Source organism: Enterococcus sp. 7E2_DIV0204 (assembly GCF_002140855.1).
GTDB lineage: Bacteria > Bacillota > Bacilli > Lactobacillales > Enterococcaceae > Enterococcus_L > Enterococcus_L lemimoniae.
Map to the genome: position 1 here is coordinate 3,115,709 of NZ_NGKY01000001.1, position 57,671 is coordinate 3,173,379.

Sequence of the window (57,671 nt, forward strand, 5' to 3'; positions counted from 1 at the left end):
AATGAAGAATAAAGAAGGAGTGAACCATTTTTATGTCAAAAATTCTTGTTTTTGGACACCAAAATCCTGATACAGATGCGATTGGAGCTGCAATCAGCTTTGCTTACTTACAAAAAGAACTAGGCAAGGAAACAGAAGCAGTCGCTTTAGGCGCACCTAGCGAAGAAACACAATACGCTTTGGATTACTTTAATGTGGATGCACCTAGAATTGTAGAAAGTGCGACTGGCGAGACAACACAAGTGATCCTTGTTGACCACAATGAATTCCAACAAAGTATTTCCGATATTGCAGATTTAACGATTCTTGCAGTTGTCGATCACCACCGAATTGCTAATTTTAAAACAGCTGATCCATTGTATTACCGTGCTGAACCAGTCGGTTGTACTTGTACGATCATCTTGAAAATGTTTAAAGAAAACAATGTAACTATTCCTAAACAAATTGCAGGGATGATGGTATCAGCGATTGTTTCAGATACATTATTATTCAAATCACCAACATGTACACAAGAAGATATCGATGCTGCGAATGAACTAGCAAGTATCGCTGAAATCAATTTGAATGGCTATGGCTTAGACATGTTAAAAGCTGGTACTAATTTAAGCGACAAATCTGCTGAAACATTATTAGATTTGGATGCTAAAAGCTTTCCGATGGGTGCTAAGAATGTCCGTATCGCTCAAGTCAATACAGTTGACCTGAATGAAGTATTAGCTCGTCAGACAGAACTAGAAGCTGCAATGAAAAATGAAAATGCAACAAATGGATATGATTTATTTGTTTTGATCGTGACAAATATTTTAGATAGCGATTCTGAATTATTAGTGATCGGTGATTCATTAGATAAAGTAGAAGCAGCTTTTAATGTAACATTAAATAATAACCGTGCATTTTTAAACGGTGTTGTTTCTCGTAAAAAACAAGTTGTCCCTCAGTTAACTGAAGCATTTAGCTAAAGTATACATCTGATTTAGCAACTTAATAAACTACAGGTGGCGTTGATTACTCCAGCTGTAGTTTTTCTTATGAAGAAGAGTAGATAAGTAGAAAGCGTGAGTCAACTATGGAAAATACAACCTATTACTATGCTCAAACTAACCAGAGTGAACCTTTGGATAAAATCGTCTCTGATCCACTCTTTAAAGAGATCGTAGCATACTTCACAGAACGTCAAGATCAAGAGATTATTCTACGTCAAATCAAAGCTGATCTTCCAACAAATGGCAACTTAGAACTATACCTAGATAAACTAATCAAATACAATCTGATTAAACGAAAAAACAGAAGATATTCACTTTCATTTCCGATTTATTCCAACGAAAAAACCCAAATTCTTCCAGAATCAATAATAGGGTTATTAGAAAGAATGAAACTGGAAAGTGAACGAACGAATTATTTTCTTTTTGGTGAATGGCTGTGGTCTTTATTCTTTAGTGGAGAGCAAGGAGATTACTTCTTTGGCGTTAAAGATTCTTCGAATGGCCTACCTTTGTTTCAGAGAAGGGAGGAGGGCAACGATACATTACGGTTTGTCTCGATTTTTACAGCCCAGCAGGTTCCATTTGATTTAGCAAACTATTTCAATCTACTATCCAAAAGTCAAGTGTTGCCTCAAATTTTTGAGCCTTTGCAAAATTTAATCGGGGATATAGATCTCAATTATTTTATCCAACAAATTCAAAAGGTAATACGTACTGTAAATAGAAATAAAACAAGAGAATGTAAGGTAAATATTTTTCAAGAAGCTCTACTTGTAACGGGTGATTTGGTGCGAGATGAAGAAAACCAATTATATTTTGCCGTTCCATTATTAGAAAATCAAGTTCTTTCAGATGAACTAAAGGTCCGTCTAGATCAAATGAAAACCGAATTAAGCTCTTTATGGGCAAATATCACAGATGAAAATCAGCGTGTCTTTTTAAAACACCAAATTTATAGTGTGTTAGTTGAAAATAGTTTGTCTAAGCAAAATCATATTCATTATTTCAAATATTAGTTTAGCATAATAATATTATGTAAACTTGATTACAAAAGAGAAAAACACTCAAAGAAAGTCTGGAACAAATCTTTGAGTGTTTTTCTCTTAATTATTACGCTTACGTACTTTTTTCGTCCAAAAACCACCAGAGATAAACTTGGGCTCATAAGAAATAATAAATGCCCTAGGTTCTTTTTCATTGATCAACTTATATAAGCTACGTTCATTTTTACGTGGGGAAAGAATTTCTAAAATCATGCGCTCTCCTTCACGGCCAGCTCCAAAGCTTTGTGTAACGCCATACCCGTGGTCTCGCAGAATCTCTGCCAAATTGAGTTGTTCTGTGGAAGAAGGTAGGATAGCCGTTACCATGATGTAACCCAAAGCTAGATAATCTTCAATTTTGATTCCTACACTAATCCCAACTGCATAACCGAGAGCATAAACAACCAGATTTATCGGATTATCCAAGCGGTTCAAGACCATACTAAGACCTAATACGTAAATCGTTATTTCTGCCATACTGACTAAAGGAGCAATCAAACGGTAGCCTTTCATTGTTAACATAAAACGAATGGTATTCAATGTGATATAAGAAAAATTCACTACAAAAATAGTAACAAGCATTTTGATATCCATTTACAATTAGTCCTCTTTTCAATTAAATAGTTCAGCATATTATAGTACAACATTACAACAATTTAAATAGGGTAGGGCAATCTTTATTTGAATTGTTGAATTCTGGTTAAGCTAATGTTATTTGTTGGATGAATCACTAGTTTTTGCTATAATCACTATATTACGTATTTTAAGGGAGAAATGAAAACAGATGCAGATTTTTATTACCATACTTGTTGGTTTATTGTTATTAAATACGACAGCAGCACTAATTACCGTTTTTAGAAAACCTCGCAGCATTTCAAGTGTTTTAGCGTGGATTATGACCTTATTATTTTTACCAGGCATTGGGTTTATCATTTATCTCTTTTGCGGCAGAGGAATCAATGGTCAAAAAGTGTTTAATTTGACTGCGTATGATCAAGAAAAAATCACTGAGATCAAGAAGATGGTTGATGCTGATAATTTGAAATCAGATGGTAAATTGGATATTAATTTACTAACAGATGCTCGCGTATTGAATAAGTACTTCAGAAACATGGATTCTTCACCATTAAGTAAACGAAATAGCTTAAAAATTTACACTGATGGCAAAGAAAAATTCGAAGCTTTATTTGAAGATATCCGCCAAGCTAAAGAGACGGTTCATGTTGAGTATTATTCATTTTTTAATGATCGAATCGGGAATCAGTTTTTAAATTTACTTGGTGAAAAAGTCAAAGAAGGGGTTTCAGTCCATTTAGTTTATGACCCATGGGGCTCTCCAGGAGCGAATAAAAAGTTTTTTGCAGACTTTGTTGCTTTAGGCGGGAAAGTTGCGCCGTTTATTACTTCTAAAAATATGATTAGCAAAACCCGGTTAAACTACCATTTACACCGCAAAATGGTTATAATCGATGGCAAAATAGGATGGACCGGCGGATTTAATGTCGGCGATCAATATCTCGGAGAGAGCAAAAAATTCGGTTATTGGCGAGATACACATATTCGTTTAGTTGGCTCTTCAGTTTTTTCGCTTCAAGAAGTTTTTATTATGGATTGGAATGCCTCTGTACAACATGATGCAGAGAAGATGGACTATCTTGATCACTATTTCCAAATTGCCGAGGACAGCCAGCTTGGTGATTTAGCATTACAAGTTGTTTCCGATGGACCGGATTCAGAGGAAGAAATCTTAAAAAGTGGGTTCATTAAAATGATTTTATCTGCTGAAAAATCAGTCTGGATTCAAACGCCATATCTAATACCTGATGATAGTATGATCAATGCACTGTTGATTGCTGTTCGATCTGGTATCGATGTACGTATCATGATTCCGTGTATGCCTGATCATCCTTTTATTTATCGTGCTACACAGTATTATGCGAACTATTTGCATAAACGTGGAATTAAAATCTATATGTATCAGAATGGCTTTTTACATGCTAAAACAATGATCATCGACAATGAAATCTGTATGATCGGTACAACGAACCAAGATATCAGAAGTTATGCCTTGAATTTTGAAGTTAGTACGTTTATCTATGATACAGAAGTTGCTTGGAAATTGACGCAAATATTTGAATCAGATATGAACGTAAGTCTATTATTAACAGACGAAATAATTCAAAATCAATCACATTGGTTGCGGTTTAAACAAAACTTTTCACGATTATTATCACCGATCTTGTAAAATTACTTTAGAAAAGACAGTGAACCTTAGTTAAAATGAGGGGACTGTCTTTTTCTATAAAGTTATATATATGAATGGACACTTAAAGTTTATTTCGTTTTCTAGTTAACATAATATACATTATACAAAGTAGTTTGATTCGACAAATTAAAAGACTATTTAGTCGTTAACTTAAAAAATTACAGATTTCAGTTGTAACAGACTCTCGTTGATCTAGTTGCATATTATGCCCAGCATTTTTAATCAATACAAAGCTACCATTATAAAAGTCTTTTTCATGGTCCAAGGTATCCTGGAATCCAACGACATCATCCTGTTCAGCTAAAATAATCAAACTATCGCAAATGATCGGTTTAGCGAAAAGACTTTTTTCAAACTTGAAGGCATATCCAACTTCCTGGAAAGTCTTTTGGAAATTGTGATCTCCAATGACAAGTCCTGGATAAATCTCTTTAAGAAAGTTCTTGTATCCTTGTTCTGTTATATTAGCTGCTGAAGCTTTGTACTGAGCAAAGAGAGTTCTATTCTCAACCTCAAAAAACTCTGAGGTTATTTTAGTTTTTTCTGGCAAGTTTCGTTGCTTAGCATTTGCTTTTACAACTGGAGCTAACAAAATTAATTTTTCGACTTGTTCAGGAATAAATTTAACAAGTCCTAAAGCTAAGTATCCACCATAAGAATAACCTAAAACGGAGAATGGTTCTGTTCCGATAATCTTCTCGATTAATTTAAGTAAAATACTTAGTAACTCATCAGCATCAATCATTTTATCAGGAGCTGGTGAGTTGCCCATCCCAGGTAAATCAATATAGATTCGTCTATAGTTCTTATACTTGATAGATTCTTCAACAGTCCCTTTTACTGCTCTATGGTCAATGGCAAAACCATGAATAATAAGTAGCGGTCTCCCCTCTCCGATACTATCATAAAAGACTTTTACATTATTATCAAAATAGTACATTATTCTATTCGCCCCTTAATTAATGATTTACATTTAACACTTAAGCGAAAAGTTTTTTTCATCTTAGGTGCCTTGTGAAGTAGTCTTTAATCTCATCTAGCATAAAATTTTCGATTAACTCAACTTGATGAATGGCAGATCCTTGTTCTAGCATAGTTCGACACTTTATAAACGACCAATCTGGAAGTTTACCTCTGAATCTAGGGTCATTAGCATAAACGATTCCGTCTATTCCACTCCAAATAGCAGCAGCTGAACAAAGCGGACATGGTTCAAAGGTTGAATATAACCAATAGCCTGACGGTAAATTATCCGTTTCTAAAAACTTACAGGCCTGTCTAATTGCATTAACTTCAGCATGAGCTGTTGGATCATTTTCTTCTGTAACAGTAGTTCTACCTATTGAAATGATCTCTGCTTTTTCATTGATAACTGCAGCATAGATCGAATGTTTTGTCCATTGTTTTTGAATCAACTCTGTCATGATTTTTGCGCTTGGATGCTGACACATGCTGTTCTCCTTTTTTGTTTAAGACTTTTAATAGATCTTCTTTGACATGCTGATATCAGTCGCTATGAATCCAGTTTTTTCATATAAATGAATCGCTCCTTTATTATGAGCAAATACATGCAAGTCGATCTGAGAGACATTTATATCTTTGGCCTTTTCGCTAAGACGTGCAATCGTTTGTTTACCATAGCCCATATTTCTATACTCTTCAAAAATGATAAAGTCATAAATGAAAAATCTTGAATCATAAGGTGTTTTATTTAAATGAACCCATAAGAAACCAACATTTTTATCAAATGATTCGTCTTTAATCGAATATAGATATTCGTTTTTTGTATTCTTTCCATCAGGTAAAAGCTCATTAAAACTTTTTGTTGCTAGTTGAATTGCTTTTTCTTTATTCCAAGTCCCTGCAGTAATCTTATCTTGAGCATAGTCTTTGATTGCAAAAGAGAGATAGTTATCAAAATCTATACGTTCATTTCTTCTAAAATAATGGTCATATTATTTTTCCCGCCAATTCAAGTTATTTAATCAAATCATACCATCTTTCTGCTACGAGCAAAAGACCACAGAAGATTTCTTTCTGTGGTCTTTTTTTAGTCTTATAAACTATTGTTCATTTTTTAACGCCACTAAAGCAGCTGTATTGATGATATTCCAAGGCTTATCAAATGAAGGTTGGAAGAAAAAATCAGCATAGGCCAAATCTTCAAGGGTCATTTTTGCCTTGATTGCTAAGGAAATAGCATTGATATTAGCCGTTAAATCAGCTTTTGACATCAACTGAGCACCTAAAATTTGAGTTGTTTCAGGATCGTATACTAATTTAAACCAAGCTTTTTGTTTGTCAGGATTGAAATCCATCAAATAATCTTCAACAACTAAGGTAGATTTCGTTTTCTTATCCAATTTTTTTGCCATTTCTTCATTGATTCCTGTAGAAGCAAATTTGTAATCAAAAACAGCTAAACCGGAAGATCCTTGAATACCAGGGAATGGTTTTACTGGTTTCATTAGGTTTTTCACAGCAAAACGACCTTGTTTTCTTGCATTTGTCGCTAAAGCAATGTTGACTTCTGTCTCACCAGGATTGTATTTGATCAATGTTGCATCTCCAACTGCAAAAACATCAGCAGCGCTTGTTTGCATGTACTCATCGGTTTTAATCAGACCATTAGGATGTAAGTCTAACGTATCTTTTAACCAGCCTGTATTAGGACGAACACCAACTGCAACAACAACCAGATCAGCAGCATATTCAGCTTTATCAGTTACAACTGTTTTAACCTGTCCTTCACCTTTATAGCTTTGAACTGTTTCGTTTGTTACAACCTTGATATTATTAGCTTCCATTTCTTCAGTCAATACGTCAGTAAATTCTTTATCCAGATAGACACCTAATGGTCGATCTAAAATATCGATAACGGTGACATTTTTACCAGCTTTTGCGAAGGATTCGGCAGCTTCGATACCAATATAGCCACTACCGATGACAACCACATTATTTACCTCTGGATCAACGGTTTTTGCTTTTAATTTGATTGCCCATTTTCTACCACGCATTAAATAAATATTTTCTAATTCTTTACCTGGGACATTTAATTCAAAAGGAACTGCTCCTGGACTGATGATTAGTTTATCATACCCTTCAGTGCGTTCTTTTCCAGATAATAAATCTTTCACCACTACTTGATGGTTTTCAGGTTTAATCGCAGTTATTTCTGTATTTGAAAAAACGTTGACCCCTCTACTCTCCATCTCTTCACCAGTCATATAGCGAACTGAATTAACATCTTTTACTTTACCTTCTAAATAAAGTTGCATACCACAGGATAAAAAAGAAATAAAATCGCCTTTTTCGTACCATTGGATTTGTGCATCTGGATGTAGACTTAGTAATTCCTCAACTGCTTCATAGCCTCCGTGCGATGAACCTAAAACAATAACTTTCATTTCCTGTACCTCCAATATTATTTATTATATAATAAAGAGTATCATATAATCAGCTACAAATACAAGCAATTTCTATTTTTATTCTCAATTGTGTAATTTAATTGAGAATAAATATGACTAATTAGCTTTATAAGCCTTACATGATGTATTTGGTATTACTATATTTTATTATTTTCTCACCATATATAGTTTACATAATATAATTATAGGTAATTAAACAACCAGCTATCGATCACATAGCTGGTTGTTCGGAATGACTTATTTAAAGATGGTGACTTCTTTTTTTACTTCGACAGTGATTTTTCCATTTTTGATAACATAATTTCTCTCTGGAATATCAATAATAGCATCTGCTTTGACCTTCGTATCAAGTAAGACTCTGTCTCTTATACACATCTAGATGTGTATAAGAGACAGGCCTTACATGATGTATTTGGTATTACTATATTTTATTATTTTCTCACCATATATAGTTTACATAATATAATTATAGGTAATTAAACAACCAGCTATCGATCACATAGCTGGTTGTTCGGAATGACTTATTTAAAGATGGTGACTTCTTTTTTTACTTCGACAGTGATTTTTCCATTTTTGATAACATAATTTCTCTCTGGAATATCAATAATAGCATCTGCTTTGACCTTCGTATCAAGTAAGACTAAGTCAGCCTTATTGCCTACTTGAACGCCATAATGCTCAAGACCTAAGGCTTTAGCTGGATTTTCTGTGATCATTGGTAAAACAGTCGGTAAGTCATCCGCTCCACCTAAATGCCCGACTGGAATAGCTAACATGGCAATTTGCATTAAATCACCATTCCCATAAGGCGTAAACGCATTACGAATATTATTAGTCGCTAAACAGACATTGACGCCTGCGTCACGAAGCTTTCTGATCGGTGTCACAGCTCTGCGAACATTGTACACATCGTTTCTAGCTCCTAAATGCAAATCAGTTGCTGGCAAGGCCATCACGCTGATTTGAGCTTCAGACATTAATGATAAAATTTCATTTAAACGTTCTGGTTCTAACGCATGTAGAGCAGTTAAATGTCCGACTGACACTCTGCCATGATAGTTTTCAGCTATCGTTTTTTTACATAGATATTCTATTGAAATATCTGTTGCTTCATCACTAAAATCTTGATGAAGATCAATGTCTTTATCATATTTTTTAGCAATTTCAAAAACTAAATCTATATGCCTGTCCGCTGGAGCATCATTATACGGAATACCGCCGACAACATCTGCCCCCATTTCCATTGCTTCATACATCATCTTTTCCGTACCAGGCGCTTTAAAAATCCCTTCTTGGGGGAATGCCACAATTTGCATATCGATTAGATCACGATATTCTTCTTTTAATTTCATAATAGTTTTAAAGCCAGAAAAACCTTGAGCTGGATCAAATTCCGCATGTGTTCTAACAGCAGTTACACCGTGAGAGATAATCATTTCCAACGCTCGTTTTGCTCGTTGATAAATATCTTCTTCGGTAAATGTTGGCTTTAATTCCGCGGTAACACTGATTGCTTCTTGTAAAGTTCCTGATTTATTTGGCTTTCTATCAGCAATCAAGGCTTTATCCAAATGAATATGGCTTTCTACCAAGCCTGGAATCAAAACACGACCTTTTGCATCAATGACCGTTACGGCATTATCCGTTAAATTTTCTGAAATCGCAACGATCTTACCGTCTTTGATCCCTACATCTTGCAATGCTTCTCCATCACTTAATCTCGCTTGTTTAATTAAAATATCCATGTTTTCCACCCTTTCTATTTAAACTAAATAAAGAAACCAATCAAAATTAATACCACTGATGCCATACTGATCCATTTTACATTCCCTTTTACAACGTCTAAAATTGGAATTTGGAATCCTGATGATAAGGCTTGCATCGTAATATTAACAAAACTCATTTGACTGCCTAACCCAACGCCTACAGCAACTAATCCAAGTTCAATAGAAGAAAAACCTAAGGACACAGCTACTGGTAATACAAGTGTTAGTACGGAGCCTACATATGCACCCGCTGGCACACCAATTAAAATTCCGGTTAAAATTGCAACTGGAACCATGATCATGGTCGGCGCGGCACTAGCAATCCCGGCAATAACCGCAAATGTTCCTGTTTGAGCAATAATATTAATAAATGCTAGAAAAATCCCTACTTGGAATAATCGAGTCAAAATATACGTTGACCCATCCACCATCGCTTCAACGGACTGATTTAAAGTAAAATCTGAACAGATATAAATCAACGCTAAAGTTACTATCATATAAACTAAAGGAGTTAATAAAGCAAATCCAACAAGATCATTGACTACAGGACCAAAAATTACCGCAAACAATAAAAAGATTGCTGGTAAGGTCAATTTAAATAATGCTTTATTGCTCATTGAGGCATATTCATCCTCACTATTTTCTTTAAAGCCCAAATTTCGGCGTTTGGTTCCCCAGAAAGCTAAAATAATGGCTAACGCACAAAACACTAACCAAATCGGGCGCATGTCGGAAACATACTTAGCTACACTAAAGTCACCCAACTTCGAAACGATACTTGATTCTAAAGATGCAGGTGACGTAGTAAACGAAACCGCCGCAGAAAGTGACATTGCCGCAATCAGTTCAGGAACGACCCCAACTGCTACAAAAGCCAGTGGTGCAATAACCATAGCGCTACCACCGCCAATACCAGACATATAGGTTGCTGCTGCTAACAAAACAACAATAAATGCTGAAACATATTCGAGTTTTCCCTTTGTTCCTCGTTTAGCAAGTGTCAGTGCTGCTGAGTAACCGCCTGATTTAAATACGGCCATTGCAACCGCTGAGTTGATGATTGGAACAGTAATACCCAACATCATAGGAATTGTTTCTAATAATTGTTTATTGGCTTGTTCTAAACCAATTCCACCAATGATCATTGCCAAAACTCCACCAACAAAACCTGCAATAATCATATCGACCTTCATAAACAATAAAACTAAAACTACGATCAAGGGAATGATCACGATTATAGCCTTGATTCCTGTAGGTGCTGTGATTGCATCAATTTCTTGTGCAAAAACAGGTACGAACGAAAACAGAAATAGTATGGAAAGTAACAACCCGCTCAAAAATTTTTTAGGTATTTTCATCATTATTCCTCCAACATAGTTAATTAAAGCCTATTCATTTTTTGAAATCTTGGAACGTCTCCCAAAATAATGTTGATTTAGGGGTATGTACCTCATGATTCATTTTTTTGAAACCTTTGATACTATTAATACGTTATTTATTCTGCTAAGACAAACCAAATAAATAACTATGGTATTTGTGATGGTTATGATTCAAGCTACCTATACCTTAGCATTCCATCAACCTACGGCCTCCTTCCTTCTCCTTATAATACGTTTACTTTAAAAAAAAAAGGAACAAGAATGCTTCAAAAAATTATTGAACTATTTCGAAAAGGTAACGCTTGCATTTTTGAAACAAACGTATTTAGATAAAAAAATAAAACAAAAGTAATATTTCTACTTTGTTTTATTTTTATCTATTTAATATTTCCCGACTTCAAGTAAATCAGTTAAATCATATGGTGTATTTTGATAAACTGCATAATTTAGCCAATTAGAAAATAACAATGATGCAGCCATATGCCAACGGAGTTGTGGCACCTTACTTGTGTTATTGTTCGGGAAATAATTCTTGGGTAGCTTAGGCTCTATCCCTTTATGTTGATCACGCTCAAATTCTTGTTGTAATGTTTCACGATCATATTCTAAATGCCCCATCGCATAAAAAGCACGATTATTTTTATTTCCAACTAAAAAAAGCCCTGCTTCTTCCGATTCAACTAAAACTTCTAATGCCTCAGTCTGATCTATATCGCTCTTTTTAACCCCTGTATATCTAGAATGTGGCGCAAAGAAGACATCGTCAAATCCCTTTAAAATACTCCAGGTCGGTGTTAAAACATCATGTACAAATATTCCAGATAGTTTTTGGTCTAGCGGATATTTATTGATTTTATGATGATAATATAACCCAGCTTGTGCTCCCCAACAAATATGGAACGTTGAAAACACATGAGTTTTACTCCATTTAAAAATTTCTTGCAATTCTTCCCAATAATCAACTTCTTCAAAACGCAATTGCTCAATCGGCGCGCCAGTAATAATCAAACCATCATAAAATTTATCTTTTACTTCCTTAAATTGATGATAAAAACGTTTCAAGTGATCAATAGATGTATTTTTTGCGTCGTGACTACTCATATGCAAAAAATCAACATTTATTTGTAAAGGCGTATTACTTAATAGTCTCAGAAGCTGAACTTCCGTTTCATCTTTTTTAGGCATCAAATTTAGAATCAAAATTTCTAAAGGACGAATATCTTGGTGCATGGCGCGATCTTCGTCCATTACAAATATTTTCTCTTTTTCTAATACTTTAATAGCTGGTAGCTCTTTTGGAACGCAAATCGGCATGTGTATATCCTCCCTTTCATTTTGTCTAATTTCATTTTACGATAAAAAGAATCAGAAAGGAAGTTTCTTTCTCCCAAAATGCAGCTATTCTGGTAAAACAGTCCATTTTTGCTAAAAAAACATGAGGTAGGACGCATGTCCCACCTCATGTTTTAACACTTATAGAAAGTTAATGCATTATGTTTCTGATTTATTCATCTTCTTTTTTGTTTGTACGTTTGAAGGTGAAGAAAGCAAAAGCACCTAATAATAAAGCGCCTAACACTCCTCAATTACTAAAGATTTCACCGTTATTAGGAAGATTTTTTTGTGACTACTTAGGTTTTTCAAGCCTGAGCTGCCATTATTGCCTAAGTTACTACCTTTACCAGAACCGTTGCCTGTTCCATTGCCATTTCCGTTACCATCACCTGAGTCAGCTGGTAATTTGAATTTAGCTGGTTCACTTCGATTGCCCTCTTTATCTTTCGCAATCGCAGAAACTAACTCCTTCGGTTGTGCAAAACCTATAGGGATTTCGATGACAAATGCACCCGAATCATTGGCTTCTCCACTACCTAAAACTTCTCCGTTACCATTTTCAATGACTACATCATTTCCTGGTGTTGCAATTCCTTTAATCGTATAACCTGTCATTGAATTTCCAGTAACACTATCAATGATTGGCGTTGCTAAACCAATTGGAATGATTGCGGTATAATTTCCCAGTAGGTCAGTTATACCCGTTCCAATTACAGTTTCACCCGCATTTTTAACTGAAATGATATCAACCAGGAGTCGCTGTATCCGTTACGGTATAACCAGTTGCTGAATCACCTGTGACCCCTTTCACAACTGGAGCTGTGATTACAACCGGATCAGCTGGTGTTGTGAAAGTTGTTGGTGTACTATCGACACCGTCATTTGAAGCAGTTGCTGTCAATTCTTCACTTGCACCTGCTGAACCTTGTGGAATGTTGATTGAGAAGTTTCTGCCTGTTGCTGGTCCTAATTCGATCGTTGTACCACCTGCATTTTTAATCATAACCGTATCGCCTGCAGTTGCCGTACCTGTGACTGTATAACCTGCTGCTGAAGTACGGGTTGTATTTGTTACTACCGGTGGTGCGACTACTACTGCATTTCCAGCATAATTAATATCTGATACTCCATTAGCTGTGCTGATCAAACTGACATCAATAGCATCCGCTTTTACAACCGTTCCAACAAAACGTGCATCTAGATTTTGTGCTAAACTTGTTGGGCTAATAACCGTTGTTGGAATATTGCTGGTCGTACCACCTAACACTTATGCATCAGCCAATTGATTGACTCCAGAACCGACAATTCCCACCAATGGAAGAGCCAAATTAATGGCCGTATCTACTGTACCTTTAACTGGAAGTAATGCAGTGTTGATTGCAGCTGCAACTAAATTGCTGCAAATCCCACTACCTGTCGCATGTAAAGCATCAACTGCTGCTTTTAAATCTTGTAAAAGAGAGGAGACATTCTGTGCCAAAACTAAGCCTAGTCCGTCATCCATGTCGGCATGAATATCAGTACCATCTGGAGAAAGTACTGCATTAGCGCTAAACTGAGCGCTCCCCGAATTTTCCAGATTATTTAAATGATTAACTGTCGTTAAATCCAACGTAACACCTGTCAAACTACCTAATGATCCATCAACGATATCAGTTAATAAGTTTGATAGATTATTAACTGCATTTAGTGTTCCAGTCAAGAAGGTCAAATCAGCAACGGTCAATGTGATATTTGTATCAATTTGCGCTGCTCCATTTGGAGAAACTTTGTCATTTAGTGCAGTTGGAATAGTCAAAACTGCTTGTTTTGTTCCGCTTGCGATAACTGAACCGCCTATCAATTCACTTCCGGAAATTGTAAAATTAACATTTTTCGAAGCACCGGCCGCAGCTCAACAAGCTCCAGTAGTTGTTCCACTGTTGTTCGAACTACTAATGTTGGATAAAATTTCTGCAGAAGCAGTAATTCCCCCTGGTAAATAAAATGACAGCGGAACCGTTAATGGTGCAATAACCAAACTACTTGTCAACACTAATGATAACGCACGGTATTTGTTTTGTTTTTTCGATTTATTAGTGCTTTTCTTTTTTTGCTGATTATTTTTCATGATTATCCTCTTCTTACATTCAAATTAATACCACATAACGAACAACTAGAAGCTTGCTAAATCAAATAGACACTCTCCTTTCATAAAACACGAGCAACGTAAAAATTAAATTAAGCTTCCACCCATGGATTTTATAATCTTTATAATATTTTGAGAAATGATATGAATCGTAAATGCTTATTTTTTTTAATTTTATAATAATAATTCAAAAAAACTTTTATAAAAAGACCTGAAATGTTGATTTAAAAGCAATTGTAAACTTATATATGCTAATGTTTTTGTAACCAAACTGTTATAAAATATACCTTTAATATTATACAGTTAATACTAAGGAACTTAAAGAAACCAAAGGAAGCGCTATCATTTAAAGCTTTCATCTAAAATATAGCCGACGCAAAAAAAAACAAAGCAACTGAGTTGCTTTGTTTTTTTATGTATAGATTTTGTTTGTTAGGATCCCACTTTACTTTTTATACTTTTTTCGATTATTGGCTGACTCACTTTTTTATTCCAAAAATCAATTAATGGTCCAGTAAAAAAAGCATTAATTACTGTACCGATTCCAACTGGACCTCCAAAAATAAAAGCTAGCACAACGAAAAAGATATCTTGGCTCACTCGAACGGATCGATAGTGAAATTTAGTGCGTTCAACTATAATTGGGGCGATAGCATCATATGGAGCGTTCCCGAGCTTTGCTGACATATAAAACGACGCACCGAATGTAAAAATCAACACACCAATTACGAGTGCCAAACTTTGAGTGAAAAAATTGATTTTAATAGTGATAAAATCCGTATAAATCCACGTGTAAAAATCAATAAAAAAACCAGTAAGAACCATATTAATAACTGTTCCGATACCGATGTAGCTTCTTCCAAGAATAAAAACAATTCCTAAAATAATAAAGTTAATCATCAATTGATAAACACCTAAAGAAAGTCCCAGAACATTCCCGATACCAATATTCGCTGCAGTATACGGATCTAAGCCGACTTGACCAATCCGTAACGTGGCTGCACCAAAGGCTAGAATTGCCACTCCAATCAAAGCATATAGAGAGCGCATTGCTCGTTCTCTTATTTCCATTTTCCAACACCTCATTTAAGTTTACTCATTAAGCATCTCAAAAAAGTCTTTAAAATGCAAAATATTCTACTTATTCACATAAAAAAACCTAGGTCTGAATTCAGCTCTAGGTTTTTTTATCATTATTTTTCAGCTATATCTTTTAATGCCGCTTGTGCTAATAAGTTCAAGTAGTTCCATGGGCGGTCAAAATGGGGCTGGAAGAAGAAATCAGATAAAGCTAGATCTTCTACAGTCATTTTATTTTGGACTGCCAATGATAACGTATTAGCGGATTGAGTAATATCGTATTTAGACATTAATTGTCCTCCAACAATACGATTTGAGCCCTTTTCATAAACTAATTCCATCATGACATTTTCCGTTGTTGGCATGAACTCTGGACGATAGTTATCTTCAAATTGTGTTGCTTCTACCTCCAAATTGTTCATTTTCGCACTTTCTAGAGTAACACCAGTTGAGCCGATTTTCCAGCCAAATAAATATAAACCAGAAGTTCCTTGTGTCCCACGATAAGAAAGTTTTTCTTCTGTTAAATTATACCCAACTAACATTCCTTGTCTAACAGCATTTGTTGCTAATGGAATATAATTTGTTGTATTGCTTGGATTATAGTGTACAACTGCACTATCACCAGCAGCAAGAATATCTGGATTGCTTGATCTCATAAATTTATCGACTACGATCGCACCATTAGGTAACATATCTACCTTATCTTTAAGCAATGTTGTGTTTGGACTGAAACCAACACACATAATCACCATGTCAGCATCAAACTCTTGACTAGGAGTAATGACTTTATTCACATGTCCGCTTGCATCCGCTTGGAATTCTTGAACATTTTCACCTAAAGCTAAAGTAACACCACGATCAACAAGTTCTTTTTCCAAAACGTCTGTAAATGGTTTGTCCAGATATTTATTTAAAATACGGTCTAAACCATCGATCAAAGTAACATCTTTACCTGATTCTACAAAAGCTTCTACCAATTCGATACCAATGTAACCTCCACCAACAACGACAACTTTCTTCGCATCTTTTGCACGTTCGATAATTACGTTTGCTTGGTTAAAGTTTTTACATAATAAAATGTTTTCAGCATCGATTCCCTTGATTGGAGGAACGATTGGCCACGAACCTGTGGTCATGACTAATTTATCATATTCTTTTGTTTCAACTTTGCCTGTGTTCAAATCTTTTGCAGTGATTGTTTTATGATCAACATCGATGGTTTCGACTTCATGTTCCATTTTAACTGTAGCACCTAGTGACGCTAGTTCTTCAGGACTTGAATAGAATAAACTGTCAGCCTCCTTCACTACTCCTCCAACATATAGCGCGATACCACATGATAAAAATGATACATTATCATTTCGTTCATAAACGGTTACCTCCGCATTTGGGTGATTTGTTAAAATACTTTTGACTGCAGCTGTTCCTGCATGCGTACATCCTACGACTACGACTTTCATTTTGTAAATCCCTTCTTTCAAGTTAAATGTTTCACCAACGATTTTAATAAAAATCTATTGGTATACTAAAAATATAACAAAGTGAGGATGCGTATTCGAGTTCTTTGCTTGTGAATCACTAACTTATTTTTTCACAAACTCCTCTATTTTTAACTGTTTTTTCATTTGAATAATCATTCTATTTGAAAGGAATGCCGTTTTTACAACAAAAAAAGCTAAGAAACATTCGTTTCTTAGCTTGTGAAATCAAAGAATTATTCATTAACCATCGCAATAATTTCTATCTCAATCAGAACATCTTTAGGTAAGCGGGCTACTTCTACAGCTGACCTAGCTGGTAAATGATTTGTAAATGCTGTAGCATAAACTTCGTTAAACGCAACAAAGTCGTTCATGTCTTTTAAAAAGCAAGTTGTTTTAACAATATGATCAAAGTCACTCCCTACTTCTGCGAGAATGGCTGCGATATTTTTCAAAACTTGTTGTGTTTGCTCTTCTATGGTAGTACCAGTAACATCTCCAGTCTCAGGATTTAACGGGACTTGACCTGAAGCAAATAATAGCCCATTCACAATATTTCCCTGTACATAAGGGCCGATTGCTTTTGGTGCCTTATCCGTGTGGATTGATCTCATTCTATCACTCATTTCATTCTTTTTTGGCTTTTTGACAATTAGGACATAATCCATATAATTCTAGTCGGTGTTCGTTGATTTCAAAGCCAGTCAATTTACTTGCTGCCATCTCTACATCTTCCAAGCCCGGATAATGGAAATCAACAATTTTGCCACAATTTTGGCAGATTGCATGGTAGTGTTTTTTTGAACTAAAGTCAAATCGGCTAGATGCATCACCATAATTCATTTCCTGAACAAAACCAATATCAGTAAACAAACGTAAATTATTATAAACAGTCGCAACACTCATATTTGGAAAACGATTTTCTAGTGAACGATAAATTTCATCAGCTGTTGGATGGCTATGATTCTCAATTAGATATTCCAAGATTGCATATCTTTGAGGAGTAATACGAATATTGGCTTCTTTTAATTCTTCAAGTGCATTCTTTACCAATATGTTATCCATTTGGTTCCCCTCCCAGTCTTCTTTCCTAAATGATACTATTTCTAATCTGACTTGACAAGAATAATCGTGCAAATAGTAGGGGAAATGGCAGGTTTATCTCAATTTTTTGTATTTTTTTAAACTATTACATACTATTTGAGTGGTTGATCAAGTAAAAAAGAGAAGACGCAAATTTACGTCTTCTCTTTCAATCGCTAGTTATTCAGGAAAATTATATAAAGCCGTTGACAGATATCGTTCCCCGTTATCAGGAATAACAGTCAGTACTTTTTTCCCAGCACCTAACTCTTTGGCAACTTGGATTGCAGCGTTTACGGCTGCCCCTGCTGAGATTCCAACAAGTAAACCTTCTTTAGTTGCTAATTGACGGGCGGTTTCCATAGCCTCTTCACTTGGTACTGCAATTATTTCACTATAAATTTCTGTATTTAACACTTTTGGAATAAAACCAGCGCCGATCCCCTGAATTTTATGCGGTCCTGGAGAACCGCCTTCTAAAACAGGTGATTCGGTTGGTTCTACAGCAACAATCGAAATTTTTGGATAAACACGTTTTAACTCTTTCCCAACACCTGTAATCGTGCCACCAGTACCTACTCCAGCCACAAATGCATCCAAACCGGCCGGTCCAAAAACATCCTGAATTTCTTTGCCAGTCCTTTTTTCATGAGTTGAAGGATTAGCTGGATTATCAAACTGCATCGGCATGAAAAAGCCATCTTTTTCAGATAACGTTGTCGCTTTGGCAATTGCACCTTTCATTCCTTCAGCTCCTGGAGTCAACAATAACTCAGCACCGTACGCCTGCATTAATTTTCTACGCTCAATACTCATTGTATCAGGCATTACGATAACGACTTTATAGCCTTTTGCAGCGCCGACCATTGCCAAACCAATTCCAGTATTCCCACTAGTAGGTTCTACAATTGTATCTCCCGCTTTCAGTTGGCCATTTTTTTCAGCAGTCTCGATCATACTTAAAGCAATCCGATCTTTTACACTTCCACCGGGATTGAAAAATTCAAGTTTCACAAAAACGTCAGCCGCTCCATCCGGGACAATCTGACCTAACTTTACAATGGGTGTCTTCCCTATCAATTCAGTAACTGAGTTAAAAATTTGAGTCATGATTCATTCCTCCAGTTTGATATTCATATAGCTAAAAAATCTGTCTTGTGTTTATAATAGCTTATATCAACTTATCTGGCTATCATTTTGCAACTGTTAGTCAATTGATAAGTTCTCTTTAAACAAATTTAACAAACATGTTGTAATGTTGTATAGTATAGGAGACTTTAAAAATAGTAAAGTAGGAGTTATTTTATTTATGAAAATTATTAATATTAGTCCGCGAGGCTATTGTTATGGGGTTGTTGATGCAATGGTCATCGCTAGAAATGCCTCGCTTGATGAAAATTTGCCTCGCCCGATTTATATCTTAGGGATGATCGTTCATAATAAACATGTGACTGACGCCTTTGAAAGCATCGGGATCCGCACTTTAGATGGAGCTAGTCGTGAAGATATTTTAGCACAAGTTGATCAAGGAACGGTTATCTTTACAGCTCACGGAACTTCACCAAAAGTCAAACGATTAGCGGTTGAAAAAGGCTTGACCGTGATTGATGCAACTTGTCCTGATGTGACGATCACCCATGAGTTGATTGAAACAAAGGTTACAGAAGGCTATGAAATCATTTATATTGGTAAAAAAAATCATCCTGAACCTGAAGGCGCTTTGGGTGTATCGCCAGAACATGTTCATTTAGTCGCTAATCAAGCAGATATTGCTGATTTAGACTTACACTCTGATAAAATTTTTGTCACCAACCAAACAACCATGAGCCAATGGGATGTTAGCGATTTGATGGAATTGATTAAAAAAAAATATCGTAATGTGCTTATTCATAAAGATATTTGTAAAGCAACTCAAGTTCGCCAAGAAGCCGTTGTTGAGCAAGCACAAGGTTGTGACTTAACGCTCGTTGTTGGTGATCCTAAAAGTAATAACAGCAATCGTTTAGCTCAAGTTTCCATTGAACAGGCTGGTGTTCCTGCCCACCGCATATCTAATGTATCACAAATCGATCCTAAATGGTTATATGATGTGGAGCAAGTAGCCGTGACGGCAGGTGCTTCTACTCCAACACAAATTGTCCGCGAAGTTCTTGACTATTTAAAACAGTTTGATGTAAATAATTCTTTAACACATTCAATGGAGTCAACTACAACTTCGGAGTCGATTCTACCTCGCCCGAGAATCAAAGATCTAACTAAAAATCGTCAACGTCGTTTAGAAGAATTGCGATCTGGAAAACGATAAAAATAAAGCTATCAACAATTCGTCATCCAGATGACGAATTGTTGATAGCTTTTCTTAGGCAACTTGTAACACTTGTCCTACAGTGATCAATTCAGCTGTAATACCATTTGAAGCCATCAATTGATCCACTGAAACTCCGTATTTTTCAGCGATTCCCCAAAGAGTGTCACCAGAGGCTACTGTGTATGTTTGCCCAGCAACTGTAGCACTACTCTGTCCAATTGCTGTTTGATCGCTACTTGCTTGGTTTTCATAACCTGTAGTGGCTACGGTACTACCACTATCGTACGCTGTTAAACCGTAGGCAGAAATCAACCAGTTCAATTTACTTGCATAGTTAGGATCCGTTGCATAGCGACCAGCTAAAGCCGCTGTTGCATCCATATAACTCGTTGTATTACTTTTCCATACACCAGAGTAATGATAGTTACCACTTGAAGCTATCGTTGTTTTAAGCACGTTAGCATGGTCTTGAAACGACTCAGTATAGGATGGATAACTTCTAAATGGTTCGGTTACAGTGACCCATTCACCGTTCAAATATTCAGCTGTAGGCATATAAACTGTTTGTCCGCCATAGCTTCCTTTGACACCGAATAAATTATAGTTTGGAGCCGCGGCTAAACCTGAAGTTCCATAACTACTCTCTAATAATGCTTGAGCAATCATGACAGAGGCATATAAATCATTTGCATCCGCTACTGAAGCAGCTGAGTATCCAATAGAATCAATAAATGCTTGTTGTGAAACTGCTCCTTGAGTTTCAACTTCTGTTGCTTGAACACCCAATGGTAACAGATTCCCTGCGACAGGAAGAAATACTAATGAAGTCCCAATCACAGAAACCATTCTTTTATGATTATTCTTCTGTGTTTTTTGTTGGTGTCTACTACTTCTTGTTTTGATCTCGTCCATTCATTTGTTCCTCCTCAATAGAACATCGTAACATCATTTTACTCGTGGAATTTTTTATAAACAATTATTTACTCCTGAAATTTGAAGTTTTAAAGTGAGCGTAATCTAGCTGAAATTTTTGTTTTATAATTTCAGGTGCAATTGTTTTGTTCAGTTTACATAGTGTCTGTTTTTCGACTGGATTTTCCGGCAAGAATCCTTTAGTTTTCTATTTATTAACTTTTTTCTAATAAATAGAAAACTATTGCAAATATTACACAAATATTACATTCTCTCTTCTATTTAGTTTTTTACAAATCATACAATCTATTTACCCAACAAAAAAAGCAAAAGTCCAGCTGATTAGGACTTTTGCTTTTTCACTAACTAAATACTTGCTATTTATAACTCATTATATTTTGTTACGACATTTTCAACTGTAAAGCCAAATTCTTTTAAGACTAAATCGCCAGGAGCAGAAGCGCCAAAGTGATTGATCGTCACAGTTGTACCGGCTGTACCAACATAACGTTCCCACCCAAATGGTGAAGCCGCTTCGATTGCCACACGCTTAGTCACAGCTTTAGGTAAAACAGATTCTTTATATTCTGCTGTTTGCTTTTCAAATAAATCGAAACTTGGCATTGAAACGACTGAAACATCTTGACCTTGTTCTGCCAATGCTTTTTGAGTTTCAATGGCTAAGTTCACTTCTGAACCAGTTGCAATTAGGATTCCTTCTGGTTTGTCCCCTTTTTGCTTAGAAATCACATATGCACCTTTTTGAACTAGCTCTCCAGCATGTTCTTTAGTTCCTTCAATAACTGGTAAGTTTTGGCGACTTAAAACTAAAACAGTCGGAGCATCTTTAGTCGTCATAGCTATTTTCCATGCAGCAACTGTTTCGTTTCCATCAGCTGGACGAATCACTTGAACACCAGGCATGCAACGAATACTTGCTAATTGCTCAACAGGTTCATGCGTTGGGCCATCTTCCCCTACCGCTACAGAATCATGCGTCAGTACATAAGTTACAGGAGTATTTTGAATCGCTGCTAAACGAACCGCAGGACGTAAATAATCAGTAAAGACAAAGAATGTTCCACCATATACACGGCTACCACCATGTAATTGAATTCCGTTCATCGCTGCAGCCATGGCAAACTCACGAACGCCAAACCAAATATTGCGGCCTTCATATTGACCTGGTTCAAAATCTTTTTCTGCTGCAACCATTGTATTGTTTGATGCAGATAAATCAGCGGAACCACCCCAAAAACCTGGAACAGCTTTAGAGATTGCTTGAATTGTTTCTTTACTTGTTACGCGACTTGCAGCACTTGACCCTACCTCATAAGTTGGTAATTCGTTATCCCAATTTTCAGGAAGTTCATCCGCAAAAGCTTGTTTGAATTGTTTTGCTAATTCAGGATGTGCTTTTGTATAGTTTGCAAACATGTCATTCCAGTTAGTTTCAGCTTTGCCGCCTTTTTCTATCATTGTTTCTTTAAAACGAGCAGCAACTTCTTCCGGAACAGTAAAATCAGGATATTCCCAACCATAAACAGCTTTAGCCGCAGTAATACCATCTGCTCCGATTGGGGCACCATGAACAGAAGATGTGCCTTCTTTTGGAGCACCATAACCAATAACTGTTTTGACTTCGATCAAGGTTGGTTTATCTGATTCAGCTTTAGCTGTTTCAATTGCTTTAGAAATTTCTTCTAAATCATTACCATCTTTCACTAAAATATGTTGCCAACCGTATGCTTCATAACGAGCTCCAACATTTTCTGTGAAGGCTTTTGAAGTTGGCCCATCTAAAGAGATATCATTTGAATCGTATAATACGATCAGTTTGCCCAATTTCATGTGCCCAGCCATCGAGCTCGCTTCTTGAGAAACACCTTCCATCAAATCGCCATCGCCGCATAAAGCATACGTATAGTGATCGATCACAGGGAAACTATCGCGATTATATGTCGCAGCAGTGTGCGCTTCAGCCATCGCCATTCCAACTGCCATTGCAATCCCTTGACCTAAAGGACCAGTAGTCGCTTCAACACCATCTGTATGATGGACTTCAGGATGCCCTGGAGTTTTACTACCCCATTGACGGAAACTCTTCAAATCATCCATTGTTACACCGTATCCTGCTAAATGAAGTAAGCTATAAAGCATTGCAGAACCATGACCTGCAGAAAGAATGAAGCGGTCTCTATCTACCCAATTTCTAGCAGTTTTTGGGTTAACTTTCAAATGTTTTGTCCAAAGTGCATATGCCATAGGTGCAGCACCCATTGGTAAGCCAGGATGGCCTGAGTTTGCTTTTTGTACCGCTTCAATACTCAATGTACGAATCGTGTTGACTCCTAACTGATCAGTGTTGTCAAACAAAAAAATCATCTCCTATTTAGGTTTTTTTTACCTTTATTAACTATAGTTTAGCGTATTTTGTTTATGAAAGCAATTACTTTTAGTAAAAAAAACTGAAATTATTTTCTATTATGCAGGCCTTTTGCCTTTTGGATCTCTTTTAACTTCTCTGGTGTAACGTCGTTTCCTTTAGGATCAACGACTTTCATGCCTTCGATATGGTGACGCATACCGCCGCGGAAAGCAGCTAGATATTCTTGACGAAGCACTTTTTGTTCTTCTTTTTCTTTTTCAGTCAACTCATTTTCTTTTGCTTTTTTGGCAAGTTCGTTGATACGGTTCATTTTTTCTGATGATAACATGCTTTTGCCTCCTTTACTTTCCATGTCTATCTTATAAGATGAGCGCCAAAAATACAACTATATTCTTAATAAAAAAGGGAAACAAAAACTATTAGATACAGAAATTAGTATTGAAAAACCTACTTACTTTTTAGTAAAAATAACCTAAATCCATGTTTATCATAAACACGAACGCTTGTTTGATTCCTGTACAAAACTATGGTACACTAAAAATATAAATTGAAAGAAGGTGCGGATTGTGGTGAAACGTACAGACACAAGACAAATCGAAGTACTAAAATATATATATGAACAAGTTGAACTTAAAGGCTACCCTCCAACTGTAAGAGAAATTGGAAAAGCAGTTGACCTTTCCTCGACATCCACTGTCCATGGCCATTTAGCCCGTTTAGAGAAAAAAGGGATGATCCTGCGTGATCCTACAAAGCCAAGAGCCATTGAGTTAACAGCGGACGGTCTAGAAAGAATTGGGGTCAAACCTACTGTGATCCCTATGCTTGGTGTTGTTACAGCTGGTGAACCTATTTTAGCAGTTGAAGAAGCATCTGACTTCTTCCCGCTTCCGCCTGATCTAAGAACAGAAGAAAATGCTTTATTCATGCTGACGATTCGAGGAGAAAGTATGATCAATGCTGGGATATTAGATGGTGATCAAGTCATTGTCCGCAAACAAAGTACTGCCTCAAACGGTGATATCGTTATCGCTATGACTGATGAAGATGAAGCAACCTGTAAACGTTTCTTTAAAGAAACGGATCATGTTCGTCTTCAGCCAGAAAATGATGCTTTGGATCCAATTATTTTAAATAATGTCAGTATCTTAGGTAAAGTTGTTGGTTTATATCGCAATCATATTTAGAAACAAAGAGGTTGGGACAAAAGCGGATAATTCTGAAAAATAAGAAAGATCGCTGCTACCTACCGTTTATTCGGATAATAATAGCCTGATACATAACGTGAAGAGTTATGTATCAGGCTATTTGTTTCTTTTATATAAGTAGCATAAATAATTTTACTCTGCAGTCACTTTACGCTGATAGGTCTCAAATTGGTAAGCATAACGATTATTTTCATCTTGCTCCCCTTCACTTAAGTTGATCAATGTCCAATCATCCCAAGCAACAGCAGGAAATTTGGTATCACCTTCAAATGAATGATCAATAACAGTGCGATACAACACATCACAATAAGGTAAAAAATCCTCATATACCGCTGAACCACCTGAAATAAACGTAATTCCAGCAAAAGATCTTGCGTATTCGAGCACCTCTCCCACAGTATGAAATACAGTGACTCCTTCTGCTTGGTATCCTTTATCTCTGGTTAAAACAATTGTTTGACGATTTGGTAACGGGCGGCTACCCATTCCCTCAAAAGTCTTTCTACCCATCACAATAGTATTATCTTCCGTCATTTGTTTAAAAAACTTTAGATCATTTGGCAAATGCCAAGGTAAGCGATTTTTCTTTCCAATCGTTCCTTGTTCATCTTGTGCCCATATGGCTGCTAACATCGGGGAACTCCTTTCAAATTAAACGGCAATTGGCGCCTTGATTGCAGGATGCGGTTCATATCCTTCAATGACAATATCTTCCATTTCAAAATCAAATACCGATTTTTTTTCTTGATTTAATTTTAATGTCGGGAAAGCTCGAACTTCTCGAACCAGTTGTTCATTCATTTGCTCGATGTGGTTAGTATACAAGTGAGCATCGCCAATCGTATGAACAAAATCGCCTACTTCTAAACCTGTTTCATGCGCAATCAAATGAGTCAACAAAGCATAACTAGCAATGTTGAAGGGTACACCTAGAAAAACATCCCCGCTACGTTGATATAATTGACAACTTAATTTTCCATCATTTACATAAAATTGAAACATCGTATGACATGGCGGTAACGCCATCGAAGGAACATCTTCTGGATTCCAAGCCGAGACGATCAAGCGTCTTGAATCTGGTGTTTTTTTGATCATGGTAATAACATTTTTTAATTGATCGATAAATCCACCCTCTTTGGTCTCCCAATGGCGCCATTGCGCACCATAAATGTTGCCTAATTCACCATGTTTGGCAGCAAATACCTCATCCGATAAAATCGCCTCACAGAATTTTTTATGTTCTATTTCGTAATTTTGCTTAAATACTTCGTCTGTTAGGACACGATGACCAAAATCAGTCATATCTGGCCCCTTGTAATCATCACTTTTTACATAACGTTCAAATGCCCATTCATCCCAAATATGATTGTTATGTTGTAAGAGGTAACGAATATTGGTGTCACCATTCAAAAACCATAAAAGTTCGCTTTTGATCAAGCCGAAAGGCACTCGTTTAGTCGTTAATAAGGGAAATCCCTCAGATAAATCAAAACGCATTTGATGCCCAAAAATACTCCGCGTCCCTGTTCCAGTCCGGTCTTCTTTTAGATGACCTTCCTCTAAAATTTTACGGCCTAATGCTAAGTATGCTTCTTCCATAGTTTGTGCCTCCTAGTTTTCTGCAAATTCACTCAAATATTCCCAGCGTTCCATCTTTTCATCCAGCTCTTCTTCCACTCTTGCCAATTCTGTTTGAAGCTGTTGTAGTTTCGTAAAGTCATCACCTTGATGATTCATCCCTTCTGTAATTTTAGCTGATTGCTCTTCAAGATGTGCTATATCTGTTTCAATTGTTTCCCATTCTCTTTGTTCCATGTATGTTAACTTTGTTTTTGCTTTCTTTTCAACTTCGCTAGTCGGTCTTACTTCTGCCTTCGTTACTTTTTTCGCTGGCTCTTTACTTACCGCTAAATAGTCGCTCATCGATCCAAAATAAGTCGTGATGTGACCTTCTCCTTGAAAAACCAGTAGTTTATCCATTGTTTTATCAAGAAAATAACGGTCATGAGAAACAGCGATCACAGCACCTTTAAATGTTTGAATATAATCCTCTAAAATAGTTAAGGTATCAATATCTAAATCATTTGTCGGCTCGTCCAATAATAACACATTTGGTTGACCAATCAAAAGTTTTAATAAATACAGCCGACGTTTTTCACCACCAGATAGTTTCCCAATAACTGTTCCATGCATGAAACGAGGAAATAAAAACCGTTCCAATAATTCAGCCACACCGATGGTTGTTCCATCGCCCCGTTGCACTTGTTCCGCCGCTTCTTGTAAATAAGAAATCATGCGTTGGTTAGGGTCCATCGCTTCATTTTGTTGCGTATAGTAAGCCAAGTTAACTGTTTCACCAATTGAATAGAATCCACCGTCTAACTCTAGTCGACCAGCAAGGATATTTAATAATGTTGATTTGCCAGCACCATTTTTTCCAGTAATCCCAATCCGATCTTCTGCTTGAATAAGCAAATCGTATTCTTTTAAAATTGTTTTATGTTCGATTTGATAGTCACCATTTTGAATTTCTAAGACTTTTTTACCTAATCTCTGGGTTGCAATATCCATTTCTAGCTGACCTTTTTGATTGACTTGATGGAGATTTTCTTTTAGGTCATGGAAACGATCTTGCCGCGCTTGTTGTTTGGTTCCTCGAGCTTTAACCCCGGCTCGCATCCATTCCAGTTCTTGTTTGTAGAGTTGTTTTCTTTTTTCTTCTTGTTCAACACCAACTCGTTCACGTTCAGCCTTAGCAATGATATACGCCTCGTAATTCCCCTTGTATTCGTATAGTTTTCCAAAAGAAAGTTCGAAGATTCGATTTGTGACCCGATCTAAAAAGTAACGATCGTGAGTCACCATCAAAATAGCTCCGCGGTAACCGTTCAAAAAGCTTTCTAGCCAATTGATCGCTTCATAATCCAGATGGTTGGTTGGTTCATCCAATAATAGTAAATCAGGTGATTCAATCAATACTTGGGCAAGACTGACACGTTTCTTTTGTCCACCAGATAAATCACCTATTTTTTTGTGCAAGGTTTCAATCCCTAGTTTTTGTAAAATAATTTTAGCATCTGTATCTGCTGTCCACGCATCTTCTTTATTCATGCGTTCTTCTGCTTGAGCATATTGTTTTTGAGCGGTAGTATCTAGTCCGTCTTCCGCTAATGCTAGTAGCGCCAACTCATAGTTTTTAACTGCTTGAATAATTGGCGTTTCTCCTTGGAACACGGCTTCTACAACGGATAGCTCTGGATCAAACTCTTTATCTTGAGAAAGATAGCCGACTTGATAGTCATTTGGCTGTTGGATCGCCTGACCATCACCATCTCCACCATCCTTACCCGCAAGAATATTCAACAAACTAGTTTTTCCAGTGCCATTTGTCCCGATCAAGCCAATCCGGTCTTTATCATGAATATGGAAAAAAATGTGATCAAATAATGTTTTCTCTCCATATGTTTTCGTTAATTCAGTTACTTTTAACTCATTCATCTGCTCACGCCCTTTTCATCCTGCTTATTGTATCAAAAAAATGTAAAAAAAAGAAGCTAGTTTTCTTAGTCTGCTTCTTTTTTTAATTCTCTTGTCAGTTTCCTTAGTGGAACAGCACTTGAAATATCGTTGATCGAATAGGATTCTAGCAAATTGACATTTTTCCGATATTCATTTGCTTCAAGAGAAGATATTTTTCCAGAGATCTCATATTCATCGATCACTTTTCGTTCTTCCTGATAGCCAATCAATAGTTCTTTTACATAGTTAGATTGAGAGCGAACAATAAAAGAATCAATAAACGTCCCATCTTCTAGCCTATGCGCCAATTGTAGCCGTCCTTCAATAAAGAAACGAATGATTTCTTCATCGTAAACACCATTTAGATTATCCAAACTCTTCAAAATAACTTCTGTATTTTGTAAAAAGACTTGGCGAACATTTTCTAGTTCTTCTTTTTGAAATTCTCGTCTATTTTCTTCATCTTTCTTAGCGAATAAATGCTTTGGATGAATAAAAAACGCAATAATTTGGCGAACAAACAGTAACCAAAAACCGATAATCGATAGTAACTGCCTGGCAATTGACCGTTCCATTCTTGATATCAAACGTTCATATAACCGATAACCTTCGATTCCGATTTCTTTTTGGCGAAAGCTCTCTTCCAAACCATCTCGTTCAATCGAAACAATCAATGCTCGTAACTCCTGTACTTCTTGTCGTTGATCTGATGGGAGTTGCTCTGTATACAGTTCTTTTACGCGATCTTGATAATTTTCAATCACAACATTCATTTCAACATGTGGATCTTCTTGATTTATCTTTTTAAGTTTTTCGATAACCTCTTGCAACAGCATTATGCCTTGCATGTTTGTATTTTCAATCTCATCTGAGTCAGTTAAAAATGGTAAAACAAGAATCCCTCCAACTAACGTGACTAAAATCACACAAGCCGTGATAAATAAGAGTAACGATCGTTCAGGAAAATCTTGTCCATTTAAAGTCAAAGGCAAAATAAAAATAGTCGCCAAACTAACCGTTCCTTTGACACCACCAAACGTTAAAATCAGCATTTCATTCATCGAATGCCAAACGTTCTTCAAACCATTTTTTACACTATAAATCACAAAAATGGAGAAAAATCGAGCAACAAACAACGTAACACTTAAAATCAAAGTAACCAACATCAAAAAGCTGTTAGAATATGTCTCACTATTCCAAATCGGCGAAAAGACTTGAGATAATTCAATTCCTAAAAATAGAAAAACAAGGGCATTTAGCATAAACGTAATTGTGCCCCAAGTACTTTCAGAGACGCTAGAAAGCTCTGCTTCAAACAAAGAGATCTTTTTAAAACTCGCTGCTTGCATAACGCCTGCTACAACAGATGCGATGATTCCAGAAACATGAAATAATTCAGCTACCATATAGGCTAAAAAAGGCAACAATAGTTCTAGCAGTAAATAACCTGTAACATCTCTTGCCGAAGCTTTTTCTAAAATCATAACAACTTGACGTTTGATCATCACTAAGACAGCACCTACAAAAGCGCCTCCAATACTGGAGACAACTAAAGTAATTCCTGCTTCGGCAGCTGAAAAACTCCCAGTCAATAAAGCGGCTAACGCAAATTGGAATGCTGTAACGCCGGAAGCATCATTGATTAGGCCTTCACCTTCTAAAATATGCATCGCTTTAGGCGGAATCTGAATTTTTCCAGATAAAGAACCTACAGCAACTGCATCTGTAGGTCCTAATGCTGCACCTAATGCAAAACAAGCGGCAATCGGTAAAGCCGGTATAACCATATGCAAAGCCCAGCCTACGCTCACAAGCGTAATCAAAACACCAATGAAAGCCAAAAATAAAATGACACTAAAATTTTTCATAGTAGCCGCAGTATCGTTTCGTTCACCTTCTCGGAACAATAATGGCGCAATGATCATCACTAAAAATATTTCTGGCTCAAATACAATTTCTCGACCAATAGAGGTAACGCCGATCAAAACCCCTACAATTATTTGTACGATCGGTAATGGAATAATCGGTACGATTCGATTAAAGACATTTGAAAATGTGATCGCAAAAGCAAATACAATAATTAAATAAACAAACTCCATCTCGTATCCCCCTTATTCATTACTGATTGAGTTGTTTCCCTAAATACCGTAATAATTTTTCTTTTTTACAGGTAATTTTCTTTTCTATTAATCCAAGCTCTTTTTCCTTATCACATAGTTCTAATTGTGCACGACGAGCTTCTAAACGGAGCAACTCAGATTTAATCAATTCTATTTTTTTATAGTTCAAAAAATTTCTCTTTTTTATATGCCGTTCCCACTCTGCTTTTTTCTCTGGTGGCAACTCTTTATATTTTTCACGTAATTCAGCAATTCGTTGCTCTATTTCTTTATTCACAACAATACTTCCTTTCAGAATTTCTCTGCACATTATAGCAAATTGTTTAAGAAATACCTACTAAAAATGACTATTATTTTAGAAAAACTTTATGAATGTAATTTCTGACCCTCACAATGAAATCAAAAGAGAAAGTAACTATCTAAATTCTCCTTTAAGTGGTTGATTACTACTTGTCTTCTTCAACTAAAATACTGATTTCAGCCTCTTCATTCAAACGATCAGAAAGAAACACCAATAGATCTTCTAATGGAATTGAAAATTTCATCATAGGGCCACGACGACCATTTTTAAAATAATTCAAACGAATTTCATTTTCCTTAAGCAATAACGCCATTTTTTCAACATCTCGATACATCACACCATTTTTATCAAACGGTCCTAAAATGAGTCGATCATCAGAAAGACCTTTTGCATCTAGTAAAAAACTCAAAACAAGTAACATTGCTAAGAAACTACGCAGTCTTTGATCGAGCGATTGTTCAATAAATAACGTACTAATAAGGATAAATAGACTTACCCCAATCACTAATCCATAGATAAGTTTTCTTTTGACACTCTTGATCAAAATACTTTTTCTAACTAAGATTAAATAAACATACATGATCACAACAAAAGCTGTGAGTAATACTGTAAAAAAATCTATACCCAAAATACGCTCCTCTTAAAAATAGAATTTCAACTTTTATTTAACTCTGTTAGTTGTTGATTGATTTTTTTTATTTTATCTTTACAAGCTAATATATCACGAATCATTTGATCGCGCTTATCGCCAAGCGGCAAACGATTAACTACTTGATAATATGCAGCGAGCAGTTGAACTTGTTTCATTTTTTCTTTCTGTAAACGTTCTTCTGTTAGATTCATCCACTCGCCCTCCTTTTCTTTAAGTATACCTTACTTTTAAAGAAAAATGACTATTGAATTGTTATTTTTTATTGATTGTAGTAAAAAGAATTCTCTTTATATTATTGTAGCATACTATTTCTTTTTAGTTGAAGTATACGTTTAGTAACACATTGATAGTTGATGGTTAACCTCAAAAAAACTTTTTAAAAATCGAAATAAGGATGAAGCAAAACTAATCTTTAGTTTAGTTTTGCTTCATCCTTATTTTAGCATAATTTATTTATTGCGCTGAAATACAAAGTGCAATAGCTTTCTCACCTAAATGAGTCCCAATAACAGGGTTAAAATGACCAATTTCAATAATTGCATTTGGATACTTAACTTGAAGTTTTGCTTTTTCTTCTTCAGCAACTGCCAAGTTGTTGGCATGAATCACATATAATTTAACGGGTCGGCCAATTTCTTTGTCCCGTTTGCCGATAATTGCCTCTGCACGAGCAAAGGCCTTTTTAGTTGAACGGATTTTTTCAAATAAGACAATTTTACCATCTTCAAAAGTCAAAATCGGCTTGATTTTTAATAAACCGGCAATCAGAGCTGCTCCATTCGTTAAACGACCACCACGTACCAAATTGTTCAAATCTTCAACAATTAAATAAGCGTACGTGTTATCACGAATGATGTCTAGCTTAGCAAAAATATCTTCTAGACTAGCATTTTCTTTGATCAAATCTAAAGCAGCTTCTACCATATGCCCCATTGGCACACTTGTAATTTTAGAGTCATAAGGATAAAGTGTAACACCATTGATTGAATCTGTTAGTGAAAATAAGGTATTCACAAAACCTGAAATCCCAGAAGAAAGATGAATACTGATAATCGTATCATATCCCTTAGCGGCAATTTCTTTGTAGAGTTCAATCACTTCGCCTAATGCAGGTTGAGAAGTTGTTGGAAACTCGTTACTATTATTTAATAGCTCATAATATTCATCAGCTTCGATATCGACACCTTCGTTATATATCTTACCATCTAAAATAACTGGAATGGGAATAATAAACAGATTAGGAGAGTTCTTAATTCGCTCGGGTAAATAGGCTGTACTATCTGTCACAACAGCAATTTTCATTTTGTAACCTCGTTTCACTAATTTTGCACGTTAGTATAAATATAGCATAAATCAGTTAATATTTAAATAAAATCCTTATTGCCCAAGAAATTCTTGAACCGCCTTTTGATTCGTTTCTAAATCAATTTGAAGAATACTCCCAGCATAGTAGTTTTCATCGTTACTCCATGAACCTTCTACTGGAACCGCTAGGCGTTCAATCCCACTTCCACCTTTTAGCATCAAAGAAGGACCGTTTTTCAACATAAACGTTGTTGGGATGTCTGTAGACATATAACCAACTAAACGTCCTAAAGATTCAGGTGTGCGAAGTAATGCTAAAGGATTTTTTAATTGACCCATAACCGCTGACATCACTTGTTGCTGACGGCGAACACGACCAAAATCGCCTTCCTCATCTTTTCTAAAACGAGAATATTGTAGAAGTGTATGCCCGTCCATACTTTGCTGCCCTTTGGCGATATCAACACCATCTAAATTCAAGTCTTTTTCAGCATCGATTTTAACTCCACTTGGGAACATCGAATCAACAATTTTTTCAAAGGATTGAAAATCAACTTTCGCATAATATCTACATTGAATATTGAAATTTTCCGCTAATGTTTGGCGAACTAAATCCGCACCGCCTAGAGCATAAGAAGCGTTGATTTTATTTGCATCATAGCCTGGAATATCAACGAATATATCTCGCATAAATGAAATCAATTTGGGCTTTTTAGATGGTCCGTCTAATTGTAGTACCATTATAGTATCCGCACGTCCAGCATCTTCTCCTCTTGTATCACTACCCAAAATCAAAATATTGTTGGCGCCATTTGCACTTTTCACACCATTAAACGTTTCAAGTGCTTCTTTAGGTAAAGATGCATCATTTTCTGCATATGATTTGCCTTTAAAAAAGAACCCAACAGCTAAAACAATTAGCAAGACAAAAAATAATGCAATTCTTTTAGGCCAGCTAAATCTTCTCTTTTTTCTGATTTTTTTTGGTTTTTTTTCTTTTTTGGGTATCTGTTTTGAAGGACCATTTGAATAGTCTTGCCCCAAATACTGTTCCTGATGCTCTGTTGGCTCTTGGTCAGGAAATGTTTCTGGTCCTCGATAATAGCTTTGTCTAGGTTCTTCAGAATAATTTTTTTCTTTTCTAGGATTAAAGGAATTTTTCTCTTCTATTGGTTTTGCTTTATCATGTATATGTTTATAACGATCCACGCGACTCATTATTTCCACCTCACTATCAATTAACAACAGTTATAAGCATACCTTATTTTAATAGAAATTCCTATTAGTTAGTTGAAATTTAACAAAAAATAAAAAGACCTTTTCAGATCTTTATACCCCGTTGATTGGATGAATCGCATAATTTCCGAATATTTTTACAGTTCCACCCATTAAACGTATTTCTTCTAAAGCGTTATCCAATAATAATTGTGGTTTTTGAACGTTGATATCAATTAAAAAGAAATATTCTCCCAATGTTGTTTTTAATGGACGTGACTCGATTTTGCTCAAGTCAATATCTCGCCAGCTAAATGCTGATAATGCTTTTTGCAGTGCACCTGGCATATTATTTGGCATCGTCAAAGCTATTGTCAGCTTCTGTTGCTCTGATTGAATTGGTAACTCAATTTTTTCGGCGCCTAAAACCCAAAATCGTGTTTGATTGATTTCTACATCCTGAATATCTTTCCCAACAATCTCAAGATCATACGTTTCAGCAGACAATTTGGGTGCAATTGCTGCGATTTTTTGGTCTGGATGACTGGCAACAAAATTTGCTGCATAAGCAGTGGATGGTGTTGCCTCAAGCTCAGCCAGTGGAAAATAAGTACGAATAAATTCTTGTGATTGCGCTAAAGCTTGCGGATGTGACATGATTTTCGTTGTTTCAAGCCACCGCTCTTGATTCTTTTTAGATACCATCAATTGTTGATAGATCGGCAGTACGATTTCGGCTCCGACCGGAATGGTCGTCTGATGAAATAGATAGTCTACTGTGGTATTAACCGAGCCCTCAATCGTATTTTCAATCGGCACGACGCCTAGATCGACCTCTCCAAATTCAACCCCCTTAATGCAAGCGGGAATCGAATGATACGAAACCAATTCTTCATTAGGAAAAGCTGTTCTAGTTGCATTATGAGTAAAAGAAGCTTCTGGACCTAAATAACCAACTTTCATTGACTCACCTACCTATATATTTTCTAAAATTTCATGAACAATCTCTTCAGGTGTTCGATCGTCTGTCGCAACAACTAAGCTAGCACTCTCTTCATAAAAAGGGATACGCGGTTCAAAAACCTGTCTAATTTCCTCTGGGGATTTTGACACAACTAAAGGTCTAACAGTGGTATGATCGTGTTTTAAACGCGGAATAAACACTTCTGGCTTTGTTTGTAAATAGATAACAGGTGCCATTTGTTTCAACAGTTCTCGATTCTCTGGTCTCATGACAATGCCGCCACCGGTTGATACAACTTGATTATGATCAAGATAGCGTTTTAAGACATTCGTTTCTCGTTCTCTAAATGCTTCTTCACCGTGTAAATCAAAATATTCTTGAATTGTCATTCCTATTTCTTCAACGATTTTATCATCAAAATCGATGTGTTCCATACCCGTTTTTTCTGAAAGCAGTTTTCCCACAGTGGTTTTTCCTGCTCCCATAAAACCAATTAAAATAATCCCCTTCATCTTCGTTCCTCCGTTTATCGAAATAATTTAGTTAAATCATCAAAAAATCTTGGATAAGAAACTGAAACTGCTTCTGCTTTATCTAATTCGACTGTGCCGCTTTCTACTAAAAGAGCCGCAATTTGCAGCATCATACCAATACGATGGTCTCCATAACTAGTTACGTTCGCACCGTGTAGCGGTGTTTTACCATGAATGATTAATCCATCCTCAGTTGGCTCGATTTTAGCACCCATTTTGTTTAACTCAGTTGCGACTGCATCGATCCGATTCGTTTCTTTTACTTTCAACTCTTCAGCGTCGCGAATAATTGTGATTCCCTCAGCCTGAGTGGCTAATAAAGCAATGATTGGCAGTTCATCGATTAATCTTGGAATAATTTCTCCACTGATTTCAATTCCGTTAAGAGCACTTGTTTCGACAGTTAAAGTTCCAGCTTTATTGGCTTCACTATTCGATTCTTGTACTAGTAGCTTTCCGCCCATTTGTTGGATAACATCAATGATTCCCGTACGAGTTGGGTTTAAGCCAACGTTCTTTAACGTGATTTTGCTATCTGGAATGATCAGTCCTGCCGTAAGGAAGAAGGCCGCTGATGAAATATCCCCTGGTACCACAACTTCTTGTCCAACTAATTTTTGCGGTCCACTGATTCTAATTTCTTTCCCTGAAACTGAAATTTCACCGCCAAATTGACGAATCATATCTTCTGTATGATCACGCGTCTTCTCTTTTTCTACAATAACGGATTCCCCATGGGCTTGTAAAGCAGCAAATAAAATGGCGGACTTAACTTGAGCACTCGCAACAGGCATTTGATAATAAATAGGGCTTAATTTTTCAGTACCTTTCACTGTCAGTGGCGGAAACTCTGTCCCATCATGCCCTGCACAAACAGCGCCCATTTGATTGATTGGTAGCATCACTCGATTCATAGGCCGTTTAGCAATCGAATGATCACCAAACAATTCCGTAGTGAAAGATGTTCCTGCCAAAATCCCCGTGATCAAGCGAATCGTAGTCCCTGAATTTCCAACATCGATTGCTTGCTTCGCAGGTTTCAACCCTGAAAAACCATTACCATGAACGGTTATAACTTCCCCATCATCTTCAATTTTAACACCCAAATCTTGAAAAGCTTTTAAAGTGCTTAAACAATCATCACCACGTAAAAAGTTGCGAATCGTCGTCTTCCCTTCAGCAATAGCACCAAACATAATACTTCTATGAGAAATCGATTTATCACTAGGAATATCAATTACCCCATTCAAACCAATTTTATTAATAACTAAATCCAAAAAATCCCTCCTAAATTTAAAAGTGTAGTGGGCTCGTCCAGCTCTGACAGGAAAATAGAAAAAATCGATTGTGGTGCTCTTTACCACAAACTATTTTTATCTTTTTCCAGTCGGAGCTAGCCCACGTAGCTAGATAACAATAAAAGCGAAACAAATCGATAAATCCCGTAGAAAATTAGGAAATTGGTATTGAAACGTTCTTTGTTTCATTAACAATTTATCTATTTTCCTAAGGATTGATTTGTGCAGCTAGATAACACATGGTAGCAACGTTCCTTTCAGTCACCTTGTACCAATCAACATCAACTCAGTTCCTCGTTGTGTTTCTTGGCATATTTTTTGACATGTTTCAAAGCAACTATTGTACAAAATCTCATTTTTCATAGCACAAATATTCTGTCTCTTTTTTAATAGTCACTTTAGCTTTTTCTAGATCATCCTGCCTTTTAAAGGTTAATTGTAAAATGCCGTAAATATCTTCCCGAGTTTCAAGAATTTTCAAATTAATCAATGAAAGGTTTGCTTTACCTAATAAACCTGTAATCTCTGCAATCACACCAGGGACATCCGGTACGTCAACAAATAAATCATAGAAGGCTGGAATTGCGCCTTCTTTATGAACAGGCATTTGATTTCTTGTTTCTTTTGCTTCATAGAAAAACTGATAAATCGCTTCACTATTTTCATTTTGGATCCAATCGGAAACTTGTTTCATTTCAGTTTGCCATGAACCCATCAGCGCTAATAACGCCTCTTTATTACTTAGCAAAATATCGGTCCACATTTGCGGATCAGACGAAGCAATCCGGGTAATATCGCGAAAACCACCAGCCGCTAATTGTCGTGAGCGGGGATGTTCTTCATTGAAAACCTTACTTTGGTTAACTAGACCCGCTGCAATAATATGTGGTAAGTGACTGAGCATTCCTGTAATTTGATCATGTTCCTTTGCTGTAAGAACCACAAATTTTGCTCGTGTTCCTTGTAAAATGGTTTGTAATTGCTGGACTTGCTTTTGTGTCCCTGCTTCTGAAGCGGTTAAAATATAATACGCATTTTCAAATAAGTTTTCATCTGCTGCCGTCACACCAGATTTATGTGAGCCCGCCATAGGATGTCCACCGATAAACCTTTTTAAGCCAGCTGCTTGAGCTGTTTCAATAATTTCTAATTTCGTACTGCCAACATCTGTTATGATTACCTCTGGTTTTAATGACAAGGTTCCTAATAGTTTTAGTTGCTTCAACATACTCTTAACAGGCGTACATAAAAAAATAATATCTGCTTGTACCGCTGCTGTTTCAATTGTGCTCTCTTTTTGATCAATGATTTTTCGTTTTAACGCAAAGTCTACAGAACTTTCTTGATTATCTATCCCGATGATCATTACAGCTGGATACTCTTTTTTTATACATAAAGCAATTGAACTGCCGATCAAACCTAATCCAATGATTAAAACCTTTTTATCCATTCCGCTTCACTCTCCATTTTTTAATTTCAATTAAAACGTTTGAGTATAGCAGCGGTAAGAGTCAACTTCTGCTTTCATTTGTTCAAAAGCATCACTACCAAATTTTTCCAACATTGCTTGAGCAACTTCTGTTGCCACGACCGCTTCACAAACAACACTTGCAGCTGGCACAGCTGTACTGTCAGAACGTTCTACGCTTGCTTTGTAAGGCTCTTTTGTATCGATATTGACACTTTGTAAAGGTTTATACAATGTCGGAATCGGCTTCATAACACCTCTAACAACGATTGGCATTCCATTTGTCATACCACCTTCAAAACCGCCTAGATTGTTTGAAGTTCTTGTATACCCGGTTGCTTGATCCCAAACAATTTCATCCATAACTTGGCTGCCTGGTTTAAAGCCCATTTCAAAACCGATTCCAAATTCAACCCCTTTAAAAGCATTGATACTGGTAACAGCTTGAGCAATTTTAGCATCTAACTTGCGATCCCATTGGACATAACTGCCTAATCCAATCGGCACACCGCCGACAACAACTTCGACCACTCCACCGATCGTATCGCCGTTTTTCTTAGTTTTATCTATCAGATCACGAATTTCTTGTTCAACCGAAGAATCAAGAACTCGAACGTCGGATTTTTCTGAACGTTCTTGAATTTCTTGAACAGTTAAATTATCTGGAATTTCAGCCTTGATTCCACCCAATATGGCCACATGCCCCGCTACTTCGATATCTAGCTCTTTCAACAATTTCTTAGCAATGGCTCCAATTGCCACACGCATAGTTGTTTCACGTGCTGAGGAACGCTCTAAGACATTTCTAAGATCATCATGTTGGTATTTGATGCCGCCAACCAAATCTGCATGACCAGGACGTGGCTTATTAACACGGCGGATCTTTTTCTCTTTCTCTGTGACTTCTTCGATTGACATAACAGAAGTCCAGTTTTTCCAGTCTTTGTTCTCAACGACCAATGTCACTGGCGAACCTAATGTTTTTCCGTGACGAATACCTGAAGTGATTCTTACCTGATCTTTCTCAATCAACATTCTGCCGCCACGACCATATCCACCTTGTCTTCTTGCTAGCTCTAAATTAATATCCTCAGGTGACAATGGCACCCCTGCTGGCAAGCCTTCGATAATTGCTGTCAATTCTGGTCCGTGTGATTCTCCCGCAGTAATAAAACGCATATGATTTCCTCCTAATTTTAAAAGCTGAAAGAGCTCGTTCAGCTTCGACAAGAAAATAGGCAAAAATGACTGAGGTGATTTTTGCCTCATTCAGTTTTTATCTTTTTCTCGAGAAGCTAGCTCTTGAAGCTAGATAATGCATGGTAACAACGTTCTGCTTTGCTTCACCTTGTACCAATCAACATCAACTCAGTTCCTCGTTGTGTTTCTTGGCATGTTTCAAAGCAAAAGCTTAGCAGGCTCGTTTAGTCTTAACTGAAAAATAGTAAAAATTGAATGTAACACTTTTTATCACATTCGATTTTTACCTTCACCCCGAAAAGCTAACACACATTGCTGGCTAGTCTAAATAACTCTTCATTTCTTCAATTGGAATACGAACAATTTTTGCATTCCCGATCGTTTCTAATAAAATAATATTGATTTTTCCACCGCGCGCTTTTTTATCATGTGTCAACGCACTGTACAGTTGTTCTTGATCCCACAGCTCTGATGTGATCGGCAAATGGAATTTTTGGATCATTTTATTCAATTGTTCTGTCGTACCGCTCGGCGTTAATTTTTTACTTTCAGCAACTCTGGTGATTTGGCTCATCCCGATTGCAACCCCTTCACCATGAGTTAATTTACCGTAACCAGCTGTATTTTCTAACGCATGACCGATTGTATGCCCAAAATTGAGAAGTAAACGAACACCATTATCTAATTCATCTTCTTCTACCACTTTTCGTTTTATTTTACAGCAATCAGCAATGATCTCTACTGCATGTATAATCAAATCATGCTCATCAGTCAAATCAGCCAGTTTTTGCCATAAGTGCTTATCTGCAATCGCAGCTGATTTAATGATTTCAGCAATCCCTTCTCTCACTCGTCGAACGTCTAATGTGTTCAATGTATCAGGATCGATTAAAACGCCATCTGGTTGAGCAAATGTTCCAACTAAATTTTTGGCTTTAGAAGTATTGACGGCTGTTTTACCGCCAATACTACTATCTACTTGTGCCAACAAGGTTGTTGGAACTTGTAAAAAATGCAATCCACGCATATACGTTGAAGCAACAAACCCTGCTAAATCACCCACAACACCACCACCTAAAGCGATAATCCCATCACTTCGAGTCAATCCTTTATCAGCTAGAAAATCGTAAATTTCAGCAGCGACAGTTAGGCTTTTACTCTGTTCACCTGCATCGATCACAAAAGTTGCAGGCTCAAAGCCAGCTTCTTGTAAATGTTTGGAGACTTCTTCACCATACAAAGGCTGAACATTAGTATCCGTTATGATTACAACTTTTTGCGGTGCCCATAACGCTTTTGCCCAAGGACCGATATTTTTCAACAACCCTTTTTCAATGGTTAAATCATAAGAATGGTTTGGTAAATTTACCGTGAGTTTCATTTTTTCAACTCCTATTTTTTATTAAGAAGAAATACTAACCTTCAGATATGCTTTAATTTCGTTACTTTATTCACCTAGAGCATTGATTTCTTTCATTGCATTTTCCATAATATGAACTTCTTGCATCATACGCATGTAAGTTTTTTCATTTAGTGATTGTGGACCATCAGACCAAGCATTAACTGGATCTGGATGGATTTCAACGATTAATCCATCTGCACCAGCAGCAACTCCTGCTCGTGCCATTGGAGGAACTAGATCCCAAATCCCAACTCCGTGACTAGGGTCAACAATAATCGGAAAATGGCTTAGCTTTTTAATTAGTGGTACAGCACTCAAATCTAACGTATTACGTGTGGCTGTTTCGTAGGTACGAATCCCACGTTCAATGAAAATCACATTGAAGTTACCTTGTGCCGCAATGTACTCCGCAGCATTTAACCACTCATCAATTGTACCAGAAATACCACGTTTTAAGCCAATTGGTTTACCTGTTTTTCCAACTGCTTGTAATAATTTGAAGTTTTGCATATTTCTCGCACCAATTTGCAAAATATCACTGTATTGAGCAATCATATCAATATGCGCTTCATCCATGACTTCTGTAATAACTTTCATGTCAAATTCATCGGCTGCTTGACGAATGTACTTCAAGCCTTCTTCTTCTAATCCTTGAAACGCGTAAGGAGAAGTTCTAGGTTTAAATGCTCCACCACGTAAAATCGTTGCACCACCAGCTTTAGCAATTCTGGCACATTCGCGGATTTGATCTAAACTTTCAATCGAACAAGGACCAGCCATCATGGTCATGCTACCATCACCTATTTTAATCCCGTCAACGTTGACAACTGTATTTTCTGGGTGAAATTCCCGACTTGTTAATTTGTATGTCAGTGAAATTCTTACCGCATTTTCAACACCATCGTAACTATTAAACGCCACATCTTGCATTTTTCTTGTGTCTCCAACCAAACCAATGATCGTCTGTTCTTTCCCTTCACTTAAGTGAACTTCTAGACCTTCTTTTTTCACTCGTTCGATCACCGATTTAATTTGTGCTTTTGTTGCTTCTGATTTCATAATTACGATCATTGTTGTTCTCTCCTTCAGTCAAATTATAAGTTAGTTGTTTTCAATAATTGGTTTTACGATTGCTATGGGCATTTCTTTTCCGGTCCACTTTTCAAAAGCAGCGGCGCCTTGATAAAGCAACATACCTAATCCATTGTTTGTTTTTGCACCACGTAAGCGGGCTTGTTTAAGAAATTCTGTTTCTCTGGGTGTATAAATAACATCGCAGACAGCTAAGTCTGGCCGAATGATCGAATAATCTTGAATCGGTGTTTGACCTTCTAACGGCTTCATTCCCACACCAGTTGCGTTTAGTAATAAGGCACTTTCTGCTACATCTTCAGCCAAAGCGGCTTCATCAGACAAGTCATATAAGTTAATTGTACAGTTAGTATTTTCAGAAATATACGCTAATTTTTCTTTGATTTTATCGTAGAAATCATCTTTTCGATTATAAACAGTGATTTCCTTAACTCCATCTAAAGCTGCTTGGACAATAATTGCTGTAGCTGCACCACCTGCACCGATGATTGTCATTTTTTTACCAATAAGATCAACTTCAATATCTTGCAAGCTTCTCATAAATCCGGTGCCGTCTGTATTATGACCTGTCAGTTTACCTTGATGATTCGTAATCGTGTTGACAGCGCCGATCAAGCGAGCTGCTTCACTTAGCTCATCCATATACTCTACTGCTAAGATTTTGTTTGGCATCGATAGGTTAGCGCCCATCATATCCAAATTTTTGATTGAATCGATTGCTTGTTTTAATCCCTCTGTTCCCACTTCGAAAGCAAGATATACCGCATCGATTCCTAGTGTTTGAAAAGCTGTATTATGGATCATGGGTGAAACACTGTGACGAATCGGTGTAGCAAATAGTGCAGCCAGTCTCGTGTGGCCTGTGATCTTATTCTCCATGTTATTTCCTCCTCAAAATGTGATTTTCGTCAAATAAAAAAGGTATTCACGTAAATTTTTAGAAAAATCTACAGTGAACACCTCACAAAAATAGGTAATATAAAAGCCACTATAGATTTTATCATCTACGCGGCTGAAAGTCATCTCAAAATCCCCTAGCCATCATAGATACAAACTTGCTAGTCTGCATCCATAATGTTTATGAATACAAACTCATCTAAAATAGCTAAAGTAATAATTATTCAGTTGTAATTGGTTATGCTTCATGGTTGTCATATGAATCACTCCGTAACTGATTTATTTAAGAATTGTTCTCAGTATATACCTACTAAAACTAAGTGTCAACATTTTTTTCTTTTAAATTTAAAATCAAGGGACTTTTTAATTGCACAATCTTCCGTTTCCAAGGCTTACTTCGATTATTTTCAACCTCAATTAATGCTTAAAATGATCTTCCCTTTATTCTTATTACTTTCCATATAGCGATGCGCATTTTCTACATTTTCAAGTTGAAATACAGAATCAATGATCGGCTTTAACTGACCGGCCGCAAATAACTTATTTGTCCTTGCAACAAACTCTTTTGTTAGTTTAGCCTTATAATCATCACTTCTAGGGGTAAGTAACGTGCCTTTGACTGTGATTCTTTTCTGTAATAACGTCATCAGGTTCACGTCTTTAACAATTGTCCCACCTAAAATGCCAATTAGAATCAAGTACCCATCAACAGCGAGACTGGCTAGATTTTTCTCCCAATAAGAAGCTCCGATAAAGTCTAAAATCAAATCAACACCACGACCATCTGTCTCTTCTATGATTTTTTGACTAAACGCTTCTTCTCGATAGTTAATTAAACTATCTGCTCCCAGTGTCCGACATAACGCGAGTTTTTCTGCGGAACTTGCCGTGATAGCGATTTTAGCGGAACTTAATTGTTTGGCTAACTGAATCGCAGCTGTCCCAACTCCACTAGCACCGGCATGAATTAATACGGTTTGAGCAGCAGTCAAATTTCCAAGCCAAAATAGTGTTTGATAAGCCGTAAGAAAAACTTCTGGAATGGCCGCTCCTTCTTCAAAGGTCAACTGATCTGATAATGGCATGGCATTTCCGACATTCATCGCGACATACTCCGCATAACCACCACCATTGACAAGCCCCATCACACGACTGCCACATGGAAAAAGTTCTGTGTCGCTCTCTACTACTATTCCAGAAACTTCTACACCTAAAATCGCATTGCCTTTGGGTAAGTTTCCAGTTTCTTTAGCGACTAAATCCGTCCGGTTGACAGCAGCTGCCGCAACTTTGATCAAAAGCTGGCCTTTTTCTCTAACTGGTATCGTAGTTTCCTTATTTAAGGTTAAAATAGCTTGGTTTTCTTTAAAAGATAGTTCCATTGCTTTCATCCAATACACCTCGCCCAATCTCACAAAAAACCGTAGAATCTTTTAAAAAGAAGTCCACGGTCAATTAGTTACATATTAAAATTCTTCACCATATACATCATCAACTGTTTGTTCTGGGTCGATTACGATATATAAGCTTTTTGTTTTTTCGCTGACTTTAGTAGATTGGTAAACATTATCTAATCCTTCGTCCGTTTTATCTTTGTATGGGAAGTAAACTAAATCTGGTGTACCTGTTTTGTATAAAATTTCCATACGTTCAATATCTTCATATTTCAAAGCACGAGCAAACATTCCTAATTCAAGACCACCAAGATTGATATCATGCGTTTGAACGTGATCTCCTTCTTGGAAAATTTCGATTTTAAAGCCTTCACATGGATGGATTTCCATAAATTCGCTTCCGTGGATACGACCAAAACTAGTTGTGATCTGTTTGATCCATAAATCTCCGATAAAACGGCGACCAATCGTCCAAGTTTCACCATTTCTAAAATAAAATTTCAATCCTGTCATTTCTCTACTCATAATATAAGTCTCCTTATCTAAAATAATTTCTACAAAGTTAAGTTTAGCATAACTTTCATGTTAGGTCACACTATTAGCTTCTTTAGTTAGGATGAGCTAATTTCTCTAAAAAAACATCCGTTAAGATAACAGCTCTTTGATGAATCCCTGTCGCTACGACTTGTTCATTGTCAAATACCTCGAAAGAAAAATTGATTTTTGTTTTTTCCTGTGAAGCGACCTTAACTTTAATAATCATTTGGGCTCCTACTACAGAAGGGCGTAAATGTCTCGCTTCGATCAATGTGCCAACACTGGTTTCTTCTGGGGCTAATTGTTTATGCAAATACTCTTTTGCCGTATTCTCCACCATTGTGATCATAACTGGCGTAGCTAAGACCTCTAAATCACCAGAACCAATCTCTTTTGCAGTATCGTTTAAACCAACAACAAACTTTTTTGAAAACTCTTTCACGGCTTTCACTCCTTATCAATCCTATCCTTTGCATATGCAATTAGTGCTTCTTTAGTATTGCTTATTTGACCGTTCACAACAGCAATTTCAAGCATATTAAGCATATTTCCTAGCCATTTCCCAGGATTTTTATCAAAATAAGCCAATAAATCATTACCTGTTAGAGCTAACTGTTTTCTATCATGAATCGGCAAATCTAAATAACCTTCTTTTGCTTCTTCAAGTGTACTCTTTTGACCAAAATAAAACAATAGTTTTTCTATAGACAAAACCGCATCCAATCCCAAGTTAAACAAATCCATTCGTTTCCAGTCTCCAATGAGACGTTGATTTAATCCATAAATCAACGATTGTACTTCGTGGATCATTTGATTAGACTGTTTCCAAGCTTTTAGAAAGCTGCGAATATCATTCTCTTTTAAGCCCATTATCTGAATCAATAAGGCCCATGCTTGGCTTTCACTTTCGATCTGTTTATTTGGAAGATCTGAAAAGTTCAGCAATGCTTCCCCTGATTTTTTTAAACCTGGGCAATATTGATAACATTTAGTCTCAATAAACGGTAATAAAGCGGCGCGCCGATTTTTTCCTAATAATAGTTTGATAAATTCCACTGCAATTCGCTCTACAGAAATTTTACCTAATAATGGATGAAATTCTTCAATCGCAGACAATGTATTGGTTTCAATCATAAAATCTAACTGACTGGCAAAACGCAAGCCACGCATCATACGTAAAGCATCTTCATGAAATCGCTCTTTAGGGTTTCCTACGGCTCGAATAATTTTTTGTTCTAAATCATCCATACCATCAAATAGATCAATGATTTCACCATTCACATCCATCGCCAATGCATTGATTGTAAAATCTCTGCGTTTTAAGTCTTCTTTTAATGAACGGACAAACGTCACTGTGTCGGGACGTCTAAAATCTTGATAGGTTGATTCTGTTCTAAAAGTTGTGATTTCATATTGCTCTTCACCGATTAAAACAAGCACAGTCCCATGATCGATTCCTACGTCAATGGTTCGATGAAAAATCTGTTTGATTTCTTCTGGATAAGCGCTAGTTGCTATATCTACATCATGGATTGGTTGATCCAACAAGGCATCACGAACACTGCCTCCAACAAAATATGCTTCAAATCCATGTGCTTGAATTTCTTGTAGCACTCCAGCTGCTTTGGTAAATTCGTCAGGTATTATTTCTAATTTCATAATAAGTTTTCCAGTCCATAGACTAATTTATCTAAGTGAACCACCTTTTCACAGCCCAAAGCAACGCCTGTCATAAACGAACTACGGTCATAGGAATCATGTCTGATTGTTAACCCTTCTCCAACACCACCAAATTGTACTTGTTGATGGGCTATAATGCCTGGTAAGCGAACGCTATGAATTTTCATCCCTTCAAAATCAGCACCGCGTGCACCAGCGATCAACTCTTTTTCTTCTGGATGGCCTTGCGTTTTTTTCGAGCGCACTTCACTCATCATTTCGGCCGTTTTGATTGCCGTTCCGCTTGGTGCATCTAACTTATTATCATGATGCAACTCGATGATTTCAACATCTGGAAAATATTCAGCAGCTTTTTGAGCAAATTGCATCATCAAGACAGCACCCACGGCAAAATTTGGTGCAATCAAGCCGCCAACTTTCAAACGCTCTGATAGATCAGTCAATTCTGCTAATTGTGCCTCCGTTAAACCAGTCGTTCCTACAACAGGCGCGATTTTATGCTCTATTGCAAATCGGGTATTTTCATAGGCAACTTTTGGAATCGTAAAATCGATCCAAACATCTGGCTGAACAGAGAGAACCTCTTCTTTTGTTTTAAAAATCGGGGCATTATTATTTGGATATTCTACTAATTCACTAAGATTATCTTTTTCTTCAAATGGGTCCAGCACACCAACCAATTCAAATCCGACGTGCTCTAAAACCATCTTGGTTGCAGTAGCCCCCATTTTTCCTTTAAATCCTGCGACTAAAATTTTAATCATTTGTTTGCCCGTCCTTTCGCTCAAAACGATATTTATCCCGTTGATTGAATTTTTCCATATTTTTTTTAAATGCTTCTGTTAAATCTATATCTAGAGAATTTGCCATGATCATCGTGACAAACAAGACATCCCCTAACTCTTCTGAAACCGTTTTTGGTTTTTCGTCTGTTTTCTTGGGTTTTTCACCATAATAATGATTGATCTCTCTGGCTAATTCCCCTACTTCTTCTGTTAAGCGTGCCATCTGGCTTAATGGAGAAAAATAACCCGTTTTAAATTGTTGGATATAGTTATCCACTTCTACTTGCATGGAATGCAGAGATTGATTTTCGTCTTTCATTTTTACCCCAACCTTTCTACTACACATCTTATCAAAAACTGCGCCATCTGAAAAGGTTCTACTTGTTGTTTTATATTGAGAATGATAAAGTGATTACTGGATAAGGGTTCTTGACGATGAAATTATACAGCATCAACCCAGTATGTTTTAGCCAGCTTCGCGAAACAGTATCCTCAACGATTAGATAAATCATCTGGAAGACCAAAAACGTCTTTAAGCTGATTTCCTAAATTGTTCAGCAACTTAGCGTTTCGCTACGCTTTTAAAATACGAGGAGTGAGTACAATGATTGAAGAAAAAAAGTTTTATGTTAAAGACGTTCTGTTAATTCTAGCAGGTACTTGTCTTTATGGGTTTGGCTTAGTCACCTTTAATATTGCAAATGACTTAGCAGAAGGCGGAGTAACTGGGATCACCTTGATTTTACGGGCACTTTTTTATATTGATCCTGCATACTCCACTTTGATCATCAATATTCCGTTGATTTTGATTGGGGGAAAAGTTTTAGGCAAGCACTCATTTTATTATACAATTTTAGGTACCGTTTCCTTATCTGTCTTTTTATGGTTATGGCAACGATTCCCCATCGAAGTTAATCTAGATCATGATTTGTTGATTGCTTCTTTATTAGCTGGATTAGCTGCTGGTATCGGTAGCGGATTAGTCTATCGAGTCGGCGGGACGACAGGCGGAACCGATGTGATCGCTCGTATTTTGGAAAAAAATTACGGCATCAGTATGGGCCGTTCCTTGCTGATCTTTGATATTCTCGTTTTGATTCTGTCTTTGAGCTATATTGATGTAAAACGAATGATGTATACCTTGATTGTTTCATTTGTTTTCAGTAAAGTTGTCGATTCGGTTTTAGATGGTGCCTATGCTGCCAAAGGAATCTTAGTGATCTCTGATCATTCAGAAGATATTGGAGAAGTAATCATGTCCCTATTAGAACGTGGCGTGACCTATTTAGAGGGCCAAGGTGGGTATTCTCAAGTCGATAAAAAAGTCCTTTATGTAGTTGTTAGTCCTAGTGAAATCATAGAAATCAAGCGAATCGTTCATGAGCTGGATGCAAAAGCGTTTATTTCTGTTATTAATGTTCACGAAGCTATAGGAGAAGGGTTCACCTATTCTAGACCGACAAAAATGCTCTTCAAAAGAAAAAAACAACTTAACTAAGTCAAAAATAGAGCGGGACAAAACGAAAGATCAGTTTTGTTTCGCTCTTTAAAGTTGAATAAACGGCGAGAAAAAAGCGGCGACTACACTACACTTTGTTTCGATCTCACTAACTTCTACGCATAAAATATGCTAGAATTTCTTTGATAGACAACGAAGGATGAGTTGATCTAGAAAAGTACCTACTCGGTAAAGTCCTTCGCTTCGATCACATTGTTGTAAATTGCTGTGAATCACGAAGAACAATAGAATTCGATGATAAACAGTACCTACTTGGCACGAAGAACGAAGTGATTCGATGATGCACAATACAAGGTGTCTGAAAGACAACTTGCTTCCTTTATTTTCTAAGTGCTAAAGCACTTAGAATTGAAGGACTTTGTGTTCGGAGCTAAACACTTTTTTCTCGGTCTCTTTTTTATTTTTTCAAACGGTTTAATTCATCTGTTAACTCTAAAAACGCTTCGTGGTTTTTATCTTCTAAAGCTAAATCGATTTGGCGATAGAGTAAATCGATTTTCGCTTGTTTTTCCTCATGAGCGAAAAACTCATTAATACTTTCAATTACTTCTTCACTCACCTGTTCATTCCAGCGGGCATAAGGATTATCCTCTAAAATAGACAAATACTGGCTATTTTGCCAAGACCCATCAAAGATACATTCAACATAAAGTGCTTCTTTCCAATTCATCCGAATTTCATGGAAAATCTGATCAGTATCCGTAAATTCTTTCCCTGAAAGAAATAAGCGAATGGGTTCATCATCGATTTCTTTTGACGTGACTTTTAGTCCACGAACGGCTTTATCCGCTTGTTCAATAAAATGCACATTATTTAAAATGGCTTCGTGATTGATTAAATAGTTTAAAATCCATAATACTTCTCTTTGGCTAAATGAAATATTATTGACTAACCAAACTAAAAAATCCTTTTTATCTGCGACATTGACAAACATATGATCACCTATCTCTCTTCAATATCATCTAACAGGGATTGCGCTTCGTTATCCCCAGGTTCGTGGTGAAGATAATGTTGCAATAGCTCTTTTGCTTGCTCTAGTTGACCTTCCTCACGTAGAAATACAGCATACTCTTTTAAAAATTCAGGCTCATGGGAAAGTTCTTGGTACGCTTGCTCATAATGTACTTTTGCTAAATCAAACTCTTCCAATTCATTATAAGCATGTGCCAAGTTCCATTCGCCATACGGATGCCCTTGTTCTTCCATTTGTTGAACGACATCGATCACTTCATCAAATCTATGTTCATTTAAATATAGATTACTTAGCGTAAGTCTTGTTTCATCCGTTTTTTCGCCAAGTTCCAACGCTTCTTTCAATAACGCTTCAGCCTTTTCTGTATCATGCAATCGATAGGCATTTTCAGAGGCTAATTGATATAAATCCACTTGGAATGGATTTTCTTTGATCCCTTCAGCTAGAACAGTACGCGCTTCTTCAAGTTGTTCTTCTTCTTGTAACGCTTCACCCAAAGATAAATACAGCGACTGATAATGTGGATTCAACGCTCTTAATTGTTGCAGTAAAGCAATTGCTTTTTGATTTTCATGGAGTTGCAAGTAAGTGAACGCTAATTGGAATAAACGATCATCTGTCTGACCTTCTCCCAATGCCTTTTCTAAAAATGGGATCGCTCCTTCAAAATCGCCTGACATGCTAAGAGTACTACCTAAACGTTCATTGATCGAGACATTAGAAATTTCGGCAACTTGCCCTTCAAGTAGCTCTTGGTAAGCTGTAGCGGCCTCTTGAAACTGACCATTAGAAAAATACAACTCACCTAAAGCAAATAAAATCAATGGTTCGTCCGGCATCAATCGTTGTGCCTCTTTTAATTTTGCTTCACTGACTTCTGGAATTCCGATGACCTGATACAAATCAGCTGTTACTAATAAACTTTGAACATAGCTATCACTATCTTTGCCTACCTTTTCTAGATAGACAAATGCATCATCGATCAAATTATTTTCAATCGCAATTTCAGCTAATGGAAGATTCAAGCCATCAGCCTCTGGAAAAATCGTTACTAAATGGTCAAAAACTAGTTTTGCTTCTTCCAAAAATCCAAGTGACAATAATTCTTCCCCTAAATCCGCAAGCGTATCATCATCATCTTTTCTAATAGCTTCTGCCAACATCAACTGCGCTTGAGCCAACTCTTCTTCATGTAATGCTTGTAGCATTTTCTCACTATATGTTGTCATCATTTACCCTCTAATTTCTTTTAAAATAGTTTTATATTTTTCTACAGTTGTTAATAAATCTTCTGTTTTAGGTTGCTCCGTCCGATCAAATTCTCCGACTTCTTTTAAAAGAGCAGCCTTCTCTCCACGATCAAGACAGTTTAAAACACCTTCCACATAGTCACTGACCAAAATTTGTTCTGGAAAATCTACAGGGAAACCTAGATGAATCAACCAAATTATGAAGTTTTTATAATGAAACGAAAACTGATTCACTTCTTGAGACCAAAGTAACTGGAGCGAACAGCCTAAAAATCGTTTCATATGACTGGATAATAGATGTCCGTTCGCCGTTTCTAGAAACCCCTGCTCAAACAGTCGACCAAATTGATCGATCATTTGTCCATCTTTTTCATAATAGCGAATCATCTCATCCAACATACCATTAAAAGACTGCTGATTCAAACGTGTTGCATCGCTGTAGTTTTTAAAAAGCATTCTCAAAAAATCATGGCTGCAAACCAAACCACAGCGGATAAAAACAAGAAAATCAACTAGTTTCCCATCTCCATGATCCGTTGTTAATGTATGGTCGTAAAGTATTTTATCTGGTAGAACCAAACTTTGCAAAACAGGATGATTGTTTAATTCTATTCGAACTTCATGAATCAGACTCTTGCTTAATGATTGAATAGATAACGGCAAAAGCCAACAATCAGAAGTCAGTACGGATGTTTCATGCAAAAAGTTTGTTAACTGAACAACTCCTTCATTTCCAACACCTAAGAAAAGAAAGTCTTGCTGCTTATCAAAATCAGCTAAAAAAGTTAACAGACTCTCTAGCTCTTTCAGATTATTACAATGAGCGTCATTTTTACAAATATACCAATCTATTTCTTGTTTGTCATCAAAAAGCTGAATTAGTTTTTCCGAAAATAAATCATAGTATCGCTGATTAGTCAGCAAAAAAAGATGTTTCGATTCAATTGAAGCTGATTTAATTTGGGAAGCAAACGTCTCACCATAGATGATTGTTGTCTCCAACTGATTTTTCTTATAAACAAGTTCCATCGATAACACCCCTCTCTTACATTTTACCATTAGTCGAGGGAAAACAGAAAGAGGGATGATTTTTATTTTGGAAAAGCAATGATCCTCGATCAAAGACAGTTGTTTTTTTAATTTTCTTAAAAAACAGACATTATTGATTCATAAATTACTGGAGATATTTTACTTTTTTTATGTAAAAAAAACTTATTTATAGCTTATACTGGGTTTGTTTCAAAAAATAGCCAACCTCTAAGAAAAATAGCGCAGTTCTTAGAATACTGCTGTTCGAAGAAACAAAGTGATTCAGTCATGATTTGAATAATTAGCACGCTACACTGTTCATAGTTTTATCACTTGGTTTAAACATAGCTAGTTATTCTTTATCTTTTAAAAAGTGAAACATGATCATATTTTGATTGTGTTCCACTTTTTTTGATTTTAAAGCCAAAGCCAAAGTTGATTCATAAATTCTTTTGGATATAATTAAGTTTCATATTTAGGATGAATAGAATAAGTATGTTGACTTTTAAGGATACACGAACTCAAAAAGAGGCTATTTATATGTTTTACCTAGGCTGAATTATCTGCTAACTATACTCACTTAGATAAAGAAAGAACCCTTGATTAATCAAGGGTTCTAAGAACTGTCTTATTTAACAGCATCTTTCAACGCTTTACCTGGTTTGAACGCAGGTACTTTACTTGCAGCGATTTGAATTTCTTTACCAGTTTGTGGGTTACGTCCTTTACGAGCCGCACGTTCGCGTACTTCAAAGTTACCAAAACCGATTAATTGAACTTTTTCACCTTTAGCAAGAGATTCTTGGATTGTTGAAAATACAGCATCCACTGCTGCAGTTGCGTCTTTTTTAGTTAAACCAGTTGAAGATGCAACGTTTTCGATTAATTCTGCTTTATTTGCCATGGATTATTTCACCTCCTCCACAAGGGATAGGATATCTAAAAGATATCGAATTTACGTTTCTTTTTGAGTGGTCCAAAAATCACGTACAAATATTGAATTGGATCAATATTCTGTTATCACGATATCATAGGAAGCTTGTAATAGCAAGGTTTTTGATGCGTTTTAACCAGTTTTTTCTAAAACTATCATTTTTTTTTATAACTCAATGAATTTATTTGTACATTTGAAAAAAGTGTGGTAAAATGCGCTACTTCCGTCTTCTCGGGATAATTTTGATTGGTGTTCCTTCAAACGTGAAGGCTTTACGAATTTGATTTTCTAAAAATCTTGCATATGAAAAATGCATCAATTCTTCTTCATTTACAAAAATGACAAATGTTGGCGGTTTGATCGCTACTTGAGTACCATAGAATACTTTTAGACGCTTACCTTTATCTGTTGGCGTTGGATTGATCGCAATCGCATCCATCACTACATCGTTCAATAGCGCAGACGGAATCCGTAGATTTTGGTTCATGCTGACCAATTCAATCAATTCTGGTAGTTTATTCAAGCGTTGTTTCGTTACTGCAGAAACAAAAATGATCGGCGCATAATCTAAATAACGAAACTCTTCGCGAATCTCTTCTTCAAAATCGCGCATCGTATTTGTTTCTTTTTCGATCGTGTCCCATTTATTCACAACGATAATGATCCCACGACCAGCTTCATGTGCATATCCAGCAACTTTCTTGTCTTGTTCACGGATACCTTCTTCAGCATTTAAAACCATTAAAACAATGTCTGAACGTTCAATAGCACGCATAGCACGCATCACACTATATTTTTCTGTTGATTCATAGACTTTGCCTCGTTTACGCATACCAGCTGTATCGATCATCAAGAATTTTTGTCCATTCTCAGATTCAAAACGAGTATCGATGGCATCACGAGTTGTTCCTTCTATTTCTGAAACAATGACACGGTCTTCACCAAGAATCGCATTGATCAAGGAAGATTTCCCAACATTAGGACGTCCAATCAAACTAAATTTGATCGTATCTTCGTCTTCTTCTTCGATTTCAGTAGAAAAATGTTTGACTGCTTCGTCTAAAACATCACCGATTCCCAATCCATGACTCCCTGAAATTGGGAATGGATCGCCTAAACCTAAAGAATAAAATTCATAGATTTCATTTCTCATTTCAGGATTATCCACTTTATTGACGGCTAAAATCACTGGCTTATTACTGCGATATAAGATTTTTGCTACTAATTCGTCTGCATCCGTAACGCCTTCTCTACCACTAGTTACGAATACGATCACATCTGCTTCCTCAATCGCAATTTCAGCTTGATGCTTGATTTGCTCCATAAACGGTTCGTCACTTAGATCGATACCACCTGTATCAATAATACTAAATTCACGTCCTAACCACTCCCCAGTGGCATAAATACGGTCTCTTGTTACACCTGGTGTATCTTCTACAATAGAGATTCTCTCACCAGCTATACGGTTAAAAATTGTCGACTTCCCTACATTCGGGCGCCCGACAATTGCAATTGTTGGATTTGCCATTCAAATTACCTCCTTGACAAGTTATCAATCTTTACTAGTTTACCTAAAGCTTGTCTAAGATGCAAGAAAAACTGGTGAAATCAGTCAATTAAAGCGCCGAATACAAATAAATCTTGTAATTGTCACATAAACGTTTTGACAATTACAGGATACTTTATTTCAAATAATTCACTTCGTCCTTATTCGACACCATACGCGATACGTTTTACATTCATTAAATGATGAGCTGTTACATTATCCGTTGTACTACTTCCGCCCATTGCACCACAGCCTAAAGTCATCGAAGGCGCTAATTTTGTTGTTGCGCCAATTGCTCCTAAAGCACCTAAAGTATTGACCAAAATACGAGAAGCTCTCATTTCTAAGCCAAATACTTCGGCATTCGCATCTGTCGTTGTATGAATCACTGCTGTATGACCTGTTCCTTCATTCGCAAGTAATGCCTTACAAGTTGCTATACCTGTTTCGAATGAGTCAACTGTGAACAAGCCTAAGATTGGTGTTAGTTTTTCTCTTGAGTAAGGATTATGGTGCCCAATCTCTGTCTGTTCTGAAATTAAAATAGATGTTTCTTCTGGTACAGAAATTCCCACTAATTTTGCAACGTCTGAAGCACTTTTTCCAACGATGTCTGGGTTTAGTGTCCCTGTTTCTCTTAAAATAAATTGGCTGACTTTTGCCAATTCTTCTTCATTCATAAAATAAGCTTTCTTCGCCTTTAATTGTTCGATAACGGCTTCTTTTACGGATTTCTCTACCACGAGTGCTTGCTCTGAGGCGCAAATGATTCCATTATCAAATGTTTTACTACTAACTACGCAATCAATCGCATGGTTGATATCAGCTGTTGCATCAATCAAGACTGGAACATTTCCAGGACCTACTCCAATTGCTGGGTTTCCTGAACTATAAGCTGCCTGTACCATTGCTTTACCACCTGTAGCAAGGATCAACGAAATATCCTCATGTTTCATCAAAGCACTTGTTGCTTCCAATGTAGGTTCTTGGATCACTTGAACTAATCCTGCTGGCGCTCCAGCTTCAACTGCCGCTTTCTCAATAATTTCTGCTGCCATCAAAATTGATTTTAAAGCTTTTGGATGTGGCGAAAAAATAATCGCATTTCTTGTTTTTAAGGCAATCAATGCTTTAAAAATAACTGTAGCTGTTAGATTTGTTGAAGGAATCAATCCTGCTACTACACCTAAAGGAATACCAATTTCAATGATTTTATCTTCTTTACGACGATTGATCACACCAACAGTTGCAAGATCTTTAATACTTTCATAAACTTGCTCACTAGCAAATGTATTTTTGATGATTTTATCTGAAACTTTCCCAAGCCTGTTTCTTCATTAGCTGAAATAGCTAATTTCTCTGCATTATCAAGTGTTTTTTGGTATACATTTTTTACGATTGCATCTACTTGTTCTTGGGTGTAGTTTTCATATTTACTTTGAGCTTCTTTCGCTGTTACAACTAGTGTTTCAATTTCTTTTACTTTTAGTTCAGTCATTTTGAACACTCCTCTATTTTTGTCGTTCGTTCTCTATTAGCGCCTTAAACGCATACAAATCAAGTTTAATCTATTTAAATCAATTTGTTAGGGAATATTTTAAGCAGATTATGGACAAAATTTACCTATTCTCGATTTTTTTCACAAACAATTACACTTGAAAGCTGAATTTATTCAAGGTATCATAGAGTAGTAAAAAAAATTTCACAAACAAAAAGGACTATTATCTCATCAAATAAAAGAGGGTTTATTTATGTGCCGATTATTGATTGTCAGTAACGATCCAAACGAACAACGAATACTTCAACAATCTATCAACGATTCATTTATGAATATAAAAGTATTACCTCCGCCGAAAGGGAACAAGAAGCCTTAGCAATGGCCGAAAAGCTCTTGCCAGAAATTCTGTTGATTGCAATTGATCATTTAGATATTGATGGATTCATCGTAAAACGTAAAATAGTTCAACAACTGCCGAATATTAAAGTAATCATAATGACCGAGCGAGATAACTTCCAAAGTATCCATCAAGCTTTACGATGTGGCGTAATCGATTATTTATTGACGCCTATTGATTTTAATGAGTTAAAATTCGCGATCAATCGTTGTGTAAAATCGCTAAACCAAATTTCTTTGATGGATGTCTTGAATAATAAACCAACTGTTTTAGCAAAAGAGCAAATTAATACGATTTTGGATTACATTCATGAACATTATGATGAAGAAATCAACTTGACAACTTTAGCTGATATTATGCATTTAAATCGTCATTATGTCAGCCGATTTTTTAAAGAGGCTGTGGGGATGAATTTTATTGATTACCTGACTGCTTATCGCGTTGAAAAAGCCAAACAGTTACTGATGAAGACAGAAGAATCTATCACTGAAATTTCTGGTACGGTTGGTTACATTGATTCTACCTATTTTAGTAAGTTATTTAAGAAAAAGTAGGGCAATCCCCTCATCAACTCCGTAAACAGTTTCATGGAGAGCATACTCCTGCTGATTTGCGTGTGATTTATAATTAATTTTATAACAAAACCCTCAGCCACTAAATGATTTTTACTGGTGAGGGTTTTTATTATTGGAACGAAAAAAGAACGAAGGTTTCCCCTCGCTCTTATATCTTAAATATCATTATTCTGAATCAGAATCTTGTGCTTTTAATGCCTCACCTAAGATATCACCCATTGTGAAACCAGTATTTTCTTCTGGCAACTCATATTCTTGAACATCTTTTGGTTCTTCTTGAGATTCTGGTTTTGCTTCTAATGCTTTGATGCTTAAAGCAATCCGATGTTCATCTGGATTAACTTCCAATACTTTTACTTGAATAGCATCACCCTCTTGTAATACTTCGTGAGGTGTTGCAATATGTTTATGCGAAATTTGAGAAATATGAACTAATCCTTCTACACCTGGGAATACTTCGACAAATGCACCGAAACTAGTTAAACGTTTGACAGTTCCATCAAGAACAGAACCAACAGCCGCTTTGTTTTCAATATCTTCCCAAGGTCCAGCCAATGTTTCTTTGATTGATAGAGAAACACGTTCTTCATCTGGATTGATCGAAAGAATTTTAACTTTTACATCGTCACCTACAGTTAACACATCACTTGGTTTACCCACATGTTGATGCGCAATTTCAGAAACATGCACTAACCCATCGATACCGCCTAAGTCAATAAATGCACCAAAATCAGTTAAACGAGCAACTTTTCCTTCAACGATATCACCATCATGTAGAGTAGCTAAGATATCTTTT

Annotated in this window: 56 protein-coding genes and 2 pseudogenes (1 of these 58 cut by a window edge); 7 read left to right on the forward strand and 51 right to left on the reverse strand. The window is 36.5% G+C overall.

Annotated elements, in window-relative coordinates:
- Positions 1-32: 32 nt before the first annotated feature.
- Together A5819_RS14460 and A5819_RS14465 are read left to right on the forward strand one after the other, a co-directional pair.
- Positions 33-959, forward strand: coding sequence for a manganese-dependent inorganic pyrophosphatase (locus A5819_RS14460; protein ID WP_086279449.1), 927 nt, complete (start codon positions 33-35; stop codon positions 957-959).
- A gap of 155 nt (positions 960-1,114) precedes the next feature.
- A complete protein-coding gene (locus A5819_RS14465) occupies positions 1,115-1,999 on the forward strand; it encodes a DUF1803 domain-containing protein (protein WP_254907279.1) in 885 nt (294 codons plus the stop codon).
- 87 nt (positions 2,000-2,086) lie between these two features.
- Here A5819_RS14465 and A5819_RS14470 read toward each other — a convergent pair whose 3' ends face one another.
- Positions 2,087-2,620: a DUF2179 domain-containing protein gene (locus A5819_RS14470; RefSeq protein ID WP_086279451.1), complete on the reverse strand. Its 534-nt coding sequence runs from the start codon at positions 2,618-2,620 to the stop codon at positions 2,087-2,089.
- Positions 2,621-2,810: 190 nt separating this feature from the next.
- Between A5819_RS14470 and cls the strand changes: the two genes are divergently transcribed.
- The gene (gene cls, locus A5819_RS14475) at positions 2,811-4,271 is read left to right on the forward strand and encodes a cardiolipin synthase (RefSeq protein ID WP_086279452.1); all 1,461 of its coding nucleotides are present in this window, start codon (positions 2,811-2,813) and stop codon (positions 4,269-4,271) included.
- Between the two features lie 166 nt (positions 4,272-4,437).
- On the opposite strand, the gene A5819_RS14480 is transcribed toward cls, so the two are convergent.
- The 16 genes and pseudogenes from A5819_RS14480 to cysK all read right to left on the reverse strand — a co-directional run bounded on the left by A5819_RS14480 (position 4,438) and on the right by cysK (position 19,085).
- Entirely contained in the window at positions 4,438-5,232 is a 795-nt protein-coding gene (locus A5819_RS14480) for an alpha/beta fold hydrolase (RefSeq protein WP_086279453.1), read from the reverse strand.
- A 58-nt stretch (positions 5,233-5,290) separates the two neighbouring features.
- On the reverse strand, positions 5,291-5,743 hold the full coding sequence (locus A5819_RS14485; protein WP_254907280.1) for a nucleoside deaminase: 453 nt from the start codon (positions 5,741-5,743) through the stop codon (positions 5,291-5,293).
- A gap of 27 nt (positions 5,744-5,770) precedes the next feature.
- Positions 5,771-6,217 carry a GNAT family N-acetyltransferase gene (locus A5819_RS14490; protein WP_139843305.1) on the reverse strand — a complete coding sequence of 149 codons (447 nt, stop codon included), beginning with the start codon at positions 6,215-6,217 and terminating at the stop codon, positions 5,771-5,773.
- Between the two features lie 138 nt (positions 6,218-6,355).
- Complete coding sequence (locus A5819_RS14495; RefSeq protein ID WP_086279454.1) at positions 6,356-7,699, reverse strand: FAD-dependent oxidoreductase; 1,344 nt, start codon at positions 7,697-7,699, stop codon at positions 6,356-6,358.
- A 258-nt stretch (positions 7,700-7,957) separates the two neighbouring features.
- Positions 7,958-8,083 (reverse strand): annotated as a pseudogene (locus A5819_RS19885) (N-acyl-D-amino-acid deacylase); the annotation flags it as partial.
- Between the two features lie 158 nt (positions 8,084-8,241).
- The gene (locus A5819_RS14500; RefSeq protein WP_176271437.1) at positions 8,242-9,465 is read right to left on the reverse strand and encodes an amidohydrolase family protein; all 1,224 of its coding nucleotides are present in this window, start codon (positions 9,463-9,465) and stop codon (positions 8,242-8,244) included.
- A 23-nt stretch (positions 9,466-9,488) separates the two neighbouring features.
- Positions 9,489-10,844, reverse strand: a complete 1,356-nt coding sequence (locus A5819_RS14505) for a citrate transporter (RefSeq protein WP_086279456.1) — start codon at positions 10,842-10,844, stop codon at positions 9,489-9,491.
- A 402-nt stretch (positions 10,845-11,246) separates the two neighbouring features.
- Positions 11,247-12,179 (reverse strand): homoserine O-succinyltransferase, encoded by a 933-nt coding sequence (gene metA, locus A5819_RS14510; protein ID WP_086279457.1) that lies wholly within the window; start codon positions 12,177-12,179, stop codon positions 11,247-11,249.
- A 258-nt stretch (positions 12,180-12,437) separates the two neighbouring features.
- A complete protein-coding gene (locus A5819_RS19890; protein ID WP_254907281.1) occupies positions 12,438-12,815 on the reverse strand; it encodes an Ig-like domain-containing protein in 378 nt (125 codons plus the stop codon).
- A 130-nt stretch (positions 12,816-12,945) separates the two neighbouring features.
- Positions 12,946-14,043 (reverse strand): annotated as a pseudogene (locus A5819_RS20135) (adhesive domain-containing protein).
- A gap of 51 nt (positions 14,044-14,094) precedes the next feature.
- The gene (locus A5819_RS19905; RefSeq protein WP_254907284.1) at positions 14,095-14,310 is read right to left on the reverse strand and encodes a hypothetical protein; all 216 of its coding nucleotides are present in this window, start codon (positions 14,308-14,310) and stop codon (positions 14,095-14,097) included.
- A 450-nt stretch (positions 14,311-14,760) separates the two neighbouring features.
- Complete coding sequence (locus A5819_RS14520) at positions 14,761-15,399, reverse strand: YitT family protein (RefSeq protein WP_086279458.1); 639 nt, start codon at positions 15,397-15,399, stop codon at positions 14,761-14,763.
- 122 nt (positions 15,400-15,521) lie between these two features.
- Positions 15,522-16,871: an NADH oxidase gene (locus tag A5819_RS14525; RefSeq protein ID WP_086279459.1), complete on the reverse strand. Its 1,350-nt coding sequence runs from the start codon at positions 16,869-16,871 to the stop codon at positions 15,522-15,524.
- Between the two features lie 254 nt (positions 16,872-17,125).
- Positions 17,126-17,506: a RidA family protein gene (locus A5819_RS14530; RefSeq protein ID WP_086279460.1), complete on the reverse strand. Its 381-nt coding sequence runs from the start codon at positions 17,504-17,506 to the stop codon at positions 17,126-17,128.
- Positions 17,507-17,519: 13 nt separating this feature from the next.
- Positions 17,520-17,957 (reverse strand): peroxide-responsive transcriptional repressor PerR, encoded by a 438-nt coding sequence (perR, locus tag A5819_RS14535; RefSeq protein WP_086279461.1) that lies wholly within the window; start codon positions 17,955-17,957, stop codon positions 17,520-17,522.
- Between the two features lie 198 nt (positions 17,958-18,155).
- Positions 18,156-19,085, reverse strand: coding sequence for a cysteine synthase A (gene cysK, locus A5819_RS14540; RefSeq protein WP_086279462.1), 930 nt, complete (start codon positions 19,083-19,085; stop codon positions 18,156-18,158).
- A gap of 199 nt (positions 19,086-19,284) precedes the next feature.
- Here cysK and A5819_RS14545 point away from each other — a divergent pair, with 199 nt between their 5' ends.
- A complete protein-coding gene (locus tag A5819_RS14545) occupies positions 19,285-20,280 on the forward strand; it encodes a 4-hydroxy-3-methylbut-2-enyl diphosphate reductase (RefSeq protein WP_086279463.1) in 996 nt (331 codons plus the stop codon).
- 54 nt (positions 20,281-20,334) lie between these two features.
- Here the strand turns inward: A5819_RS14545 and A5819_RS14550 are convergent, their stop codons facing one another.
- From A5819_RS14550 to A5819_RS14560, 3 genes are all read right to left on the reverse strand, one after another.
- Positions 20,335-21,195 carry a glucosaminidase domain-containing protein gene (locus A5819_RS14550; protein WP_086279464.1) on the reverse strand — a complete coding sequence of 287 codons (861 nt, stop codon included), beginning with the start codon at positions 21,193-21,195 and terminating at the stop codon, positions 20,335-20,337.
- Between the two features lie 381 nt (positions 21,196-21,576).
- The gene (gene tkt / locus A5819_RS14555; protein ID WP_086279465.1) at positions 21,577-23,571 is read right to left on the reverse strand and encodes a transketolase; all 1,995 of its coding nucleotides are present in this window, start codon (positions 23,569-23,571) and stop codon (positions 21,577-21,579) included.
- A 98-nt stretch (positions 23,572-23,669) separates the two neighbouring features.
- Positions 23,670-23,912 carry a DUF896 family protein gene (locus A5819_RS14560; RefSeq protein WP_069654912.1) on the reverse strand — a complete coding sequence of 81 codons (243 nt, stop codon included), beginning with the start codon at positions 23,910-23,912 and terminating at the stop codon, positions 23,670-23,672.
- Between the two features lie 238 nt (positions 23,913-24,150).
- On the opposite strand from A5819_RS14560, the gene lexA reads away from it, so the two are divergent.
- Positions 24,151-24,771, forward strand: a complete 621-nt coding sequence (gene lexA / locus A5819_RS14565; protein WP_176271438.1) for a transcriptional repressor LexA — start codon at positions 24,151-24,153, stop codon at positions 24,769-24,771.
- Positions 24,772-24,924: 153 nt separating this feature from the next.
- Here lexA and A5819_RS14570 read toward each other — a convergent pair whose 3' ends face one another.
- From A5819_RS14570 to A5819_RS14680, 23 genes are all read right to left on the reverse strand, one after another.
- Positions 24,925-25,425, reverse strand: a complete 501-nt coding sequence (locus A5819_RS14570; protein ID WP_086279467.1) for a dihydrofolate reductase — start codon at positions 25,423-25,425, stop codon at positions 24,925-24,927.
- An 18-nt stretch (positions 25,426-25,443) separates the two neighbouring features.
- The gene (locus tag A5819_RS14575; RefSeq protein WP_086279468.1) at positions 25,444-26,391 is read right to left on the reverse strand and encodes a thymidylate synthase; all 948 of its coding nucleotides are present in this window, start codon (positions 26,389-26,391) and stop codon (positions 25,444-25,446) included.
- A 12-nt stretch (positions 26,392-26,403) separates the two neighbouring features.
- The gene (locus A5819_RS14580; RefSeq protein WP_086279469.1) at positions 26,404-28,290 is read right to left on the reverse strand and encodes an ABC-F family ATP-binding cassette domain-containing protein; all 1,887 of its coding nucleotides are present in this window, start codon (positions 28,288-28,290) and stop codon (positions 26,404-26,406) included.
- A gap of 65 nt (positions 28,291-28,355) precedes the next feature.
- Positions 28,356-30,410, reverse strand: a complete 2,055-nt coding sequence (locus tag A5819_RS14585) for a sodium:proton antiporter (protein WP_086279470.1) — start codon at positions 30,408-30,410, stop codon at positions 28,356-28,358.
- 19 nt (positions 30,411-30,429) lie between these two features.
- A complete protein-coding gene (locus tag A5819_RS14590; RefSeq protein WP_086279471.1) occupies positions 30,430-30,708 on the reverse strand; it encodes a hypothetical protein in 279 nt (92 codons plus the stop codon).
- Positions 30,709-30,877: 169 nt separating this feature from the next.
- Entirely contained in the window at positions 30,878-31,360 is a 483-nt protein-coding gene (locus A5819_RS14595; RefSeq protein ID WP_086279472.1) for a hypothetical protein, read from the reverse strand.
- 26 nt (positions 31,361-31,386) lie between these two features.
- A complete protein-coding gene (locus A5819_RS14600) occupies positions 31,387-31,575 on the reverse strand; it encodes a hypothetical protein (RefSeq protein ID WP_086279473.1) in 189 nt (62 codons plus the stop codon).
- Between the two features lie 262 nt (positions 31,576-31,837).
- Positions 31,838-32,686 carry a DegV family protein gene (locus A5819_RS14605; protein ID WP_086279474.1) on the reverse strand — a complete coding sequence of 283 codons (849 nt, stop codon included), beginning with the start codon at positions 32,684-32,686 and terminating at the stop codon, positions 31,838-31,840.
- A 75-nt stretch (positions 32,687-32,761) separates the two neighbouring features.
- The gene (locus A5819_RS14610) at positions 32,762-33,907 is read right to left on the reverse strand and encodes an LCP family protein (RefSeq protein ID WP_086279475.1); all 1,146 of its coding nucleotides are present in this window, start codon (positions 33,905-33,907) and stop codon (positions 32,762-32,764) included.
- A gap of 111 nt (positions 33,908-34,018) precedes the next feature.
- The gene (gene pheA / locus A5819_RS14615) at positions 34,019-34,867 is read right to left on the reverse strand and encodes a prephenate dehydratase (protein ID WP_086279476.1); all 849 of its coding nucleotides are present in this window, start codon (positions 34,865-34,867) and stop codon (positions 34,019-34,021) included.
- Between the two features lie 12 nt (positions 34,868-34,879).
- Positions 34,880-35,380 carry a shikimate kinase gene (locus A5819_RS14620; protein WP_086279477.1) on the reverse strand — a complete coding sequence of 167 codons (501 nt, stop codon included), beginning with the start codon at positions 35,378-35,380 and terminating at the stop codon, positions 34,880-34,882.
- Positions 35,381-35,394: 14 nt separating this feature from the next.
- The gene (gene aroA / locus A5819_RS14625; RefSeq protein WP_086279478.1) at positions 35,395-36,678 is read right to left on the reverse strand and encodes a 3-phosphoshikimate 1-carboxyvinyltransferase; all 1,284 of its coding nucleotides are present in this window, start codon (positions 36,676-36,678) and stop codon (positions 35,395-35,397) included.
- A gap of 373 nt (positions 36,679-37,051) precedes the next feature.
- Entirely contained in the window at positions 37,052-38,149 is a 1,098-nt protein-coding gene (locus A5819_RS14630) for a prephenate dehydrogenase (RefSeq protein ID WP_086279479.1), read from the reverse strand.
- A gap of 30 nt (positions 38,150-38,179) precedes the next feature.
- Complete coding sequence (gene aroC, locus A5819_RS14635; protein ID WP_086279480.1) at positions 38,180-39,346, reverse strand: chorismate synthase; 1,167 nt, start codon at positions 39,344-39,346, stop codon at positions 38,180-38,182.
- Positions 39,347-39,686: 340 nt separating this feature from the next.
- On the reverse strand, positions 39,687-40,748 hold the full coding sequence (gene aroB / locus A5819_RS14640; RefSeq protein WP_086279481.1) for a 3-dehydroquinate synthase: 1,062 nt from the start codon (positions 40,746-40,748) through the stop codon (positions 39,687-39,689).
- A 66-nt stretch (positions 40,749-40,814) separates the two neighbouring features.
- A complete protein-coding gene (gene aroF / locus A5819_RS14645) occupies positions 40,815-41,840 on the reverse strand; it encodes a 3-deoxy-7-phosphoheptulonate synthase (RefSeq protein ID WP_086279482.1) in 1,026 nt (341 codons plus the stop codon).
- Between the two features lie 30 nt (positions 41,841-41,870).
- Positions 41,871-42,740, reverse strand: a complete 870-nt coding sequence (gene aroE / locus A5819_RS14650) for a shikimate dehydrogenase (protein ID WP_086279483.1) — start codon at positions 42,738-42,740, stop codon at positions 41,871-41,873.
- A gap of 431 nt (positions 42,741-43,171) precedes the next feature.
- The gene (locus A5819_RS14655; protein ID WP_086279484.1) at positions 43,172-44,149 is read right to left on the reverse strand and encodes an NAD(P)H-quinone oxidoreductase; all 978 of its coding nucleotides are present in this window, start codon (positions 44,147-44,149) and stop codon (positions 43,172-43,174) included.
- A gap of 75 nt (positions 44,150-44,224) precedes the next feature.
- A complete protein-coding gene (locus A5819_RS14660; RefSeq protein ID WP_086279485.1) occupies positions 44,225-44,677 on the reverse strand; it encodes a hypothetical protein in 453 nt (150 codons plus the stop codon).
- 82 nt (positions 44,678-44,759) lie between these two features.
- Positions 44,760-45,131 (reverse strand): thioesterase family protein, encoded by a 372-nt coding sequence (locus A5819_RS14665; protein WP_086279486.1) that lies wholly within the window; start codon positions 45,129-45,131, stop codon positions 44,760-44,762.
- 5 nt (positions 45,132-45,136) lie between these two features.
- Positions 45,137-46,348 (reverse strand): CCA tRNA nucleotidyltransferase, encoded by a 1,212-nt coding sequence (locus tag A5819_RS14670; protein WP_086279487.1) that lies wholly within the window; start codon positions 46,346-46,348, stop codon positions 45,137-45,139.
- A complete protein-coding gene (gene dapB / locus A5819_RS14675) occupies positions 46,345-47,133 on the reverse strand; it encodes a 4-hydroxy-tetrahydrodipicolinate reductase (RefSeq protein WP_086279488.1) in 789 nt (262 codons plus the stop codon). The genes A5819_RS14670 and dapB overlap by 4 nt, the downstream gene beginning before the upstream one ends.
- The gene (locus A5819_RS14680) at positions 47,126-47,473 is read right to left on the reverse strand and encodes a nucleotide pyrophosphohydrolase (protein WP_086279489.1); all 348 of its coding nucleotides are present in this window, start codon (positions 47,471-47,473) and stop codon (positions 47,126-47,128) included. Before A5819_RS14680 ends, dapB begins: the two co-directional genes overlap by 8 nt.
- Before the next feature lie 285 nt (positions 47,474-47,758).
- Here A5819_RS14680 and A5819_RS14685 point away from each other — a divergent pair, with 285 nt between their 5' ends.
- Positions 47,759-48,652, forward strand: coding sequence for a YitT family protein (locus A5819_RS14685; protein WP_303393680.1), 894 nt, complete (start codon positions 47,759-47,761; stop codon positions 48,650-48,652).
- A gap of 418 nt (positions 48,653-49,070) precedes the next feature.
- On the opposite strand, the gene A5819_RS14690 is transcribed toward A5819_RS14685, so the two are convergent.
- The 7 genes from A5819_RS14690 to A5819_RS19910 form a co-directional block, all read right to left on the reverse strand.
- Positions 49,071-49,607 carry a ReoY family proteolytic degradation factor gene (locus A5819_RS14690; RefSeq protein ID WP_086279490.1) on the reverse strand — a complete coding sequence of 179 codons (537 nt, stop codon included), beginning with the start codon at positions 49,605-49,607 and terminating at the stop codon, positions 49,071-49,073.
- A gap of 8 nt (positions 49,608-49,615) precedes the next feature.
- On the reverse strand, positions 49,616-50,875 hold the full coding sequence (locus A5819_RS14695) for a tetratricopeptide repeat protein (RefSeq protein ID WP_086279727.1): 1,260 nt from the start codon (positions 50,873-50,875) through the stop codon (positions 49,616-49,618).
- Positions 50,876-50,878: 3 nt separating this feature from the next.
- Entirely contained in the window at positions 50,879-51,925 is a 1,047-nt protein-coding gene (locus A5819_RS14700; protein ID WP_086279491.1) for a hypothetical protein, read from the reverse strand.
- A 628-nt stretch (positions 51,926-52,553) separates the two neighbouring features.
- A complete protein-coding gene (locus A5819_RS14705; protein WP_010761417.1) occupies positions 52,554-52,829 on the reverse strand; it encodes an HU family DNA-binding protein in 276 nt (91 codons plus the stop codon).
- Positions 52,830-53,076: 247 nt separating this feature from the next.
- Positions 53,077-54,387 carry a ribosome biogenesis GTPase Der gene (gene der, locus A5819_RS14710; RefSeq protein ID WP_086279492.1) on the reverse strand — a complete coding sequence of 437 codons (1,311 nt, stop codon included), beginning with the start codon at positions 54,385-54,387 and terminating at the stop codon, positions 53,077-53,079.
- A gap of 179 nt (positions 54,388-54,566) precedes the next feature.
- Positions 54,567-55,643 carry an aldehyde dehydrogenase family protein gene (locus A5819_RS14715; RefSeq protein ID WP_254907285.1) on the reverse strand — a complete coding sequence of 359 codons (1,077 nt, stop codon included), beginning with the start codon at positions 55,641-55,643 and terminating at the stop codon, positions 54,567-54,569.
- Positions 55,640-55,903 (reverse strand): hypothetical protein, encoded by a 264-nt coding sequence (locus tag A5819_RS19910; protein WP_254907286.1) that lies wholly within the window; start codon positions 55,901-55,903, stop codon positions 55,640-55,642. The genes A5819_RS14715 and A5819_RS19910 overlap by 4 nt, the downstream gene beginning before the upstream one ends.
- 378 nt (positions 55,904-56,281) lie before the next feature.
- On the opposite strand from A5819_RS19910, the gene A5819_RS14720 reads away from it, so the two are divergent.
- Complete coding sequence (locus A5819_RS14720) at positions 56,282-56,854, forward strand: DNA-binding response regulator (protein WP_254907287.1); 573 nt, start codon at positions 56,282-56,284, stop codon at positions 56,852-56,854.
- Between the two features lie 186 nt (positions 56,855-57,040).
- Here A5819_RS14720 and rpsA read toward each other — a convergent pair whose 3' ends face one another.
- On the reverse strand, positions 57,041-57,671 hold the 3' portion of the coding sequence (gene rpsA, locus A5819_RS14725) for a 30S ribosomal protein S1 (RefSeq protein ID WP_086279493.1). It continues 581 nt past the right edge of the window; 631 of the gene's 1,212 nt are visible here — the last part of the coding sequence; its start codon lies beyond the right edge, outside the window; it ends in the stop codon at positions 57,041-57,043.

Coding starts and splice junctions, on each gene's coding strand:
- A5819_RS14460 (WP_086279449.1), top strand. CDS start 33: ATGTCAAAAATTCTTGTTTTTGGACACCAAAATCCTGATACAGATGCG.
- A5819_RS14470 (WP_086279451.1), bottom strand. CDS start 2,620: ATGGATATCAAAATGCTTGTTACTATTTTTGTAGTGAATTTTTCTTAT.
- cls (WP_086279452.1), top strand. CDS start 2,811: ATGCAGATTTTTATTACCATACTTGTTGGTTTATTGTTATTAAATACG.
- A5819_RS14480 (WP_086279453.1), bottom strand. CDS start 5,232: ATGTACTATTTTGATAATAATGTAAAAGTCTTTTATGATAGTATCGGA.
- A5819_RS14485 (WP_254907280.1), bottom strand. CDS start 5,743: ATGTGTCAGCATCCAAGCGCAAAAATCATGACAGAGTTGATTCAAAAA.
- A5819_RS14495 (WP_086279454.1), bottom strand. CDS start 7,699: ATGAAAGTTATTGTTTTAGGTTCATCGCACGGAGGCTATGAAGCAGTT.
- A5819_RS14500 (WP_176271437.1), bottom strand. CDS start 9,465: ATGGATATTTTAATTAAACAAGCGAGATTAAGTGATGGAGAAGCATTG.
- A5819_RS14505 (WP_086279456.1), bottom strand. CDS start 10,844: ATGAAAATACCTAAAAAATTTTTGAGCGGGTTGTTACTTTCCATACTA.
- metA (WP_086279457.1), bottom strand. CDS start 12,179: ATGCCGATTTGCGTTCCAAAAGAGCTACCAGCTATTAAAGTATTAGAA.
- A5819_RS19890 (WP_254907281.1), bottom strand. CDS start 12,815: ATGACAGGTTATACGATTAAAGGAATTGCAACACCAGGAAATGATGTA.
- A5819_RS19905 (WP_254907284.1), bottom strand. CDS start 14,310: ATGAAAAATAATCAGCAAAAAAAGAAAAGCACTAATAAATCGAAAAAA.
- A5819_RS14520 (WP_086279458.1), bottom strand. CDS start 15,399: ATGGAAATAAGAGAACGAGCAATGCGCTCTCTATATGCTTTGATTGGA.
- A5819_RS14525 (WP_086279459.1), bottom strand. CDS start 16,871: ATGAAAGTCGTAGTCGTAGGATGTACGCATGCAGGAACAGCTGCAGTC.
- A5819_RS14530 (WP_086279460.1), bottom strand. CDS start 17,506: ATGAGATCAATCCACACGGATAAGGCACCAAAAGCAATCGGCCCTTAT.
- perR (WP_086279461.1), bottom strand. CDS start 17,957: ATGGATAACATATTGGTAAAGAATGCACTTGAAGAATTAAAAGAAGCC.
- cysK (WP_086279462.1), bottom strand. CDS start 19,085: ATGACTCAAATTTTTAACTCAGTTACTGAATTGATAGGGAAGACACCC.
- A5819_RS14545 (WP_086279463.1), top strand. CDS start 19,285: ATGAAAATTATTAATATTAGTCCGCGAGGCTATTGTTATGGGGTTGTT.
- A5819_RS14550 (WP_086279464.1), bottom strand. CDS start 21,195: ATGGACGAGATCAAAACAAGAAGTAGTAGACACCAACAAAAAACACAG.
- A5819_RS14560 (WP_069654912.1), bottom strand. CDS start 23,912: ATGTTATCATCAGAAAAAATGAACCGTATCAACGAACTTGCCAAAAAA.
- A5819_RS14570 (WP_086279467.1), bottom strand. CDS start 25,425: ATGTTAGCAGCCATATGGGCACAAGATGAACAAGGAACGATTGGAAAG.
- A5819_RS14575 (WP_086279468.1), bottom strand. CDS start 26,391: ATGGAAGAAGCATACTTAGCATTAGGCCGTAAAATTTTAGAGGAAGGT.
- A5819_RS14580 (WP_086279469.1), bottom strand. CDS start 28,290: ATGAATGAGTTAAAAGTAACTGAATTAACGAAAACATATGGAGAGAAA.
- A5819_RS14585 (WP_086279470.1), bottom strand. CDS start 30,410: ATGGAGTTTGTTTATTTAATTATTGTATTTGCTTTTGCGATCACATTT.
- A5819_RS14600 (WP_086279473.1), bottom strand. CDS start 31,575: ATGAATCTAACAGAAGAACGTTTACAGAAAGAAAAAATGAAACAAGTT.
- A5819_RS14605 (WP_086279474.1), bottom strand. CDS start 32,686: ATGAAAATTGCTGTTGTGACAGATAGTACAGCCTATTTACCCGAGCGA.
- A5819_RS14610 (WP_086279475.1), bottom strand. CDS start 33,907: ATGAGTCGCGTGGATCGTTATAAACATATACATGATAAAGCAAAACCA.
- pheA (WP_086279476.1), bottom strand. CDS start 34,867: ATGAAAGTTGGTTATTTAGGTCCAGAAGCTTCTTTTACTCATAATGCA.
- A5819_RS14620 (WP_086279477.1), bottom strand. CDS start 35,380: ATGAAGGGGATTATTTTAATTGGTTTTATGGGAGCAGGAAAAACCACT.
- A5819_RS14630 (WP_086279479.1), bottom strand. CDS start 38,149: ATGGATAAAAAGGTTTTAATCATTGGATTAGGTTTGATCGGCAGTTCA.
- aroC (WP_086279480.1), bottom strand. CDS start 39,346: ATGCGTTTTATTACTGCGGGAGAATCACACGGACCAGAATTGACAGCA.
- aroB (WP_086279481.1), bottom strand. CDS start 40,748: ATGAAACTCACGGTAAATTTACCAAACCATTCTTATGATTTAACCATT.
- aroF (WP_086279482.1), bottom strand. CDS start 41,840: ATGATCGTAATTATGAAATCAGAAGCAACAAAAGCACAAATTAAATCG.
- aroE (WP_086279483.1), bottom strand. CDS start 42,740: ATGGAGAATAAGATCACAGGCCACACGAGACTGGCTGCACTATTTGCT.
- A5819_RS14655 (WP_086279484.1), bottom strand. CDS start 44,149: ATGAAAGCAATGGAACTATCTTTTAAAGAAAACCAAGCTATTTTAACC.
- A5819_RS14660 (WP_086279485.1), bottom strand. CDS start 44,677: ATGAGTAGAGAAATGACAGGATTGAAATTTTATTTTAGAAATGGTGAA.
- A5819_RS14670 (WP_086279487.1), bottom strand. CDS start 46,348: ATGAAATTAGAAATAATACCTGACGAATTTACCAAAGCAGCTGGAGTG.
- dapB (WP_086279488.1), bottom strand. CDS start 47,133: ATGATTAAAATTTTAGTCGCAGGATTTAAAGGAAAAATGGGGGCTACT.
- A5819_RS14680 (WP_086279489.1), bottom strand. CDS start 47,473: ATGAAAGACGAAAATCAATCTCTGCATTCCATGCAAGTAGAAGTGGAT.
- A5819_RS14685 (WP_303393680.1), top strand. CDS start 47,759: ATGATTGAAGAAAAAAAGTTTTATGTTAAAGACGTTCTGTTAATTCTA.
- A5819_RS14690 (WP_086279490.1), bottom strand. CDS start 49,607: ATGTTTGTCAATGTCGCAGATAAAAAGGATTTTTTAGTTTGGTTAGTC.
- A5819_RS14695 (WP_086279727.1), bottom strand. CDS start 50,875: ATGACAACATATAGTGAGAAAATGCTACAAGCATTACATGAAGAAGAG.
- A5819_RS14700 (WP_086279491.1), bottom strand. CDS start 51,925: ATGGAACTTGTTTATAAGAAAAATCAGTTGGAGACAACAATCATCTAT.
- A5819_RS14705 (WP_010761417.1), bottom strand. CDS start 52,829: ATGGCAAATAAAGCAGAATTAATCGAAAACGTTGCATCTTCAACTGGT.
- der (WP_086279492.1), bottom strand. CDS start 54,387: ATGGCAAATCCAACAATTGCAATTGTCGGGCGCCCGAATGTAGGGAAG.
- A5819_RS19910 (WP_254907286.1), bottom strand. CDS start 55,903: ATGACTGAACTAAAAGTAAAAGAAATTGAAACACTAGTTGTAACAGCG.
- A5819_RS14720 (WP_254907287.1), top strand. CDS start 56,282: ATGGCCGAAAAGCTCTTGCCAGAAATTCTGTTGATTGCAATTGATCAT.